The sequence below is a fragment of the Streptomyces sp. NPDC006544 genome (assembly GCF_040611715.1).
Lineage (GTDB): Bacteria > Actinomycetota > Actinomycetes > Streptomycetales > Streptomycetaceae > Streptomyces.
This window is the reverse complement of record NZ_JBEXOV010000058.1, coordinates 1-49,008: the sequence shown is the minus strand read 5'-3', so window position 1 is coordinate 49,008 and position 49,008 is coordinate 1. Positions and strand designations below refer to the sequence as shown.

Genomic DNA, 49,008 nt, shown 5'->3' with positions numbered 1-49,008 from the left:
CAGCGGCTCCAGCTTCGGGCCCCGACGAGGAACAGACGCACCAGCAGCAGAAGTCACACAACAAATAACGATCAACTACTGGCGCAGGACACTAGTCGGCCTCCGGGGCGGGTACGCACACGACGTGGGCCGTGACCTCGGCGTGCGAGGCGGAGGCGTACCAGCCCTCGCGGCCGTCCGGGTCGACGACGGGGTGGCTGGCCAGGACGGCGTACCGGAGCGCGCCGTCCCGGGTGTGGTCCCAGCGGGAGGTGGAGTACCCGCCGGACCGCACGTCCGTGCCGCGCGGGCAGAACACCCTGCTGACGGAGACGGCCTCTGCGCCGGCGCCCTCGGGACCGGTGTCCCCGGAGAGGAACCGGGCGCCCGGGCCGGTCGCCTGCGTGGGGAGCGCGGTGGACAGCGTCAGGGCGAGCGCGGATACGGCGAGCAGGCCAGCGGCGTGGAGCGGCCGGAACAGGCCTTTGTTCATGTTCACGGAGGCGAGCGTGCCATGCAGAAACGATCCCCCGATGAACCGATTTGCGCCTGTTCACCCGGACGGCGCAACCGCGGTCCCGGCGGGGCGCGCCGGGTCGTGGCCGGTCAGCGGTGGCGGCGGGGGACCAGGGAGCCGACGAAGCCCGCCGCCGCTCCCGCGACGAAGGCGAGGCCGACCGTGCGCCACAGGACCGGCCGCAGTTCCACCTCGCCGCCGAGGCCGCCGCCGACGTCGCCGATGCCCAGGAGGGACAGGCCGAACCGGGCCTCGATCCGGGCCAGCAGACAGACCACCAGGGTGGCCAGAGCCAGGGCCACGGCCAGGTGGAGGGCGTGCTGCCAGGGGCGGACGTGCGCCGGGGAACGGGCGGCCGCGAGCGCGCCGGCGCCGAGCAGCAGGACGAGGGCGATCGGCACCAGCCACCATGCGCGGGCGTCGTGCTCCGCGAGCGAGGCCACGTCGATCGACGACAGCTCGGACCCGGGTGCGGAGCCGGAGCCGGTCGCCCGTAGCACCTGGTCCAGGACCTGTGGCATCGGCAGTCCGAAGGGCCCGTCGGCCTTGCCCTCCCAGGCGCCGCCCAGGCCCAGGGTGAGGGCGGGCCAGGCCAGGTTCGGCAGGCCCAGCAGGATCACCGCCATGGTCCGGGCGGCATGGCCCTGGGTCGCCGCCACGACCAGGCCGACCCCGATGCCGAGGACCACGTAGGCGAGGAGCAGCACGACCACCGCGAAAGCGGCCGGCCGCACGGCCGCGTGGAAGCGGACCAGGCGCGCCGGGAGCGGCGCGCGGCGCGAGACCAGCAGGGCGATCAGCAACAGGCCCAGGATCCACAGGAGTCCGAAGCCCAGCGAGGCGGGGATCGCCGCCTCGAAGCCCACCGTCGGTGCGGCGTCGAGGATTTCACCGATCTGGCCGAACGGGCTGTCCCCGGTGGAGAGCGAGAAGCTCTGGCGGGCGAGGAAGGCGATGCCGGTCAGGGCGAGCAGCCACAGGAGGACCAGGGGGGCCGCGCGGGACAGGAGTTCGCGTGCTCCGGCCACCGCCCGGTTGTGCAGGGGGCGCAGGAAGAGCCAGCCGGTGGTCAGGGCGCCGGCCAGGCTGACGGACAGGGGGAGCACGGACAGGCTCGCCTCGGCTCCCCCCAGGAGGCCGGCGCCGCCCGTCACGTCGACCGAGCCGCCGGCGGCCATCAGGACGACGGCGGCGACCACGTGCGGGAACGCCCCGCCCGGCAGGTCGCCCGCGCCGGCCAGGGCCAGGCCCGCGGAGGCCACGACGGCCATCACCGCGAAACCCGCGATGACCGTCACGAGGGCGTCGCGCCAAGCTCGCGCGGGTGGTGCCGCTGTAGGGCTCACCCTGCAACCGTAAACACGCTCGGCTTGCGGCCACCACCCGGACGGCGCACACAATGGTCGCCAGGAGTGCAATAAGTCCGGAGATTTCCGCGGATCAGGTGCGGAACACCCCTAAGGGACCGGAATCCCTCCGCCTGGGAAGAAGAGCCCGTGACCACACAACCCTCCGGCCAGCAGCCGCCGTGGCCGACAAGGCCCTCTCAGCCGCCGCCGAAGCCGCCGTCGTCCGAGCGCCCCACGGGACCGCCTTCCGGGCCACTGTCCGGCGGGGGCGAAGGCCCCCCGCCGCCCCCGCCGCCCGCTCCTCCCGGCGGCTCCGGGGGCACGCCTCCGCAGCCGCCGCCGAAACCCTGGTGGCGTTCGGTGCCCCGGCTCGCCACGACGATCGTCGCCATCGCCGCGGCCGTGGCCCTGGCCGTCGTACTGACCAGGCCGGGCGACGGCGGCACCAGCACCTCGGCGGGCGGTGAAGTGTTCCTGCAGCCCGCCGCGGCGACCGGGCCCGACCCCTTCACCAAGTCCACGGCCGCCAAGGAGGCCACGCCGCCTCCGGAGAGCCCGCCGCCACAGACGCCACCGCCGCGCAGCACGGCGCCGCAGGGCACGGCACCCCAGACGCCTCCGCCGCAGAGTGCCGCGCCGTCGAACCCCGCCTCGACCACGGCGAACACCCCCACGCGCAGCATCAGCGGATCCTCGCCGACCCTGTACGGGGGCACGCGGGACGTCGCCGCCTGCGATGTCGAGGGCCAGATCCGGGCGCTGTCGGCGGACCCCTCCAGGAACGCCGCGTTCGCCTCGTCCCTCGGCATACAGCCGGCGGACGTGCCGGCGTACCTGCGCTCCCTCACACCGGTGCAGCTGCGGATGGACACCCGGGTCACCAACCACGGCTACCGGGACGGCCAGAGCACCAGCTACCAGGCCGTGCTCCAGGCCGGGACGGCGGTGCTCGTGGATGACCGCGGGGTGCCGCGGGTACGGTGCGCCTGCGGGAACCCGCTGGGCCCGCCGGTGGCGCTCAAGGCCAACCCCAAGCGCTTCGGGCAGCCTTGGACCTCCTACCAGCCCTCGCAGGTCGTGGTCATCGCACCGGCCGCGACGATCGTGAACAAGTTCGTGATCTACGACCACCGGGACAACAGCTGGTACGAGCGCGACCGGGGCGGCGGCCACCACGGCAAGCCCGACAGGCCGATCCCGCCGCCGCCGATCCCGACGCCGCAGTTCACCACCCCGCCGTTCACCACCCCGCCGTTCACCACGCCGCCACCGTCCTCGCACTCCCCGTCGGTGTCGCCCTCGGACTCGGGGTCCAAGTCCCCGTCGACCTCCCCGTCGCAGTCCCCCTCGGGATCGCCTTCGGTTTCCCCCACGGTCTCGCCCAGCGAGTCCCCCTCGAAGTCGCCGTCGAAGTCACCGTCGGAGTCGCCGTCGAAGACCCCGTCGAAGTCCCCGTCCGAGACTCCGTCGAAGCCGGCCTCCGAGTCCCCGTCGGCGTCGCCGTCCAAGTCTCCGTCGAAGTCCGAGTCGAGGGTGGCTTCGCCGTCTCCCTCGAAGTCGCCGGCCGCGACGGCGCCCACCGCTGCCCCCAGCTCGCCGTCGGCGCCGCGGAGCTCGTCGGAACCAACCGCTCCGGCGACGCCCAAGGCCTCCTCGGCGGCGCCGGAGCCCAAGCCGTCCGTGTCGTCGGCGCAGCCTGAACCGCCTCCTCCGACCCAGCCTCCGCCGCCTCCGCCTCCTCCTCCGACCCAGCCTCCGCCTCCTCCGACCCAGCCTCCGCCTCCTCCGCCGACCCAGGCCGAGCCCGGAGAGGGGGGTGACGCGGGCACCGGCACCGGAAACGGAGGTCAGTGACCGACAGCGGTAAGAGGTCCCTCTCCACGCGGACCTCCCCGTGGGCCACCGGCCCGCGGGGAGGTCCGCGCACGGGGGAGGCCGTCAGCGGACGCGGCCGTACAGGTTCGGGTCGTAGGCGCTGAAGCTGGAGACGCGGACCTGGCGGCCCGGCCGGGGGGCCTCGATGTACTTGCCGTCGCCCAGGTAGACGGCGACGTGGTGGACGCCCGCGGCGCTGCCGTCGGAGGTCCAGAAGACCAGGTCTCCGCGGCGGAGTTCGGAGCGGGAGACAGGGGTGGTGGCCCGGTACTGGTCGGAGGCCACGCGGGGGAGGGAGATGCCCGCGGAGCGGTAGGCGGCCTGGACCAGGCCGGAGCAGTCCCAGCCGTGCGGGCCGTTGCCGCCCCAGACGTAGGGGTCCCCGAGGTGGCTGTTCGCGAAGGCGATGGCGCCCTCGGTGCCCTGGCGCACGGGCGTGCCGGAGCCGCTGGAGGAGCCGCCCGAGGAGCCCGTCGAGCCGGAGGAGCCCGTACGGCCGCTGTTGCGCTCGTACTTGTCCTTGTGGCCGGTCCAGCGCCACCATCCGGTCGCGTCCTTGTACCAGTACACCCGGTCCGTCGCGTCCCAGCCCGCCCGGCCGCGGAAGACCGGCTCCGAGGTGCGCACCGAGGACGAGGACGAGGCGGAGGAGGACGGGGCCGGTGCCTTGGGGGTCGAGGAGCCGCCGCTGTTCGCCGCGTACTTGTCGTGGTGCGCGGTCCAGCGCCACCATCCGGTCGCGTCCTTGTACCAGTATTTCGAGCCGTCCCAGCCGGCCCGCGCCGGTGCCGGCTCGGCGGACGCGGCGCCCGCGCCGGTGCCCACCAGCAGCGTGGCACCCACGGCCGCGACCACGGCGCCGCGCAGGGTGCAGCGACGGTGGGGGGCGGCCGTCACCGCCCTCGTGCCGCGGGCACAAGGGGCGCACGCGCAGTCGTCGGGTATCTGCTCGGTGAACTCGGGCGTCCGCATACGGGTTTCCTTTCCATCGGGGGATTCCTCAACGGGCGTCGGCGGCGGGGCCGCGCGCCGTGTAGAAGGCCACGGTCAAGTCCTTGACCAAGGCCTTGCGTTCGTAGTCGTCCAGGCTGACGAGTCCGCGCTCGGACATCCGGTGGACGGTGTCGTCGACCGCGTCGAGGACGGAGGTGAGGACGGAGTCCCGGTGCCGGGCGTCCAGGGAGGCGATCCGTCGGCGCTGCATCGCGGCGGCGACCTCGGGCGCGTACTCGACGTGCAGGGGACGGGCGGAGAAGACCTCGACGCCGACGGCCCTGCACTCGGAGGCGAGCAGCCGGGTCAGCTCGTCGCCGACGGCCTCGGTGTCGCGCAGGGTCCCGGGACCGGCCGGTTCCGGGCCGAAGGAGTCGGCCGGCATCCGGGAGAGCACCCGCACGGTCGCGGACTCCACCTGTCCGCGCAGGTAGGCGGTGTGGTCGTCGACGCCGAGCAGCGCGCGCGAGGTGTCCTTGACCCGCCACACGACGAGGACGACGGCCCGCAGCGCGGTACCTTCGGCGTCGACGACGGACAGCGGCTCGCTGCGCCAGTGGCGCAGCCTCACGTCGACCCGGGCGTGCCGGGGCAGCGGGTGGGACCAGACGAGGCCCGTACGCCGGATCGTGCCCCGGTAGCGGCCGAAGAGGGTGAGCGACCAGGCGTGGCCGGTGCGGCCCCGGCGCAGCCCGCCGAGGGCGGCGAGGGTGAGGACCGCGCACCCGGCGACGAGGACGAGCGGCCAGGCCTCGGCGGGGGAGGCGGGGGCGCGGAGGTCCTGGTACCGGGCGACGGCGGCCGCGCCGGTGGTGGCGAGCGCCGCGACGGCCAGGGCCCACCAGCCGGAGCAGGACCACGCGGGGCGCTCGACGAGCTCGGGGTCGAGTACGGGGGGCAGCGTCCGCGGGGAGGAGGTGACCGGCGTCGGCTGCGGGGCGGGCCGGGGTAGCGCTCCGCGTACGGGGGCACGGCGGAGGGTGTCGGGATCCGCGGGGCCGCCGGGGGTCGTGACGGGGCCCATGAGGTCGGTGGAGGCCACCACGGCGCCCGTGGCGCTCGTAGTGCCCGGAGAGCTCGCAGTGCCCGGTGTGCCCCGTGTGCCAGGAGTGCCTGCCGGGCCGCCGGGACCGGTGCCCCCCGTGCCGTGGCCCGTGGCGCCCGTGGGGGCGTCGCGCGGGTCCTCGTCGCGGAACAGCGGGCCGAGGACGAGCGGGTCCCGGTACGGCCGCACGACGAGACCGCCGCGGCCGGTCCAGGTGCCGACGGGCTCGCGGCGGCCGGGGGCGGGACCGGGCCCGGGGCCGCGGGCGCCACCGCCGCCAACGGCACCACCGGGGTCGCGGGGACCCCCGGAGCTGCCGAGCGGGACGGGTGTCCGGTCCTGTGTCCGGTCCGGTGCCCGGTCCTGTGTCCGGTCCGCAGTCAGGTCCGGTGCCCGCGCCCCGCCCGCCTCCGTCCCTCCCCTCGTCCCGGCTGCCGGACCTCCGGTCCTGTTCGCTGCTTGCGACAAGCCACACCCCACACGGCCGTGGCGTCAACCGTCCGGTGGCGGAGGGTTTCTGACGCCGTTGAGAATGATCAAGATCAGTTCGATCTTCGCAACACCGGACAAGTCGCCTCTTCGGTAAAGGTCACGACAGAAGGGGACTTAGGTCCCTTTTCCTCGTGGAGCGGCCGCACGGAGTGCCGGCGACCCGGCGGACCCGGCGCGGGCGGCCGAAGAGTGAGATCCTGAAGACGTGGCCGACGAGGGAGTGATCCCCGAGGTCGAGTGGCCCGCCCGGCCGGACACGAGCCTCGCGCTCAACCGCATGGGCACCTTCGACTGGGACCTCGACAGCGGGCAGATGTTTCTGGACGCCACCGCTCTCGAGGTCGTCGACCTGCGCCCCGACGAGTTCACCGGCACCTCCGCGGGCCTGCGTCCCCGCCTGGCGTCGGGCGAGGAGGCCCGGCTCGACGCCCGGGTCGCGCAGGCGCTCAAGGCCGGCCGCAGCCACTACGGGGCCTACGTCCGCAGCCGCCGCCGGGACGGCTCCCGGGGCTGGACCCACATCCAGGGCCACATCCTGCGGGACCCGCGCGGCCGCCCGTACCGGATCATCGGCATCATCCGCGACGCCGCCCACGACCCGGGCGAGCCCGGGGCGGGCGGGGAGCGGGACGAGGGCCGGCGCCGGCTGACCGGGGTCGTCGAGCGGACCACGGCGATCCTCGCGCACGCCCGCACCGTCAACGACGTCACCGACGTCCTGAAGGACCCCGAGGCGCTCGGGCATCTCGGCGCGGTCAGCATCATGCTCGGCGTCGTCGACGGCGCCCGGATCCATCTGGTCGCCGAGGGGCAGCTCGGCTCGTACGTGCCGGAGATCGAGTACACGCGGATCGACGCCGCACTGCCGATGAGCGAGGCCGTACGCAACCTGCGCCCCGTCTACGTCGGTTCCCGCGAGGAGTTCCAGCAGCGCTTCCCCCAGCTGTGGCCCTACATCGAGCCGCTGGCCGTGCAGAGCGGGGTCTACCTGCCGCTGATCGCCCAGGGCCGGCCCATCGGCGCGCTCGGACTGCTCTACACGTGGGACGGGGAGTTCACCGCCGAGGAGCGGAACGTGCTGATGGCCCTGGGCAGCGGCATCGCGCAGAGCCTTCAGCGCGCCATCCTCTTCGAGCAGGAGCACGATCTCGCGGACGGCCTCCAGCGGGCCATGCTGCCGCGCCGGATCCCCGAGGTGGCGGGGGCGCGGATCGCGGTGCGGTACCGGGCCGCCCGGATGGGCCGGGACATCGGCGGCGACTGGTACGACGTCATCCCGCTCGGCGGGGACCGCGTCGGGGTGATGATCGGCGATGTGGAGGGGCACGACACGGACGCCGCCGCCGTCATGGGACAGCTGCGGATCGCGCTGCGCGCGTACATCTCCGAGGGTCACACCCCCGGCACGGCCATGGCGCGGGCCTCGGCCTTCCTCCGGGAACTGCAGACGGACCGGTTCGCCACCTGCACGTACGCCGACATCGACCTCGGCACCGGCATGGCCCGGCTCGTCCGCGCCGGACACCTCGACCCGGTGGTGCGCCGCGGGGACGGCAGCTGCCACCGGGTCCAGGTGGCGGGCGGGCTGCCCCTGGGCCTGCCGGCGCGCGAACCGCCGGAGGGCGGCCGTTCCGGCGGTTCCGGATATCCCGTCGCCAGCCTCGAACTGCATCCCGGCGACACCCTGCTCTTCTGCACGGACGGCCTGATCGAACGGCCCGGCGGTGACTCCGACACCGGCATGCGGGAGTTCATGGAAGCGGTCCGCAACGGCCCGGTCGACGTGGAGGAGCTCGCCGACGTCCTGTGCGACCTGGTCGGGGACGCGGGCGGCGGGGACGACATGGCCCTGCTCCTGCTGCGCCGCCGTGGCACGCCCGCCGCGCGCGGCGGGGGCCCGCTGAGCCACAGCCTGACCCCCGGCGACCCGCACGCCCCGTCGATGGCCCGCCACCTGATCCGGGCGGCGGCCGCGGCCTGGGGCGCGTTCGACCAGGCCGACGAGATCGAACTGGCGGCGGACGAGCTGATGACCAACGCCCTGGTCCACACGGAGGGCGTCGGCCACATCAGCATGCGGCTGACCGGCGAAGGCCGGATCCGGATCGAGGTGGAGGACACCAGCAGCGCCCTGCCGCGGCGGCGGGAGGCGGGCGACTGGGCGGTGTCGGGGCGGGGTCTGATGCTGGTGGACCGGCTGGCGGACGCCTGGGGCGTGGAGCCGAGGGGGAGCGGGAAGTGCGTGTGGTGCGAGTTCTCCGTCCCGGGCCGCGCCCCCGACGGCGAGGCCCCCGGCGGCGAGGCCCCCGACGCGGATGCTCCTCACACCGAGGCACCGCAGGCCGGGGCTCCTCACGCCGAGGCACCGCAGGCCGAGGCCCCCGACACGCCCGCCGCCGACGTGTAGCGCCCGCCTGCGGGCCGCGGTTCCCGTCCGCCGTAGCGCAGCGCGGGGACGCGGCCGGGTTGCCCGGCCTCGACCGGCTGCGCGGGCGCTTACAGGGAGAGGGCCCGCTGACATCCGGGCCGGGCCCAAGACGGCGTGCCGGGCCGCGGGCGAATGGCTGATTGTTCACGGCCGCACGCTGTGTTCATGTGCTCATATGTCGTGACCTGGCCGATCCTGCCGGGGTGCCGAACCCGCGTCCGCGCCGCTCCCCGGTCCCGTTCACCCTCCTGTCCGTCCTGCTCACGATGGTCCTCGCAGGCCCGGCGGCCCACGCCGCGGCCGACGGCGACGGCGACGCGGCGGGGGTCGAGACCGCCCGCACCTCCCGCCAGGTCGCCCCCGGGATCCGCCTGGAGTCGTACGACCGGCTGGAAGCCGACCGGTGGCTCCGCATCGACGAACTCGACGTCGAGCTCACCCGCTCCGGGGTGCGGGCCGCCTACCTGAGCCCCGGCGGCCCGGGCGTCGCCACGGTGGCCGACGCCGCGGCCCGGCACCGAGCCGGTGGCGGCCGCCGCGTGGTGGCCGCCACCAACGGGGACTTCTTCGACATCCGGGGTACGGGCGCCCCCCTCGGCCCGGGCATCGCCGGCGGACGGCTGCTGCACGCGGCCTCGCCCGGCGCGGGCCGGGCCGTCGGATTCGGCGCCGACGGCGCCGGCCGGGTGCTCCGCATCGCCCTCGACGGGAGCGTCGTCCTGCCCGGTGGAGCGGTCCGGCCTCTTGTCGGCCACAACACGGCCAGGCCGCCCGCCGAAGGCTTCGCCGCCTACACCTCCGACTGGCCGGCGGCCGCACTCCCCGCCCTCGGACCGGCGGTGGAGCTGCGCGACGGGCGCGTCACAGCCGTCAGGGGGGCCGTCCGGCCCGCCGACGGCGCGGGGGTACGCCGCCCCGAGCGCCGGGACCGCCCCGCACCCGGCACCACGCTGCTGGTCGCCGGCGGCGCCGCCGCGCCCGAGCTCGCCGCCCTGCGCCCCGGGGACGCGGTCGCCGTCACGGCCCGGGCCGCCGCACCCGAGGGCGGACCGGTCCCGGTCGGCGCGGTCGGCGGCCGGGAGGCGCTCGTCGTGGCCGGGATTGCGCAGAACCACGACGGCGAGCCGAACAACGCCGCCGCCCCGCGCACCGCCGTCGGCTTCTCCCGGGACGGCCGTCGGCTCCGCCTGGTCACCGTGGACGGCCGCCAACCGGACAGCGGGGGCCTGACGCTGACGGCGCTCGGCCGGCTGATGCACCGGCTCGGCGCGCACGAGGCCCTCAACCTGGACGGCGGCGGCTCCTCCACCCTGCTCGCCGCCCTCACGGGGTCCGCGGCGCTTTCCCTGGAGAACTCGCCCTCCGACGGCCGCCTCCGCCCGGTGCCCAACGGCTTGGTGCTGACGGCCCCGGCGGGCTCGGGCCCGGTCGCCGGATACCGGATCGAACCCGTCGGCGCCGGCCGGGCAGGTGGGGGGAGCGAGGGAGACGCGCCGGCCGGGCGCCGGGTCTTCCCCGGCCTGCACCGCACCCTCGTGGCGATCCCCTACGACACCGCCCTCGGCCCCGTCCCCGGGCCGGCCGCGTCGTCCGCCCCCGTGTGGTCCGCCGATGGTGGCCGGGGCCGGATCGACACCCCCGGGGTGCTGCGCGGGCTGGGCGCGGGCCCGGTGGACGTGCACGCCCGGCGCGGGACGGCACACGGCACGCTCCGCCTCGACGTCCTCGGCCCGCTGACCCGGGTCCGGGCCGCTCCGGAGCGGATCGGGCTCGCGGAGGAAGGGGAGAGCGCACGCTTCGTGCTGACCGGGTACGACGCGCAGGGCGCCGCAGCCGTCGTCGAACCCCGGGACGTCCGACTGGAGTTCGATCGCTCGCAGTGGAGCGTCACCGACGACGGCCGCGGCGGATTCACCGTGACCGCCCGCGTCCCGCGCGCTGCCGGAAAGCTGCGCGCCACCGTCCGAGGAGACGCCGCGGGCGCAGTGAGGAGGGCGGGCTCCGAGGGCACCGCGAGCGCGGCCGGCACCACGACCACGACCACGGCCGAACTGGCCCTGGGCGTAGGGCTGTCCGACCGCCCGCTCGCCGATCTGGAGGATGCCGACCGGTGGACCGGCCACGGGGCCGGACCGGGGGACGGGCATCCGGGCCGGGGCCTCGCCCTCACGCTCGCCGCCGCCGGAGCTGACGCCGCCGAGGCCGCGCGGACCGCCGCCGCAGCCCCGCCCCGGCCGCTCCGGGTGCCGGAGCTGGCCCGTTCGCTCTCCCTCTGGGTCAACGGCGACGGCTCCGGAGCCCGGCCCGCCGTGGAACTCGCGGACGGCGACGGGAGAGTCACCACCCTGCGCGGACCGGCCGTGGACTGGAGCGGCTGGCGGGAGGTCAGCCTTCCGCTGCCGACGACCGCGCAGCGGCCGTTCACCGTGACCGGGCTCTCCGCGGTCGCGGGCCCGCGACCGGCGAAGCTGCTGCTGGACACCCTGGCGGCCCGGACCCCGCCCACCGGGTCCGTGCGCCCCGCCGCCGCGCCGGATCCGATCGTGGCCACGGCCGCCGAAGTGGGCTCCAGGCCCTGGCGGTTCGCGGTAGAGGCCGCCGCACCGACCGGCACGGCACCGACCGGAACGGCACCGACCGGAACGGGCGCCGGTCTCGTCCTGACCGGCACGGTCCGCCCCGCCTTCGTCCACCGCGGCGTACGGTTCCTGCCGCTCGACGCCTCGCGCCGCACCCTCGACGGCGGCGGCCTCGCCAGGATCCGGGCCCTGCGCGCCGCGCTCGAGGCCGCCGCCCGGGAGCCCGGCACGGGTGCCTTGGCCGTCGTACAGCAGTACGCGCCCGGGTCGGCGGACCGCAAGGAGACCGTCCTGCGGCTGCGCTGCCTGGCGGATTTCCGGCGTACCACCGGCAAGCGGGCCGCCGTCGTCACCGTCGGAGCCCCCCGCTTCGCGGCCGGCCGCACCGAGGGGGTCCTCACCCTCGAGGCGCCGCGCACCGGCCGCACCCTGATCGGCGCCGACGCCTTCGCCGCGGGGGACTGGCTCTCCGTGCTGCCGCCTACGACACCTGCGCCGTCCGGCCGGTGACCCGGGCGGTGAAGGCGTCGAGGTTGGCCAGGGCGCGGGCGATCTTCTCGTCCACCGTCAGCGTCTCCTCGTAGCCCCGGGTCGTCAGCTTCGGCTGGCGCTTGCCCCGGATGTAGAGGGAGCAGGCGAGGTCGGCGCAGACGTAGGTGCCGATCGTGTTGCCCTCGCGGCCGCGGGCACCCGCGAGCGGGGCGACGAGGAGGGTCACGCCCGAGGCGGTGTGCGAGGTCAGACAGATCTGGCAGATGCTCGACTTGAAGCCGCCCACCCGGTTCGCGGCGGGGACCCGCAGCGCGATGCCGAGGGGGCCGTCCGGGCCGGGCCGCACGAGGTGCGCGCGCAGCGGCGCCGCCGGGTCCACCCAGCCGAGGAAGTCCAGGTCCTGCCAGGGGAGTTCGGCGAAATCGGTCGGCAGCTTCAGACGCGCCGCATCGCCCTTGCTGCAGTTCACGAACGACGAGCGGATCTGTTGGTCGGTGAGCGGTTCCATGGGAATCCACGCTACGTGCCGATACGGACCCCGGGCACCCGAATTTCACCGGCGCCCGCGCCGGGCGGGCTACAGGCGCACGAGCGTGACCTCGGTGGCCTTCACACTGGTCCACACCTCGGCCCCGTCGACGATGCCCAGCTCGGCCGCAGCCTCCGGGGTGATCTCCGCGACCAGGTCGGGCGCCTGAGGCGAACCGACCAGCACCCGGAGCCGACTGCCGACCGAGGTGACCTCCCGCACGGTTCCGGGCCAGACGTTACGGGGGCTGCCGCCCGGCCGGTCCCGGTGCACCGACACCGCCTCCGGGGCGATGATCGCGAGCGCCTGCGCGCCCTCGGGCAGCGCCTCGGCGACGACCAGGCGGCCCCCGCCGGCCAGGAGCAGTCCGTCGGCCGAGGCCGTGCCCGGCCAGGCGTTGCGTCCCAGCATCCGGGCCACCCACGGGGAGCGCGGATGCCGGGTCACCTCGGCGGGCGCCGCGTCCTGCAGGGTCCGCCCGTCGGCGAGTACGAGGACCCGGTCGGCCAGCGACAGCGCCTCGACGGGGTCGTGCGTGACGATGAGGCACACTCCGCCGAAGCCGGCCAGGTGCGTGCGCAAGGTGTGCCGGACGTGGGCCCGGGTCGTCTGGTCGAGGGCCGCGAGGGGCTCGTCGAGCAGGAGGAGCCGGGGGCGGGCGGCCAGCGCGCGGGCCAGGGCCACGCGCTGGGCCTGGCCGCCGGAGAGTTCGGCGGGCTTGCGGTGGGCGAGGTGGCCGACACCGAGCCGGTCCAGCCAGGCCTGGGCCTCGGTGCGGGCCCGCGCGCGCGGCACCCGGCGGGCGCGCAGCCCGTAGGCGGTGTTGGAGAGGGCGCTCAGGTGTGGGAACAGCGCGCCGTCCTGGGGGACCCAGGCGACCTGCCGCTGGTGCGGTGAGAGCGTGGTCACGTCGGTGTCGCCGAGCCGGAGCCGCGCGTGGGCACGCGGGGTCAGGCCGAGCAGGGCGCGCAGCAGGGTGGTCTTGCCGGCGCCGTTCTCGCCGACGACGGCGATGGTGGTGCCGGGCTCGGCGTCGAGGGTGAGCGCGTTGAAACCGGTGAGCGTGGCGTGCAGCGGCCAGCGCCCGCCGTCGGCCGGGGGGACGGGGACCGGGACGACGGCAGAGGGGGCTCCGGCGGCTGGGCCGGGCCCTGCGGCGGTGCCCGCGGTGCCCGCGGTGCCCGCCGGGCGGGGTGGCCCGTCCGGAGCGGGCACCTTCTCGGGGACGGCGGGCGGCTCGGCCGTCTCGCCGGCGAGGGGAGTCCCCGTCCACCTCCCGCGCAGGCCGATCAGTACGGCCATGGCGATCGCGAGCAGCAGGAGGGAGACGGAGGTGGCGGCTTCGGGCTCGTCCTGGAGCAGCAGGTAGACCTGGAGCGGCAGGGTCTGGGTGGTTCCCGGCAGGTTGCCCGCGAAGGTGATGGTGGCACCGAACTCGCCGAGCGCCCTGGCCCAGGTCAGGGCGGCTCCGGCGATCAGTCCCGGGGCCACCATCGGCAGCGTCACCGTGAAGAACACCCGGACCGGCGTGGAACCGAGGGAGGCCGCGGTCTCCTCGTAGCTCTGCTTGAGGCCGCCGAGCGCGCCTTCCAGACTGATCACGAGGAACGGCATCGCGACGAACGTGGCCGCGACGACCGCGCCGGAGGTGTGGAAGGGCAGGGTGAGGCCGAAGGTGCCCTCGAGCCAGGGGCCGAGCAGCCCGCGCCGGCCGAAACCGAGGAGCAGGGCCACACCGCCGACGGTGGGCGGCAGCACCATGGGGAGCAGGACGAGCGAACGCACCAGCGCCTTGCCCCTGAACTCGACGCGGGCCAGCAGCCAGGCGAGCGGCACCCCGAGGAGGAGGGAGAGGCCGAGGGCCCACAGGGACACCAGCAGCGAGAGTCTGAGCGCCTCCACCACACCCGGGCTGGTGAGGTGCGCGCCGACCTCGCCCCACTGGGTGCGGGCGAGGATGCCGATCAGCGGCATCAGCAGGAACGCCACGGCGAGCAGCGCGGGGAGCGCCAGGGCCACGGGGGGCCGGGCGCGGCGGGTGCGGAGTGTGCTCATATCGGGTTCCTGGGTGGAAAGCTGAGGCGGCGGGTGAAGCGTAGTGCGGTGTGCGCCGGTCGGGCGGTGCGCGCGTGCGGCGGCGTGGTGGACACGCGCGGACACGCGCGGACACGCGGAGAGGGACCGCCCGTCCCCCCGGACCGGGCGGTCCCTCTCCGCGGCGCGGACCGGACGGCGGGTCACGCCTTCTGGAAGCCGGCGTCCTGGAGGATCCTCTGGGCCTCGGGGGAGCTCAGCCACGCGACGAACGCGGCCGCGGCCCCGGCGTTCTTCGACCCCTTGAGCGTGGCGGCCGGGTAGGAGGCCACGGCGTTCTCGGCGTCCGGGATGTCCACGACGACGACCTTGTCACCGGACTTCACGGTGTCGGTCTTGTAGACGAGGCCGGCGTCGGCCTCGCCCATCTCGACCTTGCTCAGCACGGCGCGGACGTTGGGCTCCTGGGAGACCGGCTTCACCTCGATCTTCTGGGCGTCGAGGATCTGCTTGCTGTAGCGGCCCACGGGGACCTCGGGCGCGGCCAGCACCACCTTGATCTTGGTGTCGGCCAGGTCCTTGAGGGCGCCGACCTTGAACGGATTGCCCTTGCCGGCCGCGATGACCAGGCGGTTCTTCGCGATGACCGCGGGGTCGCCGGTCTCGGCCTTCAGAGAGTCCATGGTCTTGGTGTCGGCGGTGACCAGCGCGTCGGCCGGAGCGCCCTGCTTGACCTGCGCGGCGAGCTCCTGCGAACCGGCGAAGGAGAAGGTGATCTTCGTGCCCGGGTGCGCCTTCTCGTACGCGGCGCCGGCGGTCTTGAAGACGTCGGTGAGGGAGGACGCGGCGAGCACGGTGAGGTTCGCGGCCTTCGGCTCGGCCGCCGTCGAGGCGCTCGGCGAGCCGACGGCGTCGTTCTGCTGGTCGTCGCCGCTGCCGCACGCGGCGAGCGTCGGCACGAGAAGGGCGGCGGTCACGGCGAGGGCGGCCGTACGGCGGCGGTTCGGGGGCTGGAGCGCGGACATGAGCAGGTGCTCCTCGGTCGGATCGGCGGCCGGCCTGGCGCCGGATCCGCGCGGTGGTGAACCGCGCCGGTGACGGGCGGAGCGGGTGGGGACGCGTCGTACCGAGCGGGGGTACGGAGTGCGGTGCGCGGTGGTTTCGGGGTGCGCGGGCGCGGCGCGCCGGTGGTTTCAGACGCGGTCGATGTGCACGCTGGTGGACTTCACGCGGGCGGTGGCCCGCATGCCCACCTCCAGGCCGAGCTCTTCGACGGCCTCACGGGTGAGCAGGGAGACCAGGCGGTGGGGACCGGCCTGGATCTCGACCTGCGCGGCGACGTCCCCGAGCGTGACGGCGGTGACGATGCCCGGGAAGGCGTTGCGCGCCGAGGTGTGGGTCTCCCCGTCCTCGGTGTGGCCCCCTTGGGCCACCTCGACGGAGAAGGCGGCCAGGGCGCGGCCGTCGATGAGGCGGCGGCCGCCCTCGTCGCGATGGGTCGCGACCCGGCCGGCGTCGGCCCAACGGCGTGCGGTGTCCGGGCTGACGCCCAGCAGGCGCGCCGCCTGACCGATGGTGTAGGACTGCATGTGCGACAAGGTAGAGCCAGGTGGGCGGCATGTGCAATCTAGTTGGGATGATCCATCTGGCAGATGCCGTCGCGTTTGTCGCAACCCACAAAACCGCTTCCGCTTCTCGGGGCCCGGCTCGCTAAAGTCGGGGGTATGGCTGAAGAGGGAACCACGGGTACGGGATCGGCTCGGGTCGACGTGTGGATCTGGTCGGTCCGGCTGACGAAGACGCGGGCGGTCGCGGCCGCCGCGTGCCGCGCGGGACACGTGCGCGTCAACGGCGAGCGCGCGAAGCCGGCGCAGTCGGTGCGGGCCGGGGACGAGGTCCGGCTCTTCCACGCCGGGCGTGAGCGCATCGTCGTGGTCCGCCGCCCGGTGACGAAGCGGGTCGGCCCCCCGGTGGCCGCGGAATGCCTGATCGACAACAGCCCGCCGCCGCCGACGCCGGTGGAGGCGGCGGTGGTCGGCATCCGCGACCGTGGCGCGGGCCGCCCGACGAAGCGTGAACGCCGCGAGATCGAAACCCTGCGGGGGACCCGCTAGGTCCCGCCCCGCGCCGGGGTGCGCCGCGTGACATTCGAAGCCCGGTCCGGCTTTCCGCCGACCGGGCTTCGGCATGCGCCGCCGCACTCGCCGGAAAATTTCTGCAAGACATTGCTGAACTTCTCCTGACAAGTGGGGCCTGTTGGCTGGATCCGGCGTGCCGGCGGGCGAAATCTGTCGTTCACGAGGGCTTCACGCACTGGTGACGGGCCGCTAGCCTCCGCGCAAAACCTTGCGGCAAGTTTTCAATGCCGCGGAGCCGCTGGGCTGTTGGGCCCCGCTTCGAGGAGCAGACCGTGAGACCACGTACGCGATCAAGCACGCGATCAAGCACACGATCAAGCATGCGACCGAGCACGCGGTCAGGGCGCGCAGGGCGCCCGACGGCCCTGGCCGTTGCCCTGGCCCTCGCGGGCTGCCTGGCGGCGGCGCTGCCGGCGGCCGCCGGAACTCTGCCGCCGGGGCCGCCGCGGCCGAGGTCTCCCCGGCCGCCGGGGCGCAGGCCGCCACGACGGCGGCCGCCGACGGCTCGGCGACGGTCTTCTACTACACCAAGACCCGCAACTGGGCCGCGTACGACATGCACTGGGCCCCCGACGGCGGCAGCTGGACGACCGTCCCCGGCACCGGCATGGAACCCGCCTGTACCGACTGGGTGAAGAAGACGGTCAGCCTCGCCGCCGCCGCAGGCCTCCAGGCCACCTTCAACAACGGGCAGGGCACCTGGGACAACAACGGGGGGAGGAACTACGCCCTGGGAACCGGCGTGGTCACGGTCAAGGACGGGGTCGTGGCCCACAGCGACCCGTGTGCGGGCGACCCGGGCACCGGTACCGGCGCCGGAACGACCGCCACCGTCTACTACGCGACCACGACGGTCGGATGGCCGACGGTCAATCTGCACTGGGCTCCGACCGGCGGATCCTGGACCGCCGTCCCGGGCGCCGGCATGGACCCGGCCTGCGCCGGCTGGGTGAAGAAGACGGTTTCGCTCGGTTCCGCCACCGGTCTTGCCGCGACCTTCAACAACGGCAACGGCACCTGGGACAACAACAACGGCAAGAACTACGCCCTCGGTCCCGGGCCCTCCACGGTGAAGGACGCCAAGGTCACCGCGAACGCCGCCGACCCGTGCGCCGCCGTCGTCCCCGACACCACCGCCCCCACCGTGCCCGCCCTCGTCCGGGCCGCCGCCACGGACGTGTCCACCGTGGTCACCTGGGACGCCGCCACGGACGACCGGGGCGTCAGCGGCTACCAGGTGACGCGCACCGGCGGCGCCAAGGGCGTCGTCGTCACCGACACCACCTCCACCGTCCTCACCGAATCCGGCCTGGAGGAGCGCACCGCCTACACCTACACGGTGAAGGCCGTGGACGCGGCCGGGAACCTCTCCGCCGGGTCCGCCCCGGCCGTCGCCACCACCGGCACTCGGCCCCCGGCGCCGGCCGCCTCCGCGCCCCTGGGCGGCGACCCCCGCAAGGACCCGGTCTACTTCGTGCTGACCGCCCGCTTCAACGACGGCGACACCGCCAACGACCGCGGCGGCAGCCAGCACGTGAAGTCGGGCAACGCGGCCGCCGACGACCCGATGTTCCGGGGGGACTTCAAGGGACTCGTCGAGAAACTGGACTACGTCAAGGCCCTCGGCTTCTCCGCGATCTGGATCACCCCGGTCGTGCTGAACCGGTCCGACTACGACTACCACGGCTATCACGGCTACGACTTCTACAAGGTCGACCCGCGCCTGGAGTCGGCCGGTGCCTCCTACCAGGACCTGATCAACGCCGCCCACGCCAAGGGCATCAAGATCTACCAGGACGTCGTCTACAACCACAGCTCCCGCTGGGGGGCCAAGGGCCTGTTCACCCCCACCGTCTACGGCGTGCGCGACGCGCAGTGGTCCTGGTACTACGACGAGAAGCAGTCCGGCTTCGCGTACGACGGCCTCACCGTCGACCCCAAGAGCGGCAAGTCGTACTACAACGGAGACCTGTGGTCGACCGCCGAGCCGGCCGGGAACACCTGCGTCAACTGGGGTGCGCCCACCCCGTACAAGAGCGCCGAGGGCTACACGGTCTACAACTGCCAGTGGCCGAACCCGACTTCGGGCATGTTCCCCAAGACGCTGTTCCATCAGTGCTGGATCGGCAACTGGGAAGGTGAGGACGCCCGTTCCTGCTGGATCCACGAGGACCTCGCCGACTTCAACACCGAGAACCCTGCCGTCCAGAACTACCTGGTCGGCGCCTACGACAAGTACATCGACATGGGCGTGGACGGCTTCCGCATCGACACGGCCGTGCACATCCCCCGCGTCACCTGGAACCGGCGCTTCCTGCCCGCCATCCAACAGCGCGTGGCCCAGCAGTTCGGGGCGCAGAAGGCGAAGGACTTCTACGTGTTCGGCGAGGTCGGCTCCTTCGTCAACGACAAGTGGAACCGCGGCTCGGCGAACCAGTCCGCCCAGTACTACACGTGGAAGGAGTCCACGACGTACAGCGCGGACGACGCGACCGCCGCCCTCCAGCAGTACGCGGGCGACAACGACCCGGCCGAGCAGCCGACGAGCGCCAACGCCTTCCTCAGCGGCAACCTCTACCACGCCCCCGACCACAGCATGTTCTCCGGCATGAACGTCATCGACATGCGCATGCACATGAACTTCGGGGACGCGAACAACGCCTTCCAGAACGGCAAGGACTCCGACGACAGCTACAACGACGCGACCTACAACGTCGTGTACGTCGACAGCCACGACTTCGGTCCGGGCAAGTCGTCCACGCGGTACGCCGGCGGCACCGACGCCTGGGCCGAGAACATGGCCCTGATGTGGACCTTCCGCGGCATCCCGACCCTCTACTACGGCTCCGAGATCGAGTTCCAGGCCGGAAAGCAGATCGACTGCGGCCCGACCTGCCCGCTGGCCGGCACGGGGCGCGCCTACTACGGGGACAAGATCGCGGGGTCGGTCACCGCCTCCGACTTCTCCAAGGTCGCCACCGCCGCCGGAGCCGTCGCCGCCACCCTCGAGTCGCCGCTCGTCAAGCACCTCCAGCGGCTGAACGAGATCCGCCGCGCCGTCCCTGCGCTCCAGATGGGGCAGTACTCGACCGAGGGCATCTCGGGAGGCATGGCCTTCAAACGCCGCTACACCGACACGGCCACCGGCGAGGACAGCTTCGCCCTGGTCGCCGTCACCGGCGGCGCCTCGTACACGGGCATCCCCAACGGCACGTACAAGGACGCGGTCACCGGGGACGTGAAGACCGTCACCGGCGGCACGCTGTCCGTCGCCGCCCCCGGCAAGGGCAACCTGCGGGTCTACGTGCTGGACCTCGGCGGCCGCAACACCGCTCCCGGCAAGGTGGGCGCCGCCGGGCCCTACCTGAAGTAGCCGGGCCGAGTACCGGCTCCGGAGCCGGAGCCATGGCCGCGGCCCCGGCCACGGCCACGGGCCGGACGTCGGGAGGTCGTGGGGCGTGTAGCCGACGGCCCGGCGTGTCGTCGACGGCGTGGCATCGGGGCGAGTGGCACGCTGCGGTGCACCCCGCCGTCTCCCGCCCGTCTCGTATCGAGCGTATGTTCGAGTGAAGCGTTAGGCTGGACCCATGCAGCACGCACTCCAGGGTTCCCTCTTCGACCAGGGCGACGAGATCCGGCTCGGCCCGCCGACGGGTCTGCGGCGCACGGAGCTGGGCGCCGGGGCCTGGGTGGACCACCTGCCGGGCTGGCTGTCGGGTGCGGACGCCCTGTTCGAGCGACTCGCCGCGGACGTGCCGTGGCACGCCGAGCGGCGGCAGATGTACGAGCGGGCCGTGGACGTGCCGCGCCTGCTCGCCTTCTACGGCGCGTCCGACCCGCTGCCGCACCCCGCGCTCGTCCAGGCCCGTGACGCGCTGACCGTCCACTACGCGCCCGACCTGGGCGAACCCTTCGCCACCGCCGGCCTCTGCCTCTACCGCGACGGCCGCGACAGCGTGGCCTGGCACGGCGACCGCACCGGCCGCTCCGCCACCGAGGACACCATGGTGGCGATCCTGTCGGTCGGCGACCCCCGCGACCTGGCGCTGCGCCCCCGCGACGGCGGCCCGACCCTGCTGCGCCTTCCCCTGGGCCATGGCGACCTGGTGGTCATGGGCGGATCCTGCCAGCGCACGATGGAGCACGCCATCCCCAAGACGGCCCGCGCGGTGGGCCCCCGCATCAGCGTCCAGTTCCGCCCGAACGGCGTCCGCTGACCCGGCGCGTGCCCGCGCCGGCCCCCTGCGGGTCCATACGCCTACGCGGCGTCGAGTTCCTTAGGGGTGCGGGCTGCCGAGGCCGCCGCGTGCAGGGAGCGGAGCGCCAGGAGCAGGATGCCGATGTCGTCGAGGTAGACCGGGTCGGGGATCAGGTCCACCGGCGAGACGGTGTACACGACGGCGGCCCAGAACAGGGCCTTGTCGTGCAGCGGGATCCCCGCGTCGCGCAGCAGCCGCCGGGCCGAGAAGACCCGTACGAGGAGTACGGCCGCGGTGACCGCCAGGCCGGCCGCGACCACCGTGCCCACGATGAGCCAGGCCGTCGTCGCGTCCATCAGGTGCCCTGCTCCCGTAGTCGGCGGCCGACCTCGCCGAGGCCGTCGGCGAGCGCGTCGAGCTGTTCACGGGTGAGTACGTCCACGAGTACCTCCCTCACAGTGGTCACGTGCCCCGGTGCGGCCTCCGCCAATCGCGCGCGGCCGGCCTCGGTGAGGACGGCGTAGACCCCGCGGACGTCCGAGGGACAGGTGCGGCGGCGGACCAGCCCCGCCTTCTCCATCTGGGTGACCTGGTAGGTCAGGCCGCTCTTGGAGTTGATCAGCCCGTTGGCGAGCTCCGTCATGCGCAGCTCACCCTCCGGCGCCCTGGCGAGCCGGACGAGGATCTCGTACTGCGGGTGCGAGAGTCCGGATTCGTCCTTGAGCTGCTGGTCGAGGCGGCGGTTCACCAGGGCGGACGCGGCCAGGAAGCCTTCCCAGGCGCGCATCTCGCGGTCGTCCAGCCATCTCGTTTCAGCCATGGATTCAGCGTACACGGGTCGTTCTAATTTGAATCACCGCTGGACGGAGGTTAGGGTTCCGGAGTAGTTCCAATTTGAACAACACGCGGGCGGTGCCTCCGGCGCCGCCCGCCCGCATCCCCCTGCCCGCCTCGCCGCCCGAACGACTGGAAGGCCCCCCATGACCAGCTCCAGCCCCGCCGTCACCCCGCGCACCGTCCCCGCCGCCACGCCGAACGCCCCAGCCGTGGCCCTCTCCACCCCCGCCCACGACGTGGGCCTGCTCCTCCTGCGCGTGGTCCTCGGCCTGACCATGGCCGCCCACGGCAGCCAGAAGCTCTTCGGCTGGTTCGGCGGCGGCGGTATCAGCGGCACCGGGCAGTTCTTCACCGCCAGCGGCTACCCGGCGGGCGACGCCATGGCCGTGCTCGCCGGCCTGACCGAGACCCTCGGCGGGCTCGGCCTCGTCGCCGGACTGCTCACCCCGCTCGCCGGCGCGGCCGTCGTCGGCACGATGATCAACGCCCTCGCCGTCCACGGCGCCGGCTCGTTCTTCGCCCCCCAGGGCGTCGAGTACGAGATCCTGCTCACCGTCGGCGCCGCGACCCTGGCCCTCACAGGCCCCGGGCGCTACGCCGCCGACCGCTTCCTGCCCGTCCTGCGCGGCCACCGCCTCGCCCACGGCGCCCTCGCCGTCGCCCTCGGCGCGGTCGTCGCGGGCGCACTGCTCCTCGTACGGAACTAGCACACCGCACCGCACCGGGCACGGAACCGGGCCGCCCCGGCGTGCCCGGTGACCGGACGCGCCGACCCGTACGGCTCGATTGGATCCGGGCGCGCAGGGGAAGGGGCGATGAATGACGCAACCCATCGAAGACTACGCACTCATCGGCGACCTGATGACCAGTGGACTGGTCGGCCGCGACGGGTCGATCGACTGGCTGTGTCTGCCGCGCTTCGACTCCGCCGCATGCTTCGCCGCCCTCCTCGGCGACCAGGAGAACGGCCACTGGCGCATCGCCCCCGCCGGCGCCGACGCCTCCGCGCACTGCACCCGCCGCGCCTACGTCGACGGGACGCTCGTCCTCGAATCCTTCTGGGAGACCGAGGACGGCGGCTCGTTCAAGGTCATCGACTTCATGCCCCAGCGCGACACCGCCCCCGACGTGATGCGGATCGTCGAGGGCCTCACCGGTGAATCCGTCGTGACGAGCACCCTGCGCCTGCGCTTCGACTACGGACACGTCGTCCCGTGGGTGCGCCGCTGCGACGACGACCGCGAGGGCGACCGCGTCGCCGTCGCCGGACCCGACTCCGCCTGGCTGCGCAGCGAGCCTTCCGTGCCGACCTGGGGCGAGGACAGGAGCACGCGCTCCGAGTTCACCGTCGCCGCCGGCGAGCGCGTCGCCTTCGTCCTCACCTGGCACCCCTCGCACGAACCGCGCCCGGAGCTCGTGGACCCGCACGGAGCCCTGGAACAAGCCCTCGCCGACTGGCGGGAGTGGACCGCCCAGTGCACGTACGACGGCCCCTACCGGGACGCCGTGACCCGCTCCCTGATCACCCTCAAGGCCCTCACCTACGCCCCGACCGGCGGGATCGCCGCCGCCGCGACCACCTCCCTGCCCGAGGAGCTCGGCGGCGTCCGCAACTGGGACTACCGCTACTGCTGGCTCCGCGACTCCACCCTGACGCTCGGCTCGCTGCTGGCCACCGGATACCTCGACGAGGCCCGCGCGTGGCGGCGGTGGCTGCTGCGGGCCGTCGCGGGAGACCCGGCCGACCTGCAGATCATGTACGGGATCGGCGGCGAACGCCGCATTCCGGAGGTCGAACTGCCGTGGCTGAAGGGCTACGCGTCCTCCGCGCCGGTCCGGGTCGGCAACGCGGCCGTCGACCAGCTCCAGCTCGACGTGTACGGAGAGGTCCTCGACTCCCTGTACCTGGCCCGCTCCGCCGGCCTCCCCGCCGAGTGGCACGCGTGGAAGATCCAGCTCGCGCTCCTCGACTTCCTCGAGCAGAACTGGCACCGGCCCGACGAGGGCCTGTGGGAAGTGCGCGGCCCGCGCCGCCACTTCACGCACTCCAAGGTGATGGCCTGGGTCGCCGCCGACCGGGCCGTGCGCACCCTGGAGCGCAATCCCTCCGTGCCCGGCAACGTGGAGCGCTGGCGGGCCATAAGGGACGAGGTGCACAACGACGTCTGCGAGAACGGCTACGACCCCGAGCGGGGCACCTTCACCCAGTACTACGGCTCCCGCGAGCTCGACGCGGCCACCCTCCTCATCCCGCGCGTCGGCTTCCTGCCGCCCGACGACCCCCGGGTGATCGGCACCGTGGACGCGGTGCGCGCGGAGCTCGGGGGCAGCGGCTTCGTCCGCCGCTACAGCACCGAGGGCCCGTCCGTGGACGGTCTGCCCGGCGACGAAGGCGCCTTCCTCGCCTGCTCCTTCTGGCTGGCCGACGCGCTGCACCTGACCGGCCGGGAGAAGGAGGCGCGGGAGCTCTTCGAGCGGCTGCTGGCCGTACGCAACGACGTGGGGCTGCTCGCCGAGGAGTACGACCCGGTCGCCGGCCGCCAACTCGGCAACTTCCCGCAGGCGTTCAGTCACGTCGGCCTCGTGAACACCGCGCTGACGCTCGGCGGCGCCGGGCTGCCGGGCGGGCTGACGGCGGACCGGGGGTAACCGTCGGCGGGTCGCGGACGGCCGCCGCCCGGCGGACGGTGGCGGTCCGGCGAGGCCCCGCGGCGCCGGGCTCAGCGGCCAGGGCCGCCGCGCGCGCGGAGCTCCTCGCGCCGACGCAGGAGAGCGCCGGTCGCCGCGTCCGCCGGCAGGAAGGCCTCCAGGTGCAGCTCGGCCAGGGTCACGTCGACGGCGGTCGCGAAGGAGGTCAGCGTGGTCAGCAGCCGCAGCTCCCCGCCGGAGGTGCGCAGCCGCAGCGGGACGGCGAAGCCGAGGTGCCCGCCCGGGGCCCCCGCCGGGCGGGCGGGCGGCAGGTACTCGGTCAACTCCGCAATCAGCGCGTCGAGTTCGGGATCCGGATGGGCGGCGGCGCGGGCCCGCAGGCTCTCCGTGACGTGTCGGCCCCAGGCCGCCAGGTTCACCACGCGCGACCCCATGCCCTCCGGGTGCAGGGCGAGGCGCAGCACGTTCACGGGCGGCTCGAGCAGATGCGCCGCCGCGCCCTCCGTGAGGACGCCGAACGCGGCGTTCGACAGCACCAGTTCACCCCGCGGTCCGGCCACCACCGCCGGATAGGGGAGGTGCCCGGTCAGGATGGACCGCAACGCCTCCATGGCCGGCCCGATGCTCTCTGCGTCCCGCGCCGACTCCGCGTACACGGGCGCGTAACCGGCGCTGAGAAGAAGGGAGTTGCGCTCCCGCAGGGTCAGGCCGAGCGATTCGGCCAGCCGCACCACCATCGCCCGGCCCGGCGCCGAGCGGCCGCTCTCGATGAAGCTGAGGTGGCGCTGCGTGGTCCCGGCCAGGGTGGCCAGCTCCAACTGGCTCATCCGGCGCAGCGAGCGGCGCCGCCGCATCTCGCGGGCGAACGGGGACGGTTCACCGGGCACGGTTGCGGCGCCGGAGGGGCTAGCGGTGTCGGCCATGCGCCCTTTCTAGCCGCCCCCGGGGCGGAGTCCCCGATTCCCCGGAGGGAATTGCCGCCCGTGTCCCGGTGGTCGAGCATCCGGGGCATCGGATGTGAGACGACCGGCCCGGAGGCGAAGATGCGCGCGTACCACCTGGAGACGTTCGGCACGATCGAGGGCATCGTCCTGCGGGACGACGGCGGCCCGTGCCCGGCCCCCGCCGGACCCACCGGGATCGTGGTGCGCGTCAGGGCCGCCTCCCTCAACAAGCGCGATCTGCTGATCCTGCACGAGCGCTACCCGCTGCCCGGCGCACCCGGGGTGGTCCCGCTCAGCGACGGTGCGGGCGAGGTGGTGGCCGTGGGCGAGGCGGTGACCCGGTTCGCGGTCGGCGACCGCGTGTCCTGCGCCTACTTCCCGCGCTGGCGCGACGGCCGCATCACCGCGGCCCTGGTGGACCAGCCCGGCTGCACGCTGGACGGGATGCTCGCGGAGTACGCCGTACTGGACGAGGAGTGGGCGGTGCGCGTCCCGGACCACCTGACGTGGGAGGAGGCGGCAACCCTGCCGTGCGCGGCGGTCACCGCCTGGAACGCGCTGACCGGCGGGGAGGGCGGGCCGCCGCTGCCGGGACGCAGCGTACTGACGCTGGGCACGGGCCCGGTCGCGCTCTTCGCGGTGCAGTTCGCGAAGATGCTGGGCTGCCGGGTCGTCTCGACGACGTCGAGCGAGGAGAAGGCGGACCGGCTGAAGGCGCTCGGGGCCGATGCCGTCGTGAACTACCTGCGGACCCCCGAATGGGGCTCCGAGGTCAGGGAGCTGACCGGGGGCGCCGGCGCCGACCTGGTGGTGGAGACGGGCGGCCCCGACACCATCGACCAGTCGGTGCGGGCCAGTTCGCTGTACGGGCAGATCTCCCTGCTGATCACCGCCAGTGCCTCGAAGCCGGGGATCGAGATCTCGCACGCCGCGTACGCCGCGAGCCTCGCGACGATACGCCGCGTGTTCGTCGGCAGCCGCACGCAGTTCGAGTCGATGAACAGCGCGATCACCGCGCACGGGCTGCACCCGGTGATCGGCCGCGTGCACCCCTTCGAAGAGGCGCACGCGGCCTATCACGGGTACGCCCGGGACGCGCCGTTCGGCAAGGTGGTGATCCGGATGGAGCACTGACCCGGACGGGTCCCTCCGGGCCCTACAGGGCCGCGGCCGCCGGCTGCTCCGCCGGGTTCTCCTCGTCCACCGGGATGCTGACGAGCCAGCGGCTGTCCTTGCGCGGACGCAGGTACAGCGCCCAGTAGAGGGTGGCGAAGGCGGTGATCCCGCCGGTCCACAGCAGGTACTGGGTCTCCTGCTGGGTCAGGATGTACGCGAACACCAGGATCAGCAGGACCGGGACGGCCGGCCACAGCGGCATCCGCCAGGCCGCGGTGTCACGGTGCGCCCCGCGCCGGCTGAACAGCGCGGCCACCGCGACGAGCAGGTACATCCCGGTCACCGAGACGCCCGTGACCCCGTACAGGGTGTCGAGGTTGACGAAGCACATCGCCGCACCCGGAACGCCGACCAGCAGGGTGGCCACCCAGGGGGAGCCGAAGCGGCCGAGCCGGGAGAGCGCCGTGTTGACCGGCGCGGGCCAGGCCTTGTCACGGGCGGAGGCGAACAGCACGCGGGAGTTCTGGATCACCATGACGATGCCGGCGTTGACGATGGCGAGGGCCACGCAGAGGCTCACGAAGGTGCCGACGGCCGAGTTGGACCAGGCGGTCACCATCGCGCCGAGGTCGCCGGAGGCGAGCGCGTCCAGGTCGGGGGCCCCCATGGTGATGGCGATGACCGGGACCAGGATGACGGCGGTGGAGATGGCGAGGGTGGACAGGACCGTCCGCGGGACGTTGCGGCGGGGGTTCTCCAACTCCTCGGAGAGGTAGACGGCCGTCGAGAACCCCTGGGTGATGAACAGGGCGATGGCCAGACCGGAGACGACCATCATCGCGGTGACGGTCGAGGTTCCGCCGCCCTGCGCGGCCACCGAACCGTGTACGAGGGCGTCGGCGCCCCGCTCGCTGTGGGCGAAGCCGAGTACGGCGACGAGCGCGGCCGCCACGACCTCCAGGACGAGGAAGATGCCGGTGATCCAGGCGTTGGCCCGCAGATCGAGGAGACCGGCGAGGGTGGCGAGCAGCATCACGCCGGCGCCCGCGGCGGGAGCGGGTATGTCGATCACCGGGGCGAGGTAGTCGGCGGTGCCCATCGCGATCACGGGCGGCACGATCATCACGACGAGGAGGGACAGTACGAACACCAGCCAGCCCGCCAGCCGGCCGGACAGGGTGGAGACCATCGCGTACTCGCCGCCGGCGCTGGGGATGAGGGTGCCCAGCTCCGAGTAGCAGAACGCGACGCCGATGCAGAGCAGGGAGCCGATGGCGATGGTGAGCGCGGCCCAGGTGCCGAGGCTGGAGAAGAGATCGGGCACGACGACGAAGAGGGTCGAGGCGGGCGTCACGCACGACAGCGTGAGCAGCGTCCCGCCGACGACACCGATGGAACGCTTGAGCTTGTGCGGGACGGGCCCGGTGGCGGGGGAGAGGGCCTGAGGAGCGCTGATCGTGTCAGTCATCGTGCGGTGTTCCGATCGGCAGATGCGGGGAGTGAGCGCGGGAGCGTTATCGCCTCCGGGGCGGTGGTGGGCACAAGCGGTTCGGTGCTCCCGAGCCGACATGCAAGCTCCACGAGATCCGCAGGTCAAGAGCTGCAAACCTGCGGATTCCCTCGTCCCGGGCCGTCCCGGCCGCTGTTCGCGGCGTCAGGGCCGCGTCAACGCTGCGCAATCACCACCTGCGATAACCGCAGGTGACCGCGGGTAAATTTTCCTCCGCTTTGCCGACCTGCCGCCGTACGGACACCGGACGGACGGAGCCGCGTTCTACGGGGCCGTCGTGCGGGCGGCCAGCAGCAGCGCGATGTCGTCCGGCCGGTCGGTGGAGTTCCCGGCCTCGCCGACCAGCCGGTCCGCCGTCTCCGTCAGCTGGGCGGCCCCGGCCAGCGCCAGCGCGGCCCGCAGCCGCTCCACTCCCACGTCGATGTCCGTGCCCGGGATCTCCACCAGCCCGTCCGTGTACAGGGCGAGCACCGCCCCGGGTTCGATCGTGAATTCGGTGACCGGATATCCGGCTTCGGCGTCGATGCCGAGGACCACTCCGCCCGGCAGGTCCAGTACCTCGGTCCGGCCGTCCGGATGTCGCAGCAGCGGCTGGGGATGGCCGGCCCGGACGGCGAGGGCGCGGCCCGTCGCCGGGTCGAGCAGCACGTAGCAGCAGCTGGCGAACTGTCCCGGGTCGAGGTCGATGAGCAGCCGGTTCGTACCGTGCATCACCTGCTCGGGAGAGATGCGGCCGCCGAGCGTGAAGGCCCGTACGGCGCTGCGCAGCTGGCCCATGGTGGCCGCGGCCGCCACCCCGTGGCCCTGTACGTCCCCGATGACCAGCGCCAGGAGCCCGCCGCCCGCGTCGATCACGTCGTACCAGTCGCCGCCGATGTCCATCCCGGCGGTGCCGGGCAGGTACCGGGCCACCGTCACGACGTGTTCCGCTTCCGGCAGCCGGTGCGGCAGCAGCGCCGCCTGCAGGCCGCGGGCCAGCTCCGCCTCGTTGTCGTAGCGCCTCGCCCGTTCCAGGGCCTGCGCGATCAGCCCGGCCAGCGCCGTGAGGACCGTGCGCTCCTCCTGGCTGAAATCGCGCGGGGTGTCGAAGCCGAGGATGCACGAGCCGACCGGCCTGCCGGAGGCGATCAGCGGGAGGAAGGCGCGGGCCCCGTGGTGGGTGTCCAGGGGGATCCCGGGGTAGGCGGCGGCCAGGTGTTCCATCGACTCGAAGAACAGCGGCCGGCCCGAGGTGAGGGTCTCCACGCCCGGCAGCCGGACGTCCAGGGCGACCCCGTCGAACCCGTCCAGGAATCCCTTCGGGAAGCCGGTCTCCCAGGCGAGGTGCAGATGCCCCTCGCTCAGCAGGTAGATCGCCAACTGGCGTCCGCCGAAGGCCGGGAGGAGCTCCTCGGTGACCACGGCCGACACCTGGCGGGCCGTCACCGCCTCGGTCAGCGCGATCGCCAGGGCCACCGGCCGGTACAGGGCCGATGCCCGGTCGGCGGGCGAACCCAGAGGTGTCGAACGGGCGCCGGCCGCGCCGGGTCCCGCGCCGGGAGGCAGCGCCGACTCGGGCGCGTACGCGGGCCTTTCGGTCGCCGTGAAGGTGACGGTGAAGCCGTCGACGCCGGGGTGCAGGCCCACCGAAAGCCACCGGCCGGGCTGCCGCGGGCCGAGCCGGGCCCGGAAGTGCACCGGCTCGGGAGCCAGGAGCACGGCCCGGAAGTGGTCCTCGTACGCCGGGTGACCGAGCCACGGCAGGGCCTCCCACAGCAGCCGCCCGCCGAGTTCCGCCCCTTCGGCTCCCTCGGCCCCTTCGGTTCCGTCCCCGCCGTCGGCTCCGAGCAGCGTCCCTGCGGCCTCGCGGGCGGCGGAGTTGACGAAGCGGATCACGCCCTGCCGGTCCACGGACAGGACGGCCAGGTCCAGCCGCTCCACGGCGCCGGAGGCCCCGCCCGCCGGATCGGGACCGGGTACGCACACCGGGTCTCCGTCCCAGGTCACCGAGGCTCCGCCCGCGGCCAGCGCCTCCAGTTGCCCGGCCAGCCGGTCCGCGACGGCGCGCAGCCGTTCCCGGTCTGCGGTTGCGACGGGGAGGCCGGGGGTCGCCGGGCGCAGGACCACCAGGACGCCGTAGCGCAGCGACCCGCGGTACACGGGTTCGTACAGCGAGCCGAAGGGGAACGGCAGCCCGGCCATCAGCTGCGGGTAGCGCCGCACCGCGGACTCCGCGTCGGGCAGGTGCACCGGCTGTCCGGAGCGGTACGCCTCGGCGACCGGGTACGGGCGGTTCACGTGCATCCGCCACCAGGGGCGGAACAGACGCCCCGGGATCCCGGTGAGGGACGCCATCCGCAGCAGTCCCTCGGTCCCGGAGCGCAGGTAGACCCCGCCCGCGTACCCGCCGGCGGCCCGCACGGCATCGAGAGCGGCCCGCGCGAGCACCCGGGCCGTGACGTCCGTGACGGAGCCGCCGATGTCCGGTCTCGCCGTCACCCCTCCAGGATGCCTCCCGCGCGGTGCCCGCGCATACCGCGAGGCCCTCCCGTCGCCGGGCACCTGCCCGCCGCGAGGCCTTTGCGGGCCGGGAGTCCCTGCCCGCTGCGGTGCGCGCCCGCTGCGGTGCCTGCGCCCGCCGTGGTGCCTGCGCCGGCCGCGGTGTCCGGTCGTCGCGCCCTGCCGCCCGCGCGGCTCAGGCCGCGGGAGAGCCCGTGGCGGCGGGGGCGCGGTCCCGGTCCCGGTATCCCGCCACCACCGCGACCGCCGCCAGCAGCAGCGCCGCGGCCACCGTGCGCAGCGCCACCCCCATGGCGTCCGTGAAAGCCGTGACCTGAGCGGGATCCTGCGGCACCCCGTGGAAGCGGGAGGCCAGGACCGTGCCGACCACCGCCACCCCGAGGGCCGCTCCGATCTCCCGGGCCGCCGTGTTCAGCCCCGACCCCAGCCCCGCCTGGTGCGCGGGCAGCTCGGCGACCACCGTCAGGGTCAGCGCGGGTGCGCAGAGCCCGGTGCCCGCCGACAGGATCAGCAGGTACAGGGCGTAGAGGGCGTACGGGGTGTGGGTGTCGGCGGTGGAGACCAGCAGCAGCCCGCCGCCGATCAGGCCGAGTCCGGCCCCGACGGGCAGCCGGGGTCCGGTCCGCTCCTGGAGCCGGGCGCCGTACCGGGGCACCAGGGCCATGCCCACGGTCAGCGGGACGATCGCGAAGCCCGTCTGGGCCGGCGAGAAGCCCTTCGCGTACTGGAGGTACTGCGCGTTGACGAAGAAGAGCGAGAACAGTCCGAAGAAGGCGGCGCCGATGCCGAGCGCGCCGGCGCGCAGCCTGCCCGAGGCGAAGATCCGGGGGTCCAGCAGCGGGCGGGCGGCGCGCAGCGCGTAGCCGGTGAAGGCGGCCAGCAGCGCCACGCCCGCGCCGAAGGCGGCCAGCACCCGCGCCGAGCCCCATCCGTACGAGGGCCCCTCGATGATCGCGTAGACGACGGCCAGGAGGGCCCCCGCGAGCAGGGCCGCGCCGGCGGGGTCGACGGCGGCGTCGGCGCGCGACGGCGTACGGGGCACCGTGCGGGCGACGGCCAGCGCGAGCAGCGCTCCGAGCGGGACGACGGCCCAGAACAGGGCACGCCAGGTCAGGAACTGTCCGGCGAGGCCCCCGCCGACGTTGCCCGCGAGGCCCCCGAGGCCGGCGGACAGCGTCCAGGTGGCCAGCGCCTGGCCGCGCCGCTCGGGCGGGGACAGGTGGATAAGGACCGACATGGTGGCGGGCATGATCAGGGCCGCGCCCGCCCCGCACAGTCCGCGACCGGCGATCAGCACGGAGGGCCCGGCGGCGAGCGCGCTGAGCGCCCCGCCCGCCGCGAAGAGGCCGAGTCCGGCCAGCAGGGCGCCCTTGCGGCCGTACCGGTCGCCGAGGGCGCCCGCCGGGATCAGCAGCGCGGCGAAGACGATGACGTACGCGTCGACGGTCCACAGCAACTGCTCGGGTGTGGGGTGCAGCGCGGAGGCCGCCAGCTGCGGGATCAGCAGGTTGACGGCGGCGACCATGCCCTGGGCGACCAGGACGCAGGCGCACAGGACCAGCAGGGCGGCGCGGGTGAGCGCGGGGGCTTGGGGGGCTGCGGGGGCTGCGGCTGGGTCCCGCGTGAGCGCATGGCGGAGCACGGCTCCTCCTCGGAGTCGGTGGCGTATGGGTGGGTGCGGCCGTGGGTGTGTGCGGGTGCGGGTGCGGGTGCGGGTGGGGGATGGGGCCGGCAACGGCCCGCGTCCGGGCCCGCGTACGAGCGCGTCCGGGCCCCGGACCCCGGCAGGGTGGGCGCTGGGGCGCTGGGGCGCTGGGGCGCTGGGGCGCTGGGGCGCTGGGGCGCTGGTCTGGCCAGGCCGGGGCCGCGTCTGCGGACAACGCCGGGCCGGCCGTCGTCCGGTGGTGATCCCGTGTCCCGTCCCTCACCGTAGAGTCACCACGACCTGCTTTCCAGTGCAAGTTGTGCAAGGGATCCATGCGTATGACGCAATCCAGAGCCGCCGCCCGTCTCGACCTGAACCTCCTCCTCGCCCTGGACGTCCTCCTGGAGGAGTCGAGCGTGTCCGGGGCCGCCGCCCGTCTCCACCTGTCCGAGCCCGCGATGAGCCGTACCCTCGGCCGGATCCGCAAGGCGCTCGGCGACCCCGTCCTGGTCCGCGCCGGCCGCACCATGGTCCCCACCCCGCACGCGCTGTCCCTCCAGGGCGAGGTCCGGGCCGTCGTCGAGCGGGCGCGGGGGATCTTCCTGGCCGGCGGCCGGGTGGACCTCACCACCCTGAACCGGACCTTCACCGTGCTCGCCAACGAGTCCTTCACCGCCGTCTTCGGCGCGGCCCTCTTCGCCCGGGTCGCCCGGGCGGCGCCCGGGGTGCGGCTGCGCTTCCTGGCGGAGAGCCACATCGACGTGCCCGCGCTGCGCGAGGGCGTCGCCGACCTGGAACTCGGCATGATCGACACGCGGTCACCGGAGGTGCGGACCGAGCACCTCGTCGACGAGCGCATGCTGGCCGTCGCGCGCGCCGGGCACCCGCTGCTGCGGGGGCGGCTCACCGCGCGAAGGTTCGCCGCCGCCCAGCACCTCATCGCCTCCCGGCGCGGCCGGCTGGAAGGCCCGGTGGACTCCGCCCTCGCCGAACTGGGCCTCACCCGGCGGGTGGTGGGCAGCGTCGGCACCTTCCCCACCTCCCTCTTCGTGCTCCGCGAGACCGACCTCGTGGGCCTGATCACCGGTCAGGCCGCGCCGCTCGCCACCGCGTTGGGGCTGGAGGTCTTCGAGATCCCGTTCGAACTGCCCCTCCTGCCCTTCGGCATGGCCTGGCATCCGCGCCACGACGCCGATCCCGCACACGCCTGGCTGCGCGACTGCGCCCGCGCGCTGGTCCCGGCAGGGCCCTGAGGGCTCTCCGCGGGGACCCGCGCCGACGCCGGCCACCACGCGCCGCTCCGCCCCCGCCGCCTTCGAACGCGGAGCGGCGGCTCCGCGCCCCCTACGGCGGGGGTCCGTGCCGGCTCGGCCGCCGCGCGCCGCCTCCCGCTGCCCTGCCGTCGTGGCAGCTGCCGGGCGGCCGCCGCCACGCTCCCGCAGCCCGCACGGCGTGCCCTCGCAGGGGCGCCACCCGTTACCGGCTGCCGCAGCAGGCTCCGTCGCGCGGCCGGTGCTGCTCGCGCCGAGCCCCGTACGCCGTACGGACTGACCCGAACGCCTCCCCCGTCCGGGGGAGGTCCGGCGCCGGGACGACCCCCCGGCGCCGCCGTTCGGGCAGGCTGGCGGGCATGCGACAGCAGTACGACACGTCAACGCCCCCGGTGGCCTTCTCGGTCGCCGACGCCTTCACCCTGAGCACGGCCCTCGACGCCCTCGGCGGCGTACGCGGCCTCGACACCCTCGACGCCGCCTGCGGACACGGCGGCACCGCCCGGATGCTGGCGAGCGGCGGAGCCCGCCGCGCGGTGGGCGTCGACAACTGCCCCGAACGCATCCGGCGGGCGCGGGAGGGCGGGGGAGGGGCCGGGGGCGCCGAGGTCGAGTACGTCCTGGTCGACGACGCGGCCGCGATTGCGGAGCTGGGCCCCTTCGACCTGGCCACCGCCGTCTACCTGTTCAACCAGGCCCACGACAGGGCGACCCTGCACGCCATGTTCCGGGCCGTCCGCACCAGCCTGCGCCCCGGAGGACGGCTCCTCGCCATCGTGCCCAACCCGGGCGCCTTCCCGTACGCGGACTGGTCCCCGTACGGGATCAGCGTCGTCGAGCGGGCTCCGGGCGGCGACGCGCCCCTGCTCCGGGCGCGGCTGGAGACCGACCCCCCGGTCCCGTTCGAATGCCGGGAATGGGCCCACGCCGACTTCGCCGAGGCCGCCGCCGACGCCGGCTTCACGACCGTCTCCTGGCAGCCGACCCGGACCCCGCCGGCGTGCGAGATCCGCGACGAGACGTACTGGGCCCGCTACCGCACGGCCCCCGTCGGCTCGCTGATGAACTGCGTGGCCTGACGAGCGGCCCCGCGGACGCCGCCCCGGAACGCTCCCTTCATCCGCGTGGGCCCTCGCCCGCCGTCCCGACCATCTTGCGGTAGGCCCCGGTGGGGATCCGAAGTGTCGTTTGAACGCCTTGGCGAAGGCGAACTCCGACGTGTACCCCGCATGTTGGGCGATGGTGCTCAGCGGGGCCGGCGACTGGTGCGGCAGCCGCGCCGCGGTGGCCGTCCGCCAGTGCGCTCACGCGGCGTGTCGGCACGGCCGAGGAGGCCGCGGCGGCCCATCTCTTCGTCCTGTCCAACGCCTACGTCACCGGCACCGGCACCGCCACCACGCTCGCGATAGACGGCGGCGCGGCGCTGGTGTGACCGAAAGCGCCACGCGGGACAGCCGTCGGAGCGACACCGCACCGGCGCGACGCGTCGGCCAAGTCCGGCGTACTCGCTAGTTCTCCCGCGCCGCCGCTCGGATCAGCTCCACGATCCGGTCGCGGGCCGCCCTGCCCTCCGGAACCGGCATCAGCGGGTACACGTGCGGCAGCCCGGGCTCCTCGTGGAACTCCACCTCGACGCCGTCCGCCCGCGCCCGGCGCAGCAACTCGCGGCTGTCGGTGGTCAGGAGGTCCCGGGTGCCGGTGAAGACCGTCAGCGGGGCCAGCCCCGCGAACGAACCGTGCAGCGGGCTCACCCGCGGGTCGTCGGCCGCGAGGTTGCCCGCGTACAGCCGCCCGGCCTCCCGCAGCCCCGCACGGGCCAGCATCGGGTCGCCCGCCTCGAGGGCCTCTTGGCCGGGATGGCTCATGGACACGTCCAGCCAGGGCGAGATCAGCACGATCCGGGAGGGCTGCGCACCGGTGCGGTCGCGCAGCCGCTGGGCCGCGGCCAGCGCCAGCCCGGCGCCCGCCGAGTCCCCGATGAGCACGGCGCCGCCCGCGCCACCGCTCGCGATCAGGCCGCTGAGCAGGTCCGCGGCGACCGGGACCGTCCGGTCGGCGGTCCCGCGCGGGGCCAGCAGGTAGGCCGGTACGACGACCCGGGCGCGGGCCCGCGTCACCAGGGTCCGGATCAGCGACCAGTGCGGCCGGACCAGTTCGTTCACGTAGCCGCCGCCGTGCACGTACAGCACCCGGGCGGCCGGTTCGGCTCCGCGCGGCGAGACGTCGTACACCGGCCAGGCCCCGACGAAGGTCCGGGAGACCTCCGCGACCCGGCCCAGCGAGCGCGGCGGCAGATGGGAAGCCGGCCTGCGGACCGACTCGGCCACCCGGGTGTGGACCGCCTCCGCGCTCCCGAACCGTCTTCGCCACCCCGTCGCGATCAGCGCGACCGAAAGCGCCCTGCTGCGCAGACTCGGCACGCCCCTCACCTCCCCGTTCCGCCCCGGTCCGCTCCCCGGCTCCGGCCCCTGCCCGACACGTGAGGAGCATAGGCGTGAAGCTGGCCTGTCGACCCGCTTAAGAAATCCTCGATGGACTGTCACCTCGCAGGTCGGCAGATTGGTGACCGTCCGAACGCTGCCGGGCCCGCACGCCCCGCAGCGCTTTCCTTCCGCATGCCTGGAGCCAGCCCATGAAGGCACTCGTCAAGCACAAGGCCGAACCCGGGCTGTGGCTCATGGACGTCCCCGAGCCCGAGTACGGCCCCGGCGACGTGCTGATCAAGGTGCTGCGCACCGGCATCTGCGGAACGGACCTGCACATCCGGTCCTGGGACGGGTGGGCGCAGGGCGCCGTCCAGACCCCGCGCGTGCTCGGCCACGAGTTCGTGGGCGAGGTCGCCGCGCTCGGCGCGGGCGTGAGCGACATCGAGGTCGGCGCGCTGGTCAGCGGCGAGGGCCACCTGGTGTGCGGCAAGTGCCGCAACTGCCTGGCCGGGCGTCGCCACCTGTGCCGCAGCACGGTCGGGCTCGGGGTCGGACGCGACGGCGCCTTCGCCGAGTACGTCGTCCTGCCCGCCCAGAACGTATGGGTGCACCGGACCGAGGTCGACCTCGACGTCGCGGCGATCTTCGACCCGTTCGGCAACGCCGTGCACACGGCGCTCTCCTTCCCGCTCGTCGGCGAGGACGTACTGATCACCGGCGCGGGCCCGATCGGGATCATGGCGGCGGCCGTGGCCCGGCACGCGGGCGCGCGCAACGTCGTCATCACCGACGTCAGCCCGGAGCGCCTCGAGATCGCCCGCAAGGCGGGCGCCACGCTCGCGGTGGACGTGCGCGAGGCGACGATCGCGGACGCGCAGGCGCAGCTGGGCCTGCGCGAGGGCTTCGACATCGGCCTGGAGATGTCCGGCCGCGGCGAGGCCATGCGCGACATGATCGACAACATGACGCACGGCGGCCGGATCGCGATGCTGGGCCTCCCGGCGCAGGAGTTCGCGGTCGACTGGGCCAAGGTCGTCACCTCGATGATCACGATCAAGGGCATCTACGGCCGCGAGATGTTCGAGACCTGGTACGCGATGACCGTGCTGCTGGAGGGCGGGCTCGACCTCAGCCCCGTCATCACCGGCCGGTACGCCTACGGGGACTTCGACGCCGCCTTCGACGAGGCCGCGACCGCCCGCAGCGGGAAGATCATCCTGGACTGGACGGCCTGAGCCCGGGCGGCGGGTCCGGCACGGGCAGCACGTGGGGCCCTCGCTCCCGCCGCCCCCGCTCCCCAGCTCCCGCCCGCGCACAGCCCTTCGGCGGCCCCACGAGGCCTCCGCTGGTCCCCCCCCAAGCCACTCCTCCCCGGCCGGGCCCCGCACACCCTCCCCCCTCCGCGGGGCCCGGCCCCCTCCTTCTTTCCGCCGTACCAGGAGAAAGAGAGCACCGCTCATGTTCGAGACCGTCCGCGAGGACTTCCGCGCCACCCTCGACGAGATCCGCGCCGCCGGCCTGCACAAGCCCGAGCGTGTCATCGGGACCCCGCAGAACGCCGCCGTCGCGGTGACCTCCGGCGGTGCTCCCGGTGAGGTCCTCAACTTCTGCGCCAACAACTACCTCGGCCTCGCCGACCACCCCGAGGTCGTCACCGCGGCGAAGGAAGCCCTGGACCGCTGGGGCTACGGCATGGCCTCCGTGCGCTTCATCTGCGGGACGCAGGAGGTCCACAAGGAGCTCGAGGCGCGCCTGTCCGCGTTCCTCGGCCAGGAGGACACGATCCTCTACTCCTCCTGCTTCGATGCCAACGGCGGAGTCTTCGAGACCCTGCTGGGCCCCGAGGACGCGGTCATCTCCGACGCCCTCAACCACGCCTCGATCATCGACGGCATCCGCCTCTCCAAGGCCCGCCGGCTCCGCTACGCCAACCGCGACCTGGCCGAGCTGGAGACCCGGCTGAAGGAGTCGCAGGACGCCCGCCGCCGTCTCATCGTGACCGACGGCGTGTTCTCCATGGACGGCTACGTCGCCCCGCTCGCCGAGATCTGCGACCTCGCGGACCGCTACGACGCCATGGTCATGGTCGACGACTCGCACGCCGTCGGCTTCGTCGGCCCCGGCGGCCGCGGCACCCCGGAACTGCACGGCGTCATGGACCGGGTCGACATCATCACGGGCACCCTCGGCAAGGCCCTGGGCGGCGCCTCGGGCGGCTACGTCGCCGCACGCACCGAGATCGTCGAGCTGCTGCGCCAGCGCTCGCGCCCGTACCTCTTCTCCAACTCCCTCGCCCCGGTCATCGCGGCCGCCTCGCTGAAGGTCCTCGACCTGCTGGAGTCGGCCGGCGACCTGCGCGACCAGCTCGCCGCCAACACCGCGCTCTTCCGCACGAAGATGACCGAGGCCGGCTTCGCGATCCTGCCCGGCGACCACGCCATCGCCCCCGTGATGATCGGTGACGCGGCGGAGGCGGCCAAGATGGCGGAACTGCTGCTGGAGCGCGGGGTCTACGTGATCGGCTTCTCCTACCCGGTGGTCCCGATGGGCGCGGCACGCATCCGCGTCCAGCTCTCGGCGGCGCACTCCACGGCCGACGTGGAGCGCGCGGTCGCGGCCTTCGTCGACGCCCGTTCGGCGCTGGCGGCCCTGGCGGGCGCCGAGTCCTGAGCCCCCGGGCCGCCGGGGCCGGTGCGGCCCCGGCGGGCCCCGGGCCCGACCGGGGGCCTCCCGGCCCTCCCGGCCTGCGAGAATGGGGGAGTGATCGACCCCCGCCGGCTGCGCATCCTGCGGGCCGTAGCGGACCACCGAACGGTGACCGCCGCGGCCGCAGCCCTGTACCTCACCCCCTCCGCCGTCTCCCAGCAGCTCGCGGCTCTGGAGCAGGAGACGGGGCACGCGCTGCTGACCCGTAGCGGCCGGGGCGTACGGCTCACCGCGGCCGGGGAGATCCTGCTCGGGCACGCGCACGAGGTGCTCGCACAGCTGGAGCGGGCGGAAGCGGAACTCGCCGCCTACGCGGGCGGCACGGCGGGCGAGGTCACCGTGGCCGCCTTCGCCACCGGCATCGCCGAAGTGCTCGCCCCCGCCATCACCCGACTGGCCGTGGACCACCCCGGGATCCGGCTGCGCGTACGCGACGCGGAGGGCGACCAGAGCCTGCTGCTCCTCCTCGACGGTGAGGCGGACCTGGCGCTGGCCGTCGAGTACCGGGGCGCCCCCGGCGCCGGCGACGGCCGGCTGTCCGTGCTCCCGCTCTACGCCGAGCCCTTCGACGCGGTCCTCCCGGCCGGGCACCCGCTCGGCGACCTGCCCGAGGTGTCCCTGGCCGACCTCTCCGACGCGGACTGGGTCGGCCAGTACCCCGGCAACCCCTGCCACGACGTGATGCTCCTCGCCTGTGAACTGGCGGGATTCCAGCCCCGGCTCGTGCACTCCTCCGACGACTTCCGGGCCGTGGTGGCCCTGGTCGGCGCGGGCGCCGGAGTCGCCCTCGTACCGCGTTCGGCGCTGCGCGGCATGGACCTCAAGGAAGTCCAGGTCCGCCCGGTCTCCGGCCCGGCGCCCACCCGCCGCGTCTTCGCCGCGACCCGGCGCGGCGCGGGCTCGCACCCGCTGATCGCCCCGGTCCTCGCGGCCCTGACCCGCGAGGCGGACCGGCTCCCGGAGCACTGAGCCGGCGCCGCGGGCCGGTCACACCACCCGGCCGATCGCGAAGACGGCGCCGGGCGCGGCGTAGTCCACGGGTCCGGGGTAGCGGGCGGCGGCGCGGGCCACGGCCTCGGCCGGAGCCAGGTCCCGGCCGACGTGCGTGACGACGAGCCGCCGGGCCCGCGCGGCGCGCGCGGTGCCACCGGCTTCCTCGGGGGTGTGGTGCACGGGTTCGGTGTCCGCCGGCTGCGCCGTACTGTCGGCCTCGCAGAGCAGGAGCGAGCAGTCCTCGGCGAAGCGGGTCAGTGCCGGACACGGCGCCGTGTCACCGGAGTACACCAGCGAGGCGCCCCCCGATGCGGCGCGCAGGGCGAAGGCGGGCATGCCGTGGGACACGGCCCGGCTGGTGAGGTCGAGTCCGCCGACCCGCGCGTGGTGGCCGTCGTACAGCTCGTGGACCGCGAAGGCGGACTCGACCGGACTGCGGGCCGGGCCGTTGGTGAGGAATACCGCCAGCCGGTCGGCGATGCCGGGCGGCCCGTAGAGGGGGAGCGGCGAGGTCCGGCGTACGTCCGCGTACACCAGGCCGTAGTACGCCGTGAGCAGGTCGGCCGTGTGGTCGGCGTGCAGGTGCGAGATCCATATCGCGTCCAACTCGCCCAGGTGGACGTGCCGTTGCAACGGCCCCAGGGTGCCGCTGCCGGCGTCCACCCAGATGCGGGCGCCGCCGCCTTCGAGCAGGTAGCCGGAACAGGGGTTGTCGACCGCGGGGTAGGGCGTGGCGCTGCCCAGGACGGTGAGTCGGAGAGGGGCGTCGGCCATCCGGCGGAGTCTAGTGCTGTGCTGGAAGGGCTCCCCGGCGCGCGGCACCCGGCACGGCACCTCGCGTCCACTGCACCTCGAGTCCCCGGCACCGGCACCGGCACCGGCACCGGCACCGGCACCGGTGCCGCGCCCCGATCCGCCCCGTCCCGCCCCGTCCTCAGACGCGGATGACTTCCACGCCCGCCGCCTCGAACTCCCCGGCGACCGACGGGGCCAGCCCCGTGTCCGTCACCAGGACGTCCACGGCGTCGGTGGCGACGATGCGGGCGAAGGCGCGGACGCCCAGCTTGCTGGAGTCGGCCGCGATCACCACACGGCTGGCCCGCTCGCACAGGAGTCGGTTCATGGCCGCCTCGTCCTCGTGGCGGGTGGCGGCGCCGTCGGACGGGTCGAAGGCGTCCACACCGACGACGGCGGTGTCCACGGAGAGCTGGCCGAGCACCTCCATCGCCAGCGGCCCGGTGAGCTCGTAGGACTGGGGACGGGCCACGCCTCCCGTCAGCACGATCTTGAACTGCGGTCTGATGACCAGCTCGCCCGCGATGTTGAGCGCGTTGGTGACCACGGTGAGGGCGGGGGAGCCGGTGGCGAGGTCGGGCCGGGCGGCCAGCGCCCGCGCCACCTCGGTCGTCGTGGTGCCGCCGGTGAGGCCGATGACCTCGCCCGGGACGATCAGGGCCGCGACCGTCTCACTGATACGTCCCTTCTCGGCGGCCCGGCGCGAGGTGCGGTAGCGCAGGGGGAGTTCGTACGAGACCCCGTGCAGGACGGCTCCGCCGCGGGTGCGGACCAGCAGCTGCTGTTCGGCGAGCTGGTCGAGGTCGCGGCGGATCGTGGCGGCGGACACGCCGAGGGCCTCCGCGGCCGGCTCCACCTCGAGCTCGCCCCGCTCCACCAGCAGGTCCAGCAGTGTCTGCCAGCGTTCCTTGCGGGTCATCGGCCGCCCCTTCGGTCTTCGTCTCGGTCTTCGGTTCGATCCGGGCGTCGCTCTGGGCCTCGATCGTCGCCCGGTTGTTCGCTTCGATGTGCCCACTTGGCCCACGGATCGGCCTGCAACGTCGACATTAACGCAGGAGATCCCCCTCTAAATGCTTGAAGTTGCGCGAAAGACCCCCGTATCTTGCAAGAACACGCATTCAGGGGTGCATGCACCGCGCTAGGGAGCCGCCATGAGTCATGTCGCGTACGAGCTGGGCACGCAGCCCGCCTGCTGGGAACGGGCCGCCGACCTGGCCCCCGAGCACCGGGCGGCGCTGCCGCGACCGGGGGAACGGACCGCGATCGTCGGCTGCGGGACCTCGTACTACATGGCCAGGGCCGCCGCCGTGCTGCGCGAGGAGGCCGGGCAGGGCGAGACCGACGCGTTCCCCGCGTCCGAGTTCCCCCGCCACCGGCGCTACGACCGGGTCATCGCGCTGACCAGGTCCGGGACGACCACCGAGGTGCTCGACCTGCTGGCCGGCCTGCGGGACGCGGGCACGCCCACGACCGCCGTCATCGGCGACCCGGCGACCCCCGTGATCACCCTGGCGGACGAGCTCGTCGTCCTGGACTTCGCCGACGAGCAGTCCGTCGTCCAGACCCGCTTCGCCACCACCGCCCTCACCCTGCTGCGCGCCCACGTCGGCCTGCACACCCCCTCGGTCGTCGCCGACGCCAGGGCCGCCCTCGCCGAGCCGCTGCCCGCCGAACTGGAGACCCGGGGGCAGTTCACCTTCCTCGGCCGGGGCTGGAGCGTCGGACTCGCCGACGAGGCCGCGCTGAAGATGCGCGAAGCCGCCCTGGCCTGGGCGGAGTCCTATCCGGCGATGGAGTACCGGCACGGGCCGATCAGCGTCTCCGCGCCCGGCACCGCCACCTGGTCCCTCGGCGAGGCGCCCGAGGGGCTCGCCGACCAGGTCCGGGGAACCGGGGCCCAGTGGGTCGCCGGCCACCTCGACCCGCTCGCCGAGCTGGTCCGCGTCCACCGCCTGGCGATCGCCGTCGCCTCCCACCGGGGGCTGGACCCGGACGCGCCGCGCAACCTGACCCGCTCGGTGATCCTCACCGCGGGAGAGGAGGCGGTCCGATGAGCCTCGTGCGCGCGGGCGCCCTCGTCCAGCAGGCGGCTGCCCAGGGCCGCGCCGTCGCCGCCTTCAACATCATCACGCTGGAGCACGCCGAAGCGGTCGTCGCGGGCGCCGAGTCGGCGGGACTGCCCGTCGTCATCCAACTCAGCGAGAACGCCGTCGCGTTCCGCGGCGGCCGGCTCCTGCCCATCGCCCGCGCGGCCCTCGCCGTCGCCGAAGCCGCCGGGGTGCCGGTCGGCCTGCACCTGGACCACGTCAAGAGCTCCGAGCTGCTGCGCCAGGCCGTGGACGCTGGATTCAGCTCGGTGATGTACGACGCCGCGCACCTGCCCTACGCCGAGAACCTGGAGGCCACCTGCTCCGCCGCCGACTGGGCGCACGCCAACGGGCTCTGGATCGAAGCCGAGTTGGGCGAGGTCGGCGGGAAGAACGGGGCCGCGCCCCTGGACCCGCACGCACCCGGTGCCCGGACCGACCCGGACGAAGCGCGGCGGTTCGTCGCCGACTCCGGGGTGGACGCTCTGGCGGTGGCGATCGGCAGCAGCCATGCCATGACCAGCCGCACCGCCGCCCTGGACCACGCACTGCTCGCCCGGCTCGCCAAGACGGTGGACGTCCCCCTGGTCCTGCACGGCTCCTCCGGCCTGCCGGACGGCGAACTCGCCGCGGCGGTCGCGGGCGGCATCCGCAAGGTCAACATCGGCACCGCCCTCAACGTGGCGATGACCGAAGCCATCCGCACCCACCTGACCCCGGCGGACCCCCGCCCGTACCTGACGGCCGCCCGGACGGCGATGGCGGCGACGGCCCTGGCTATGATCAGCGCCTTGAACTGAGCGAGCGGCGGAAGTACCCGGGGGGACTCGATGGACGCGCAGCGGGGTCGCACCGGCAGACGGAGACTTCTCCTGATGCTGGGGGCCCCGCTCGTCCTCGCGGGGGCCGGATGGGGTGTGGCCGCCGCGATGGCGGGGGACGAGGACCCGCGGCGCAGGATCCGCACCGACCTGGAACCGCTGAACGCGCGGTTCGCCCCGTACACGGGCGAGCTCCCCGCGGCGCACTGGCAGGCCTACGACATCGACGACCACGGTGACCGGTTCACCCTCCCGAGTCCCGACCGGCGCGTCCGCGTCGTCGGCGTCGCCCGACTGGGCCCGGGAGGCGCCCGGAGGGCGATGGGCGACGGTTCCACCTTCTTCGCGGCCGTCCCGCGGGACCTGCCGGGCCCGCTGAAGCCCCACCTGCCGGCCGACGCGCAGTGGCAGCGCAGCGCGCACTTCGACACGCTCGTGGCCGAGTCGGGCACGGAGCCCGCGGGCACGGAACCCCCGGGCGCGGAGTCCTCGGGCACGAGCGAGATCTGCATCGACGCGCAGCGCGACCTGATGTACTTCGACCTGCTCGTCATCTGAGGCGGGTCACGGGCGGTCCCCGCCGCGGCTACGCCGTGAGCAGGGGTTCGCCGTAGTGCTCGACCTCGGGGAACGGCTCGTAGAAGCGGTGCAGGAGCGCCCGCCACTGCTCGTACTCGGCCGAGCGGCGGAAGCCCTCGGTGTGGTCGGCCAGCGCCTCCCACTCCACCTGGAGCAGGAAACGCGATCCGCGCGCCTCGTCCAGGCACCGCCGCAGCTCCAGCGACCGGAAGCCCTTCTGGACCGAGATCAGCGGCCTGGCCCGCGCGAACGCGGCGAGGAACTCCTCCTCCAGGCCGGGGCGGACGTCGAGCAGTGCACTCTCCAAGATCATGGAGCGCATCCTAAGGGCGTTGCCGCTCCGCCGGGTTCCGCCGCTGATCCCTCGCCGACCCTTCCAGATTCTTGTAACAGGTTCTAGTCTGCCCCCGCACCGGCGACGGACGCCCGCGAGCCGGCCAGCCACGAGAGACCCGGAGGGGCCGTGCACCTCGAATACACGCCTGAGCAGCAGCAGTTGCGCACCGAGCTGCGCGCCTACTTCGCCGAGCTGATCCCCGACGACGTCCATGCCCGGTACGGGGATCCCGCCGAGCAGAAGCGCTTCTACCGGGAGACCATCCGCCGGCTGGGGGCCGACGGCTGGCTCGGCGTCGGCTGGCCCGAGGAGTACGGCGGGCGCGGGATGTCGCCCATGGACCAGTTCATCTTCTTCGACGAGGCCGCGCAGGCCGTCGTACCGCTCCCGCTGATGGCGCTCAACACCGTCGGGCCGACCCTCATGCAGTTCGGCACGGACGAGCAGAAGGCGTACTTCCTCCCCAAGATCCTCGCCGGCGAGATCGACTTCGCCATCGGCTACAGCGAGCCCGACGCCGGCACCGACCTCGCCTCCCTCAAGTGCAAGGCCGTCCGCGAGGGCGACGAGGAGACCGGCACCTACGTGGTCGACGGACAGAAGATCTGGACCACCAACGGCGACACCGCCGACTGGGTCTGGCTCGCCGTGCGCACCGACCCGCAGGCCCCGGCGCACAAGGGCATCACCATGCTCCTCGTGCCGACCAGCGACCCCGGCTACTCCTGCACCCTCATCAACACCCTCGCCTCGCACGACACCACGGCCAGCTACTACGAGAACATCCGCGTCCCCGCCGGCCGCCGCGTCGGCCAGGAGAACAAGGGCTGGCGCCTGATCACCAACCAGCTCAACCACGAGCGCGTCACCCTCGCCGCCCACGGCACCATGGCCATCCGCGCCCTGCACGACGTCCAGCGCTGGGCCGCCGACACGAAGCTCGCCGACGGCCGCCGCGTCATCGACCTCACCTGGGTCCGCAGCCGCCTCGCCCGCACCCACGCCCGGCTCGACGCGATGAAACTGCTGAACTGGCAGATGGTCAACGCCGTCCAGGACGGCACCCTCACCCCCCAGGACGCCTCCGCCGTCAAGGTGTACGGCTCCGAGGCGCGCAGGGACGCGTACGCCTGGCTGATGGAAGTGGTCGGCGCGGCCGGCTTCCTCAAGGACGGCTCCGCGGGCGCGGTCCTGCACGGCGAACTGGAACGCGGCTACCGCAGTGCGGTGATCTTCACCTTCGGCGGCGGCAACAACGAGATCCAGCGCGAGATCATCTCGTGGATCGGCCTCGGCATGCCCCGCGTACGCCGCTGACCTCGTCTCACGCGGAGCGCCCCGCAGCGCGTGGCTGCGGGGCGCGTCGCGGGATTCAGTCGGTCTGCTCCCCGTCCTGCGTACCGCCCTTGCAGCAGTTGCCCTCGTCATTGATCGGAAGGGGTGACAACGCACGCTGCCGTTCAGCCTGTGCACCCCCGGCGGCGCGGACTACGAACGGGCCTCCAACCCCTGGGTGAGCACCGGACCGGACGGCACGGTCTACGCCGGCGGGGAGGGCGTCGACTTCACGAAGAGCACGCGCAGCGCCCTCCTGGCCGTCACGTCCCGCGACGGCGACCGCACTTGGCAGAACCACACCGCCACGCACGTCGACGAGCAGCCCTTCTTCAACGACAAGCCCTCACTCACCGCCGACCCGATCCGCAAGGGCACCGCCTACCAGGTCTGGAACCGCCTCGACAACGACCCGCCCGGCCCCAGCTCCCTCGACGGTCCGGGCTACATCTCCGTCACTCGCGACGGCGGCCGCACCTGGAGCAAAGCCCGGCCGTTCGTCGACACCAGCGCCCCAGCCGGCCACCCTGCCGTACGGGGACCCGAAGCGCCTGACGGAGCGACGCATCTCGCGGATCTTCGACTGGCTGCAAGCACCGTTCGCCGAAGGCCACTTCCTCGGCGACTACCAAGGCCTGGTGGCGGACGACAAGGGAGTACGGGCGGTGCTCACCGAGACCCACTCCGGCGCACCGCAGAACCGTACGGACGTGTACACCGGCAGTCTCCGCACCCACTGACCGATGCGCACGCCGTCGCCCGGCCCGACCGCCGACGGCTGCAAGCAATGAGGTTCCGGATCCGCCCCGGAGGCGCGGGGCGCGCCTCCGGGTCAGACCTGGGCCGCGCCGCCGTCCACGAAGAGTTCGACGCCGGTGATGAAACTGCTCTCGTGCGAGGCGAGGAACAGGGCCGCCGCGGCGACCTCCTCGGGGCGGCCGGCCCGGCCGAGCGGGACGCCGGCGATCGCCCGCGCACGTACGGCGGCCGGCGCCCCGGCCAGGGCGGGGGTATCGACCGGTCCCGGGCTCAGGGTGTTGACCCGGATCGAGCGCCCAGCGAGCTCCAGCGCGAGGCTGCGCGCGAGCGACCGTACGGCCGCCATCGTCGCGGCGTACACGCCGAACCGCGTGGAGGCCGAGGATCCGGCGGCCGAGCCCAGCAGGATGACCGAGGCACCGTCCCGAAGCAGGGGCAGGGCCCGTTGGACGGTGAAGAAGGAGCCCCGGAAGTTCAGGTCCGAGGTCGCGTCGAACTGCTCCTGCGTGACCTCGGCGAAGCCGCCCGGCGGACCGCCGCCCGCGTTGGCCACCAGCACGTCGACGAGAAGTCCCGCGTCCGCGACGACCGCGAACAGCCGGTCCAGGTCTTCGACCCGGGAGGCGTCACCGCGGACGGCGACGGCGTTCTCGCCCAGCTCCAGGACCGCCGAAGCGAGTTCGTCCGCCCGGCGGCCGGTGATGAAGACCCGGGCTCCCTCCCGTACGAAGCGGTGGGCCGTCGCCAGCCCGATGCCGGACGAGCCGCCCGTGATCACGGCCACCCGGCCCTCGAGCCGTCCGCCGTGCCGTCCGCCCGGTCCTTCGGCGGCCCGGCCTTCGAGTGGTCCCGTGCGACGCATGTACGTGCCTCCTCGTCGAGAGGGGAGCCGAGAGGGGAAGCGGGTGCGGTCCGCCGACGGGGAATCCTAGCGGCGCGTACGTGCGGCCGCCGGGTGGAAGGCTTCACGTGCGGGCGGCCGGGCACACGGCCGGGCACACGGCCGGGCACGCCGGCGCGCCGCGCGCCGGAGGGAAGAGGAGCGGGCATGGGCGAGAGCGGCGGACCCGACCCCGGGCTCTACGGACCCGACTCCGTGACCTGGCAGTGCCACGGCGACCCGATGATGTGGATCGCCGGGGTCCGCGCGCTCTACCTCCAGGCCCTGCACCCCCGCGCCGTCCGCGGGGTCGTGGAGAACAGCTCCGCGTTCAGCGGCGAACGGGGCCCGGGAGACGCCTGGGGGCGGCTGCTGCGCACCGCCGACTTCGTCGGCACCCTCACCTACGGCACCACCGAGGCCGCCGAACGGGCCGGCGCCCGCGTCCGCAAGATCCACCGCATGCTGTCCGCGACCGATCCGGCCACCGGCGCCCGCTTCCCCGTCGACGACCCCGAACTGCTCCTGTGGATCCACTGCGCCCAGATAGACAGCTTCCTGCACGTCCTGCGCCGCTCCGGGATCCCGCTCAGCCCCGCCCAGACCGACCGCTACGTGGCCGAGAACACCGTCAACGCCCGGCTCGTCGGGCTCGACCCGTGCGGGGTGCCGGGGGACACGGCGGCCCTCGCCGCCTACTTCGAGCGGATCCGCCCCGAGCTCGCCGCCGGACCCGACGCCCACGCCGTGGACGCCTTCCTGTGCGGCCCGCCCGTCCACCCGCTCCTGGTCCCTGGCCGAAACCTGGTGTGGCGACCGCTCGCCGCCCTCGCCTACGGATCCCTCCCGGCCTACGCGCACCGGCTGTACGGCCGCCCCGCCCCGGCACCGCGCAACATCACCCGGCGCCTGCGTCTCACCGGTAGCCTGCTGCGCAGCATTCCCGCAGGTCTGCGCTGGCAGCTGCCTCCAGGTCACATCTTGAGAGCGATGCGCCGCATGGGCCCCGGGAGCCGTCCCTCTCCGTACACACTGCGTACATCAGCGTCCATACTGGACGGGCCGGGGAGGGCGTAGCACGACACACGGGGGCGACTTCAAGACATGGCGGAGTCCAGACTGATCCAAGGCCGGTACCGTTCGCTCGACCTGATCGGCCGCGGAGGCATGGGCGAGGTGTGGCGTGCCCGGGACGAGTCGCTCGGCCGCCACGTGGCCGTGAAGTGCCTCAAGCCCATAGGCCCCGAGCAGGACGCCCACTTCACCCAGGTGCTGCGCGAGCGCTTCCGCCGCGAGGCGCGCGTCGCCGCGTCCCTCCAGCACCGGGGCGTCACCGTCGTGCACGACTTCGGCGACGACAGCGCCACGGGCGGACCCCTCTACCTCGTCATGGAGCTGCTCGAAGGCCGCAACCTCAGCCAGCTCCTGGAGGACAACGAGGCCCGCCCGCTGCCCGTGGACGTGGTCGTCGACGTCGCGGAGCAGATGGCCGCCGCCCTCGGCTACACGCACGACCAGGGCGTGGTACACCGCGACCTCAAGCCCGCCAACATCATGCGGCTCGCCGACGGCACGGTGAAGATCTGCGACTTCGGCATCGCCCGCCTCGCCGCGGACATCGGCTTCACCGCGAAGCTGACCGGCGGCGGCATGGCCATGGGCACCCCGCACTACATGTCGCCCGAACAGATCGCGGGGGGCGAGGTCGACCACCGCAGCGACCTCTACTCGCTGGGCTGCGTCCTCTACGAGATCGCCACCGGTGCCCCGCCCTTCGACCTCGGCGATTCGTGGTCCGTCCTGGTCGGCCACCGCGACACCGAGCCCGTGCCGCCGCGCGAGCACCGGCCCGAGCTGCCCGGGTACTTCGAGCGGGTGGTGCTCGACCTGCTCGCCAAGCGGCCCGAGGACCGGCCCGGGGACGCCCGCCACCTGCACCGGCGGCTCGTCGAGGCCCGGCTCGGACCCGGCGTGCTCCCGGGCGCGGCGCCCGGGGCGCTGCCGGCGCTGCCGGCGTGGGCCGGCGGGATGACCGCCGGGCGCAAGGCCGGCATCGAGGCCCGGCCGGCGAGCGGGGCCGGCGGGACGGAGATCCTCCAGGGCACCGACATCCGCGTGGCGGGGGAGGGCGCGACCTTCGGACTGTTCGAGGTCAAGCGCGGGCTCTTCC

39 protein-coding genes and 2 pseudogenes are annotated in these 49,008 nt (G+C 74.0%); 20 read left to right on the top strand and 21 right to left on the bottom strand.

Annotated features, from left to right (window positions below; genetic code table 11):
* Window positions 1–91 precede the first annotated feature (91 nt).
* Window positions 92–478 (bottom strand): hypothetical protein, encoded by a 387-nt coding sequence (locus ABZY44_RS24730; RefSeq protein WP_356657361.1) that lies wholly within the window; start codon window positions 476–478, stop codon window positions 92–94.
* A 107-nt stretch (window positions 479–585) separates the two neighbouring features.
* Window positions 586–1,842 carry a streptophobe family protein gene (locus ABZY44_RS24725; RefSeq protein ID WP_356657359.1) on the bottom strand — a complete coding sequence of 419 codons (1,257 nt, stop codon included), beginning with the start codon at window positions 1,840–1,842 and terminating at the stop codon, window positions 586–588.
* 150 nt (window positions 1,843–1,992) lie between these two features.
* Here ABZY44_RS24725 and ABZY44_RS24720 point away from each other — a divergent pair.
* Window positions 1,993–2,949, top strand: a pseudogene (locus ABZY44_RS24720) (DUF6777 domain-containing protein); the annotation flags it as partial.
* Window positions 2,950–2,966: 17 nt separating this feature from the next.
* Here ABZY44_RS24720 and ABZY44_RS24715 read toward each other — a convergent pair.
* The 3 genes from ABZY44_RS24715 to ABZY44_RS24705 all read right to left on the bottom strand — a co-directional run bounded on the left by ABZY44_RS24715 (window position 2,967) and on the right by ABZY44_RS24705 (window position 5,947).
* A complete protein-coding gene (locus ABZY44_RS24715) occupies window positions 2,967–3,518 on the bottom strand; it encodes a hypothetical protein (protein ID WP_356657363.1) in 552 nt (183 codons plus the stop codon).
* A gap of 265 nt (window positions 3,519–3,783) precedes the next feature.
* On the bottom strand, window positions 3,784–4,692 hold the full coding sequence (locus tag ABZY44_RS24710) for a C40 family peptidase (RefSeq protein WP_356657357.1): 909 nt from the start codon (window positions 4,690–4,692) through the stop codon (window positions 3,784–3,786).
* A gap of 28 nt (window positions 4,693–4,720) precedes the next feature.
* Window positions 4,721–5,947, bottom strand: coding sequence for an SPFH domain-containing protein (locus tag ABZY44_RS24705; protein WP_356657354.1), 1,227 nt, complete (start codon window positions 5,945–5,947; stop codon window positions 4,721–4,723).
* A 508-nt stretch (window positions 5,948–6,455) separates the two neighbouring features.
* Between ABZY44_RS24705 and ABZY44_RS24700 the strand changes: the two genes are divergently transcribed.
* Both ABZY44_RS24700 and ABZY44_RS24695 read left to right on the top strand, forming a co-directional pair.
* Window positions 6,456–8,657 carry a SpoIIE family protein phosphatase gene (locus ABZY44_RS24700; protein WP_356657352.1) on the top strand — a complete coding sequence of 734 codons (2,202 nt, stop codon included), beginning with the start codon at window positions 6,456–6,458 and terminating at the stop codon, window positions 8,655–8,657.
* A gap of 224 nt (window positions 8,658–8,881) precedes the next feature.
* A complete protein-coding gene (locus tag ABZY44_RS24695; RefSeq protein WP_356657350.1) occupies window positions 8,882–11,767 on the top strand; it encodes a phosphodiester glycosidase family protein in 2,886 nt (961 codons plus the stop codon).
* Here the strand turns inward: ABZY44_RS24695 and ABZY44_RS24690 are convergent.
* From ABZY44_RS24690 to ABZY44_RS24675, 4 genes are all read right to left on the bottom strand, one after another.
* Window positions 11,739–12,257 carry an FBP domain-containing protein gene (locus tag ABZY44_RS24690; protein WP_356657348.1) on the bottom strand — a complete coding sequence of 173 codons (519 nt, stop codon included), beginning with the start codon at window positions 12,255–12,257 and terminating at the stop codon, window positions 11,739–11,741. The genes ABZY44_RS24695 and ABZY44_RS24690 overlap by 29 nt on opposite strands.
* A gap of 69 nt (window positions 12,258–12,326) precedes the next feature.
* Complete coding sequence (locus tag ABZY44_RS24685; RefSeq protein ID WP_356657346.1) at window positions 12,327–14,333, bottom strand: ABC transporter permease; 2,007 nt, start codon at window positions 14,331–14,333, stop codon at window positions 12,327–12,329.
* Between the two features lie 182 nt (window positions 14,334–14,515).
* Window positions 14,516–15,337, bottom strand: a complete 822-nt coding sequence (gene modA, locus ABZY44_RS24680; RefSeq protein ID WP_356657344.1) for a molybdate ABC transporter substrate-binding protein — start codon at window positions 15,335–15,337, stop codon at window positions 14,516–14,518.
* Window positions 15,338–15,505: 168 nt separating this feature from the next.
* The gene (locus ABZY44_RS24675) at window positions 15,506–15,901 is read right to left on the bottom strand and encodes a helix-turn-helix transcriptional regulator (protein WP_356657342.1); all 396 of its coding nucleotides are present in this window, start codon (window positions 15,899–15,901) and stop codon (window positions 15,506–15,508) included.
* A gap of 135 nt (window positions 15,902–16,036) precedes the next feature.
* Between ABZY44_RS24675 and ABZY44_RS24670 the strand changes: the two genes are divergently transcribed.
* The 3 genes from ABZY44_RS24670 (at window position 16,037) to ABZY44_RS24660 (ending at window position 20,667) form a co-directional block, all read left to right on the top strand.
* Window positions 16,037–16,426: a S4 domain-containing protein gene (locus ABZY44_RS24670; protein ID WP_356657340.1), complete on the top strand. Its 390-nt coding sequence runs from the start codon at window positions 16,037–16,039 to the stop codon at window positions 16,424–16,426.
* A gap of 232 nt (window positions 16,427–16,658) precedes the next feature.
* Window positions 16,659–19,823, top strand: a complete 3,165-nt coding sequence (locus ABZY44_RS24665; RefSeq protein ID WP_356657338.1) for a carbohydrate binding domain-containing protein — start codon at window positions 16,659–16,661, stop codon at window positions 19,821–19,823.
* A gap of 214 nt (window positions 19,824–20,037) precedes the next feature.
* Entirely contained in the window at window positions 20,038–20,667 is a 630-nt protein-coding gene (locus ABZY44_RS24660) for an alpha-ketoglutarate-dependent dioxygenase AlkB (RefSeq protein WP_356657336.1), read from the top strand.
* 41 nt (window positions 20,668–20,708) lie between these two features.
* On the opposite strand, the gene ABZY44_RS24655 is transcribed toward ABZY44_RS24660, so the two are convergent.
* The gene (locus ABZY44_RS24655; protein ID WP_356657334.1) at window positions 20,709–21,005 is read right to left on the bottom strand and encodes a YkvA family protein; all 297 of its coding nucleotides are present in this window, start codon (window positions 21,003–21,005) and stop codon (window positions 20,709–20,711) included.
* Entirely contained in the window at window positions 21,005–21,469 is a 465-nt protein-coding gene (locus ABZY44_RS24650; protein ID WP_356657333.1) for a MarR family transcriptional regulator, read from the bottom strand. Before ABZY44_RS24650 ends, ABZY44_RS24655 begins: the two co-directional genes overlap by 1 nt.
* A 160-nt stretch (window positions 21,470–21,629) precedes the next feature.
* Here ABZY44_RS24650 and ABZY44_RS24645 point away from each other — a divergent pair, with 160 nt between their 5' ends.
* Both ABZY44_RS24645 and ABZY44_RS24640 read left to right on the top strand, forming a co-directional pair.
* Window positions 21,630–22,193, top strand: coding sequence for a DoxX family protein (locus tag ABZY44_RS24645; RefSeq protein ID WP_356657331.1), 564 nt, complete (start codon window positions 21,630–21,632; stop codon window positions 22,191–22,193).
* Between the two features lie 112 nt (window positions 22,194–22,305).
* Window positions 22,306–24,135: a glycoside hydrolase family 15 protein gene (locus ABZY44_RS24640; RefSeq protein ID WP_356657329.1), complete on the top strand. Its 1,830-nt coding sequence runs from the start codon at window positions 22,306–22,308 to the stop codon at window positions 24,133–24,135.
* Window positions 24,136–24,206: 71 nt separating this feature from the next.
* Here ABZY44_RS24640 and ABZY44_RS24635 read toward each other — a convergent pair whose 3' ends face one another.
* Window positions 24,207–25,058 carry a helix-turn-helix transcriptional regulator gene (locus tag ABZY44_RS24635; RefSeq protein WP_356657327.1) on the bottom strand — a complete coding sequence of 284 codons (852 nt, stop codon included), beginning with the start codon at window positions 25,056–25,058 and terminating at the stop codon, window positions 24,207–24,209.
* A 120-nt stretch (window positions 25,059–25,178) separates the two neighbouring features.
* On the opposite strand from ABZY44_RS24635, the gene ABZY44_RS24630 reads away from it, so the two are divergent.
* On the top strand, window positions 25,179–26,213 hold the full coding sequence (locus ABZY44_RS24630; protein ID WP_356657325.1) for an NAD(P)-dependent alcohol dehydrogenase: 1,035 nt from the start codon (window positions 25,179–25,181) through the stop codon (window positions 26,211–26,213).
* Window positions 26,214–26,235: 22 nt separating this feature from the next.
* On the opposite strand, the gene ABZY44_RS24625 is transcribed toward ABZY44_RS24630, so the two are convergent.
* From ABZY44_RS24625 to ABZY44_RS24615, 3 genes are all read right to left on the bottom strand, one after another.
* Window positions 26,236–27,663, bottom strand: a complete 1,428-nt coding sequence (locus tag ABZY44_RS24625) for an APC family permease (RefSeq protein ID WP_356657323.1) — start codon at window positions 27,661–27,663, stop codon at window positions 26,236–26,238.
* Window positions 27,664–27,969: 306 nt separating this feature from the next.
* The gene (locus ABZY44_RS24620; RefSeq protein ID WP_356657321.1) at window positions 27,970–30,183 is read right to left on the bottom strand and encodes a SpoIIE family protein phosphatase; all 2,214 of its coding nucleotides are present in this window, start codon (window positions 30,181–30,183) and stop codon (window positions 27,970–27,972) included.
* A 196-nt stretch (window positions 30,184–30,379) separates the two neighbouring features.
* Window positions 30,380–31,846 (bottom strand): MFS transporter, encoded by a 1,467-nt coding sequence (locus ABZY44_RS24615; RefSeq protein ID WP_356657319.1) that lies wholly within the window; start codon window positions 31,844–31,846, stop codon window positions 30,380–30,382.
* A gap of 335 nt (window positions 31,847–32,181) precedes the next feature.
* Here ABZY44_RS24615 and ABZY44_RS24610 point away from each other — a divergent pair, with 335 nt between their 5' ends.
* Window positions 32,182–33,102, top strand: coding sequence for a LysR family transcriptional regulator (locus ABZY44_RS24610; protein WP_356657317.1), 921 nt, complete (start codon window positions 32,182–32,184; stop codon window positions 33,100–33,102).
* 377 nt (window positions 33,103–33,479) lie between these two features.
* Window positions 33,480–34,199 (top strand): methyltransferase domain-containing protein, encoded by a 720-nt coding sequence (locus ABZY44_RS24605; protein WP_356657315.1) that lies wholly within the window; start codon window positions 33,480–33,482, stop codon window positions 34,197–34,199.
* 84 nt (window positions 34,200–34,283) lie between these two features.
* Here ABZY44_RS24605 and ABZY44_RS24600 read toward each other — a convergent pair.
* Both ABZY44_RS24600 and ABZY44_RS24595 read right to left on the bottom strand, forming a co-directional pair.
* Window positions 34,284–34,373 (bottom strand): annotated as a pseudogene (locus ABZY44_RS24600) (AraC family transcriptional regulator); the annotation flags it as partial.
* A 255-nt stretch (window positions 34,374–34,628) separates the two neighbouring features.
* Window positions 34,629–35,540, bottom strand: coding sequence for an alpha/beta hydrolase (locus ABZY44_RS24595; RefSeq protein WP_356657313.1), 912 nt, complete (start codon window positions 35,538–35,540; stop codon window positions 34,629–34,631).
* 212 nt (window positions 35,541–35,752) lie between these two features.
* On the opposite strand from ABZY44_RS24595, the gene tdh reads away from it, so the two are divergent.
* From tdh to ABZY44_RS24580, 3 genes are all read left to right on the top strand, one after another.
* Window positions 35,753–36,781, top strand: coding sequence for an L-threonine 3-dehydrogenase (tdh, locus tag ABZY44_RS24590; protein WP_356657311.1), 1,029 nt, complete (start codon window positions 35,753–35,755; stop codon window positions 36,779–36,781).
* Between the two features lie 223 nt (window positions 36,782–37,004).
* Window positions 37,005–38,216 carry a glycine C-acetyltransferase gene (locus ABZY44_RS24585; protein WP_356657309.1) on the top strand — a complete coding sequence of 404 codons (1,212 nt, stop codon included), beginning with the start codon at window positions 37,005–37,007 and terminating at the stop codon, window positions 38,214–38,216.
* Window positions 38,217–38,306: 90 nt separating this feature from the next.
* Window positions 38,307–39,221 carry a LysR substrate-binding domain-containing protein gene (locus ABZY44_RS24580; RefSeq protein ID WP_356657307.1) on the top strand — a complete coding sequence of 305 codons (915 nt, stop codon included), beginning with the start codon at window positions 38,307–38,309 and terminating at the stop codon, window positions 39,219–39,221.
* Between the two features lie 18 nt (window positions 39,222–39,239).
* On the opposite strand, the gene ABZY44_RS24575 is transcribed toward ABZY44_RS24580, so the two are convergent.
* Complete coding sequence (locus tag ABZY44_RS24575) at window positions 39,240–40,019, bottom strand: MBL fold metallo-hydrolase (RefSeq protein ID WP_356657305.1); 780 nt, start codon at window positions 40,017–40,019, stop codon at window positions 39,240–39,242.
* Between the two features lie 160 nt (window positions 40,020–40,179).
* Window positions 40,180–40,959, bottom strand: coding sequence for a DeoR/GlpR family DNA-binding transcription regulator (locus tag ABZY44_RS24570; protein WP_356657303.1), 780 nt, complete (start codon window positions 40,957–40,959; stop codon window positions 40,180–40,182).
* A gap of 232 nt (window positions 40,960–41,191) precedes the next feature.
* Here ABZY44_RS24570 and ABZY44_RS24565 point away from each other — a divergent pair, with 232 nt between their 5' ends.
* From ABZY44_RS24565 to ABZY44_RS24555, 3 genes are all read left to right on the top strand, one after another.
* On the top strand, window positions 41,192–42,094 hold the full coding sequence (locus ABZY44_RS24565) for a sugar isomerase (protein ID WP_356657301.1): 903 nt from the start codon (window positions 41,192–41,194) through the stop codon (window positions 42,092–42,094).
* On the top strand, window positions 42,091–42,927 hold the full coding sequence (locus ABZY44_RS24560) for a class II fructose-bisphosphate aldolase (RefSeq protein ID WP_356657299.1): 837 nt from the start codon (window positions 42,091–42,093) through the stop codon (window positions 42,925–42,927). Before ABZY44_RS24565 ends, ABZY44_RS24560 begins: the two co-directional genes overlap by 4 nt.
* A 75-nt stretch (window positions 42,928–43,002) precedes the next feature.
* Complete coding sequence (locus ABZY44_RS24555; protein WP_356657297.1) at window positions 43,003–43,506, top strand: hypothetical protein; 504 nt, start codon at window positions 43,003–43,005, stop codon at window positions 43,504–43,506.
* A 28-nt stretch (window positions 43,507–43,534) separates the two neighbouring features.
* On the opposite strand, the gene ABZY44_RS24550 is transcribed toward ABZY44_RS24555, so the two are convergent.
* Window positions 43,535–43,840, bottom strand: coding sequence for an antibiotic biosynthesis monooxygenase (locus ABZY44_RS24550; RefSeq protein ID WP_356657295.1), 306 nt, complete (start codon window positions 43,838–43,840; stop codon window positions 43,535–43,537).
* Between the two features lie 150 nt (window positions 43,841–43,990).
* Here ABZY44_RS24550 and ABZY44_RS24545 point away from each other — a divergent pair, with 150 nt between their 5' ends.
* Window positions 43,991–45,181, top strand: a complete 1,191-nt coding sequence (locus ABZY44_RS24545) for an acyl-CoA dehydrogenase family protein (protein ID WP_356657293.1) — start codon at window positions 43,991–43,993, stop codon at window positions 45,179–45,181.
* Between the two features lie 850 nt (window positions 45,182–46,031).
* Here ABZY44_RS24545 and ABZY44_RS24540 read toward each other — a convergent pair.
* Window positions 46,032–46,820, bottom strand: a complete 789-nt coding sequence (locus ABZY44_RS24540) for an SDR family oxidoreductase (protein ID WP_356657291.1) — start codon at window positions 46,818–46,820, stop codon at window positions 46,032–46,034.
* 186 nt (window positions 46,821–47,006) lie between these two features.
* Here ABZY44_RS24540 and ABZY44_RS24535 point away from each other — a divergent pair, with 186 nt between their 5' ends.
* Complete coding sequence (locus ABZY44_RS24535; protein WP_356657289.1) at window positions 47,007–47,915, top strand: oxygenase MpaB family protein; 909 nt, start codon at window positions 47,007–47,009, stop codon at window positions 47,913–47,915.
* A gap of 27 nt (window positions 47,916–47,942) precedes the next feature.
* A partial coding sequence (locus ABZY44_RS24530; RefSeq protein WP_356657287.1) for a protein kinase occupies window positions 47,943–49,008 on the top strand: 1,066 nt, incomplete at its 3' end.

Excerpts from the sequence above, each read along its gene's own strand:
- ABZY44_RS24535 (WP_356657289.1), top strand. The coding sequence starts at position 47,007 with ATGGGCGAGAGCGGCGGACCCGACCCCGGGCTCTACGGACCCGACTCC.
- ABZY44_RS24550 (WP_356657295.1), bottom strand. The coding sequence starts at position 43,840 with ATGATCTTGGAGAGTGCACTGCTCGACGTCCGCCCCGGCCTGGAGGAG.
- ABZY44_RS24685 (WP_356657346.1), bottom strand. The coding sequence starts at position 14,333 with ATGAGCACACTCCGCACCCGCCGCGCCCGGCCCCCCGTGGCCCTGGCG.
- ABZY44_RS24675 (WP_356657342.1), bottom strand. The coding sequence starts at position 15,901 with ATGCAGTCCTACACCATCGGTCAGGCGGCGCGCCTGCTGGGCGTCAGC.
- ABZY44_RS24690 (WP_356657348.1), bottom strand. The coding sequence starts at position 12,257 with ATGGAACCGCTCACCGACCAACAGATCCGCTCGTCGTTCGTGAACTGC.
- ABZY44_RS24555 (WP_356657297.1), top strand. The coding sequence starts at position 43,003 with ATGCTGGGGGCCCCGCTCGTCCTCGCGGGGGCCGGATGGGGTGTGGCC.
- ABZY44_RS24670 (WP_356657340.1), top strand. The coding sequence starts at position 16,037 with ATGGCTGAAGAGGGAACCACGGGTACGGGATCGGCTCGGGTCGACGTG.
- ABZY44_RS24570 (WP_356657303.1), bottom strand. The coding sequence starts at position 40,959 with ATGACCCGCAAGGAACGCTGGCAGACACTGCTGGACCTGCTGGTGGAG.
- ABZY44_RS24605 (WP_356657315.1), top strand. The coding sequence starts at position 33,480 with ATGCGACAGCAGTACGACACGTCAACGCCCCCGGTGGCCTTCTCGGTC.
- ABZY44_RS24610 (WP_356657317.1), top strand. The coding sequence starts at position 32,182 with ATGCGTATGACGCAATCCAGAGCCGCCGCCCGTCTCGACCTGAACCTC.
- ABZY44_RS24630 (WP_356657325.1), top strand. The coding sequence starts at position 25,179 with ATGCGCGCGTACCACCTGGAGACGTTCGGCACGATCGAGGGCATCGTC.
- ABZY44_RS24645 (WP_356657331.1), top strand. The coding sequence starts at position 21,630 with ATGACCAGCTCCAGCCCCGCCGTCACCCCGCGCACCGTCCCCGCCGCC.
- modA (WP_356657344.1), bottom strand. The coding sequence starts at position 15,337 with ATGTCCGCGCTCCAGCCCCCGAACCGCCGCCGTACGGCCGCCCTCGCC.
- ABZY44_RS24710 (WP_356657357.1), bottom strand. The coding sequence starts at position 4,692 with ATGCGGACGCCCGAGTTCACCGAGCAGATACCCGACGACTGCGCGTGC.
- ABZY44_RS24575 (WP_356657305.1), bottom strand. The coding sequence starts at position 40,019 with ATGGCCGACGCCCCTCTCCGACTCACCGTCCTGGGCAGCGCCACGCCC.
- ABZY44_RS24640 (WP_356657329.1), top strand. The coding sequence starts at position 22,306 with ATGACGCAACCCATCGAAGACTACGCACTCATCGGCGACCTGATGACC.
- ABZY44_RS24660 (WP_356657336.1), top strand. The coding sequence starts at position 20,038 with ATGCAGCACGCACTCCAGGGTTCCCTCTTCGACCAGGGCGACGAGATC.
- ABZY44_RS24565 (WP_356657301.1), top strand. The coding sequence starts at position 41,192 with ATGAGTCATGTCGCGTACGAGCTGGGCACGCAGCCCGCCTGCTGGGAA.
- tdh (WP_356657311.1), top strand. The coding sequence starts at position 35,753 with ATGAAGGCACTCGTCAAGCACAAGGCCGAACCCGGGCTGTGGCTCATG.
- ABZY44_RS24650 (WP_356657333.1), bottom strand. The coding sequence starts at position 21,469 with ATGGCTGAAACGAGATGGCTGGACGACCGCGAGATGCGCGCCTGGGAA.
- ABZY44_RS24625 (WP_356657323.1), bottom strand. The coding sequence starts at position 27,663 with ATGACTGACACGATCAGCGCTCCTCAGGCCCTCTCCCCCGCCACCGGG.
- ABZY44_RS24655 (WP_356657334.1), bottom strand. The coding sequence starts at position 21,005 with ATGGACGCGACGACGGCCTGGCTCATCGTGGGCACGGTGGTCGCGGCC.
- ABZY44_RS24560 (WP_356657299.1), top strand. The coding sequence starts at position 42,091 with ATGAGCCTCGTGCGCGCGGGCGCCCTCGTCCAGCAGGCGGCTGCCCAG.
- ABZY44_RS24540 (WP_356657291.1), bottom strand. The coding sequence starts at position 46,820 with ATGCGTCGCACGGGACCACTCGAAGGCCGGGCCGCCGAAGGACCGGGC.
- ABZY44_RS24635 (WP_356657327.1), bottom strand. The coding sequence starts at position 25,058 with ATGGCCGACACCGCTAGCCCCTCCGGCGCCGCAACCGTGCCCGGTGAA.
- ABZY44_RS24585 (WP_356657309.1), top strand. The coding sequence starts at position 37,005 with ATGTTCGAGACCGTCCGCGAGGACTTCCGCGCCACCCTCGACGAGATC.